The sequence below is a fragment of the Roseiflexus sp. RS-1 genome (genome assembly GCF_000016665.1).
Lineage (GTDB): Bacteria > Chloroflexota > Chloroflexia > Chloroflexales > Roseiflexaceae > Roseiflexus.
This window is the reverse complement of sequence record NC_009523.1, coordinates 1,152,529-1,210,199: the sequence shown is the minus strand read 5'-3', so window position 1 is coordinate 1,210,199 and position 57,671 is coordinate 1,152,529. Positions and strand designations below refer to the sequence as shown.

Genomic DNA, 57,671 nt, shown 5'->3' with positions numbered 1-57,671 from the left:
CCAGGAGATGAAGCGCGAAGGGTGCTCCAAAGGGGTGGTTATCACCTCGACCGAGTTTACACCCGGCGCGATCAAAGCGGCAAAGGATCGCCCTGTTGTGCTGATCGACGGCGCAACGTTGTATCAGATCGCCGAAAAGTGACCGACTGATTCGGAGCAGTTCGATGCAGATTTCTCTCAAAGACAGGATCGCGGTGGTCACCGGCGGATCGCGCGGGATCGGGCGAGCGATTGCGATGACCCTGGCCGCCGCCGGTGCAACGGTCGTCGTCAACTATCAGCGCAACGCCGCCGCAGCCGACGAAACCGTCGCTGCGATTACCGCCGCCGATGGCGCAGCGATCAGCATTCAGGCGGATGTGAGCGTATCCGCCGATGTCGAGCGATTGTTCAAGACGGTGCTCGATCAGTATGGCACGGTCGATATTCTGGTCAACAATGCTGGCATCACCCGTGACACACTGCTGCTGCGCATGAAAGAAGACGATTTCGACACCGTTATCGACACCAACCTGCGCGGCGTCTATCTCTGCACGAAGGCCGCGCTGCGACCAATGACCAGGGCGCGCAGCGGGCGCATCATCAACATCACGTCGGTAGTGGGACTGATCGGCAATGCGGGGCAGAGCAACTACGCCGCCGCAAAAGCCGGGATCATCGGCTTCACCCGCGCGGTTGCACGCGAAATGGCGTCGCGCGGCATTACGGTCAACGCAGTGGCGCCTGGCTATATCGAAACCGAGTTGACCGCCGGGCTCGGCGAACAGGTACGCGCCGCCATTCTCGAAGCCATTCCACTGGGGCGCCTCGGTACGCCGCAGGACGTAGCCAATCTGGTCTGCTTCCTGGCATCCGACGCGGCCGCATACATCACCGGTCAAACGCTGACCGTCGATGGCGGTATGGTCATGAACTAGCATTGTGCTTGACGGTGAACCTGAAAGACGGTAGAATACCGCGTCGAAGCGCATGCACGGGGAGGAAATACGCATCGTGTCGCAACCGTCGGGACAAGTGACGGTCGCTGCGCCCGTCCTGCTCGCGCTGGCGCGCGCCGCTCTCCGCGAAACGCCGGGCATCGTCCGACTGGCAGGTACGCCGACTGTCCGGGAAGGACCGACGATCACCGCCGGTCCAGGTGCGGCGATTGCTTTTGGCGCAGCAGGAGTGACGGTTGAGTGCACAGTGGTTGCCGCTGCGGGGAAGCGTCTGGCAGAGGTCGCGGCGACTGCGCAGGCTGCAGTTGCCGCTGCGCTGCGGGAACTGGCCGGTGTGGACGTTGCTGCGGTCAACATTTCGATTGTGGATGTTGCTGCGGTAGAAAAGACACGCGACCATGGCTAGTTTACGTCGCCGGGTGCGCGCAATCGCGCTACAGATTTTGTTTGAACTGGATGCGACCGATCATTCGCCGGATCAGGTCGTGGCGCGTCGCCTTGAAGAGGAGCGCCTTCCGCCGGAGGGGGAGCGTTTTTTGCGGCGCCTGGTCTTTGGCGCCTGGGAGCATGCGTCATATCTGGACCGTATTATCGAAGAAACTGCGCCGAACTGGCCCGTCAGTCAGATGCCCGGCGTCGATAAAGCTATTTTGCGAATTGCGCTCTTTGAGGCGCTGATCGATGAGGAGGAAAAAACGCCGCTGAAGGCGATCATTAACGAGGCGGTGGAGCTGGCCAAGCAGTACGGCAGCGATAATTCGAGCCGGTTTGTCAACGGCGTCCTCGGCACGGTCGTCAGTCGCTATCGCGAGCGGCGCAAAGGATAGGCTCGTATTCATCACATCATTCGCTCATCATGGCTGTTGAAAGGAGAACATGCATGCCCTCGCCCGAAATGGAGTCTCGGCTCAAAAAAATCGTCGCAGAACAACTCGGAGTCGATGAAAGCAAGATCGTGCCAGAGGCGCGATTTACCGAAGACCTCAACGCCGATTCGCTTGATCTGGTCGAGATGATCATGGAACTCGAAGAGGCGTTTGGCGTCGAAATCCCCGATGAGGATGCCGAGAAGATCATGACGGTGCAGGACGCGCTGAACTATATCGAGCAGAAGTTGCAGGCGGCCTGAGCGTGCTTATGTCGAATATCGCCACAGCGGGCCGCTCCATTCTCCAGTCCGATGATCCAGTCTGGCGTTGTGCGGTCTGCTGTGGCGTTGTTGTGCGTACCGGGCTGCGCGTGGCGCAGGGAAGCAGACGATGGAACTTTTAGGAGTTGGTCCTGGCGAAATCCTGCTGATCCTGGTGATCATGCTGCTGGTCTTTGGACCGGAGCGCCTGCCTGAGTTTGCACGTCAAGCCGGTCTATTCGTGGTACGGGTGCGCGACTGGATCCAGCGCTCGCCGGATGCGGCGCTTGTACTGCGCGCGCGGGCGGAACTCGAGAGTGAGTTGCAGGCGATCCGCGCTGAGTTGACCCGCGAAGTCGAAAGTGTGCGGCAGGATCTGCAAAGTGTACGCTCAGATCTGGCGGACGCTGGCAAGCTGGTCGAGCAATCGGCGCAGGATGCCGCCGCTGTGTCTAAAATCGAACTCCCTGATACTACCGCGCAATCCACCGACACGCCATCGATTGCGCCGCCTGCGCCCGAAGTGAACGCTCCTGTATCTGCACCGCCCGTTCAGGAACCGGCAAGCGCCGTCCTGCCGGAGTTCGATGTCGATCCGGGTCCCATCGGCGCGCGCCGCGCGCGTATTGCCGAAGTCGCGGAAGCGCGGCAGGCCGCAACGCCGCCGCCAGCGCCAACGATTGCCGGTGGTGAAACGGTCGCGCGCGGCGCGCGCATCGAACCGCCTGCGCAACCGGCGCGCGTCGTGACCGACGACTCGCCATTTGCCGCCGATATGGCGCGGATCGATGACCTGAGCCGCCAGGTGGCGTCCATCGCAGAAGAACTTGCCCGCCTGCGTGTGATCCTGCTGCAACGTATGGCGGAAGAGAAACGCCATCAGGCGCATATCGATTCTGTATCACCGGGCGAAACCGTCGCGCTCAACGGAGCGCGTGATGCTGAAACGTTGCACAACGGTGCAGTATCGTCGAACGATGAACAGGCGCTGCCTGATGATACCCCGGCGCCGCCGCGCGGCGTCGAGGCGTTGCCCTGAGCAAGCGAACCTATGGAGTTCACATCGACCCAACTGATCATTATCGTCACTGTCCTTACCGTCCTTATCCTCCTGCCGTTGCTGGTTATCCTGCTGGTGCGCATCTTCATTAAGGACGACGTTCCGGCGGACGGCGAGGAGGCAGTGTCGAGCCTGACCGAGTTCACCAGTATTGGCGATGTGTGGCGTGCGTTTGTGCCTCATCTGCTGGAACTGCGCGATCGGCTGGTCAAATCGCTGGTTGCGATCGCTATCGGAACGATGATCGGGTTCTGGATCGTGAACAGTCCGGTGCTACTGGGCGAAGCGCTGCCGGTTTTTCTGGTGCGCCACCTGGCGCCGCCTGGCACGCAGTTGCAGGGTATCGATACCGGCGAAGTCTTCTTTGCATATATGCGTATGGCGCTGGTGGTCGGCATCACGCTGGCCATGCCCTTCGTGCTCTATCAGATTGTGGCATTCTTTCTGCCCGGCCTGCTCCCGCACGAAAAGCGCGTGCTGTTCATCGCGCTCCCGTTTGTCACCGAACTGTTCATTGCAGGCGTTGCGTTTGGCTGGTTCTTCACCGTCCCGGCGGCGCTTGGCTTTCTCCTCGGTTTTGGCGTCGATGGAACGACGATTATCACTCAGCCGCGCGTCGATAGTTTCATCGGCACCGTTGCGACGCTTCTCCTCTGGAATGGGCTGATCTTTCAGTTGCCCGCAATCGTGTATGTGATGGCGCGTCTTGGCGTCGTCACTGCCGCACGCCTGGCATCGACACGACGGTACGCTATCGTCATTATCTTTATCATCGCCGCGTTCATCACCCCCACCGGCGATCCCTACAACCTGCTGCTGCTCGCCATTCCCATGTATCTGTTGTACGAATTGGGAATCATCCTGGCGCGTTTCGTTCCCAAACGCCGGACTGCCGACGAACAGGCGGCAGCGCCCTCAGCCGGGTAGCAATCCCTTACCCGCCTGAGAGTGGCTCCTCTTCCGTTTCAGGTTCGTGTGCTACAATGTGGCAGATGGTGTGGATTCAGGGTCGCAGAGCTTCCCTATGCGACCGGATGTGCGTCTATGACGGTTGATATTCTTCCTGTGGCAGGACCGGTTGCGCATCTACCGCCACCCCCCGGTGGACGGTGGACGGTGGCCGACTATGAGCGCCTGCCGGAGGACGGGCAGCGCTATGAACTGATCGAGGGAGAGTTGCGTATGGCGCCTGCCCCGAATCCGGAACATCAGACTGCGAGTGGGCTGATCTTCTATCACCTGATGCAATGTGTGCAATTAGCAGGGCATGGCCGGGTCTTCACAGCGCCGCTCGATGTCGAACTCAGTCCGGTGACCATCGTCCAGTCGGATATCGTGGTCATTCTGAACGGCGGCGCCGCGACGATCACGACGCAACGGATCGTGGGACCGCCAGACCTGGTGGTGGAAGTGGTATCCCCCGGCACCGCCAGTTACGACCGGCGCGAGAAGCGCGACCTGTACGCCGCCGCCGGAATCCGCGAATACTGGATCGCCGATCCGGGGCATCGCGCGGTTGAGTTGCTCACCCTGGTCGGCGGGGCGTACCGCGCCGAACACGTCTATCGCGGGCAGGCGGTCATTCCGAGCCAGGTCATCCCCGGCTGGAACGTGGCGACCGACCTGCTGTTCGGATAATCACGCACGTTGCAGATATTCGGCGAGCAACCCGTGGAAAGACCATATCCCTGTGACTGGATGGCGTCTATGACGGTTGACATTCTTCCTGTGGCAGGACCGGCTGCACATCTGCCGCCACCTCCCGGCGGACGGTGGACGGTGGCCGACTATGAGCGCCTGCCGGAGGACGGGCAGCGCTATGAACTGATCGAGGGAGACCTGCGTATGGCGCCTGCCCCGAACCCGGAACATCAGGCTGCAGCGTTGCGCATTGCCCACCACTTTTTCGTCTTCATCGAAGCCGCAGGGCATGGCCGGGTCTTCACAGCGCCGCTCGATGTCGAACTCAGTCCGGTGACCGTCGTCCAGCCAGATGTTGTGGTCATTCTGAACGGTGGCGCCGCGACGATCACGACGCAACGGATCGTGGGACCGCCAGACCTGGTGGTGGAGGTGGTTTCACCCGGCACCGCCAGTTACGACCGGCGCGAGAAGCGCGACCTGTACGCCGCCGCCGGAATCCGCGAATACTGGATCGCCGATCCAGGGCATCGCGCGGTTGAGTTGCTCACCCTGGTCGGCGGGGCGTACCGCGCCGAACACGTCTATCGCGGGCAGGCGGTCATTCCGAGCCAGGTCATCCCCGGCTGGAACGTGGCGACCGACCTGCTGTTCGGGTAATCAGGCGCGCTGCAGATATTCGGCGAGCAATCCGTGGAAGTGGTGCACGCCGTTCTCACGGAGCACCGAAAAGCGCCCAACGTTGTAGGAGCGTGATCGCAGCCGCTTCTGCACCGCCTCGCAGATCTCGATGTCTTCCTTCTGCACCACGTCGCTGAACTTGAACGAGCGGTGAAACTCTTCCGCCACTTCGGGGCGATCAACATCGAGAACATACCACTCGAAAATCGTCAGCGTTCGCTCGTGTCCCAGCGGCAGAATGATGTTGATCTGGAGATTGTCCGGATAGATATTGAGCATCAGGTTGGGAAAGATCCAGTAGTAGAGCGCCTGCGCGGGCGCGCCTTCTTCCAGGTGCCGCCGGTAGAGCGAATCGGGATTTTCGCGGATCGGTGCGTGCTGCTTCGAGTAGTAGCGGAACGTCTCGACACGGTACTGTTTGTAATCGATTTCCTTGAACAACCCCGGATGCGCAACCGGAATGTGATACCCTTCCAGATAGTTATCGACATACACTTTCCAGTTGCAGGCAATTTCGTAATCCACCCGCTTGTAGAACCCCATGCGCTCCAGTGGCATATTCGCCGTCTCTTCAGGAATAGCGCCAAGCACCTCGCGCAACGGCGGCGCCTGCATGTCAAGGTTCACAAAGACGAACGGACCCCACGTATCCACCTGCACGGGGCGCAAACCATAATCCGCCCGGTCAAAATCTTCCACCCCCTCGAATTCCGGCGTCGAGCGCAGCGTCCCATCAAGGTTGTATGTCCAGGCGTGGTAACTGCACTGGAGTGTCTTGCGATTGCCGCATCCCTCAGCGACCGAACCGGCGCGATGGCGGCAGACGTTGTAGAAGGCGTGCAATTTCCCGGCGGTGTCGCGGGTGACGACCAGCGGCTCGTTGATAACCGAACAGGTAAAGTAGTCGCCCGGATTACGAACGTGCTCCGTCCGCCCGACGAGTTGCCAGGTGCGCCCAAAAATACGCTCTTCCTCGATCGTCAGCATCTGCGGATCGATATACCAGCGCGCCGGAATCGTCGTGGCGCGCGCCAGGTCTGGCTGAAACGTGTAATCGCTCAGGTTCATCGGGTTGCTCCATTGCAGTATCGCGGAGAGTGCAGCAGGATGCTGTGAGTCTAATCCAGGAGCGGTGAGTTGTCAATTGAAGTTCTGTCGCACTGCAGGGGGTATTGCGGGTTCTCAAAGGTAGAGTTCTTGGGAGAGATGAGCGGTTTTCTGCATTCCCGTGCGCTTTTGCCCCTCATCCCCCCAACCCCCTTCTCCCCTTGTGGGTTGAAAGGGGGGGGATTCGCAGGCAGATTGTCAACCGTTTCCGTTCCACCGAACGCACGGGCCGATCCGTCGGTAGCATGATCATGGAAGGATCGCGAGACACGGAGGATGGAATGGCCCGCACGCCCACGGAACGGTTGCTGCAGCAGCAGATCCAGACCCTCTTCCCGCGCTTGTCGCGTCACCGGCGCCGCGCCCTGTCCCGCTGGGTCTTGGGCGCCCGCTTGGCGGGGAGCGCCAATCGTCCCGCGCTGGCGCCAGCGCTCGCCACTGCCGGGATCGCCCGTGCCGCCACCCTGGCGGACGCCTGGGACGCCTGGATCGCCGCCCCGGCCCATCTCATAAACACCGCCGACCCACCTGCGGCGGGTGCGCCACCGGTGGTCAGTCCGCTGGCGTGCGGCGCCGACCTGCTCCGCTGGATTCGCGCGCACTGGACCGGCGGACCGCTGGTGCTCGGGCTGGATGCCTCCCATCGGCGCGCTGACGTCGTTCTGCTGCGCATGAGCGTCCTCTATCGGGGCGCTGCCCTGCCGGTCGCCTGGGTGATCGTCCCGGCGAACCAACCGGGCGCGTGGGAACCGCACTGGGAGCGGATGCTGCGCTGGGCCCGCAGCGCGCTGCCGCTCGACCAGGAGGTCCTCACGCTGGCGGATCAGGGGTTGTGGAGCCCCCGGCGGTGGCACGCCATCCGGTCGCAGCAGGTCCATCCCATCATGCGGGTGCGTCCCACGTCGACCTTCGCGCCGACCGGTCAGGTGCGCCAGTCGGTGCTGCGCCTGGCGCCCGGACCGGGGCATGGATGGGTGGGCGCGGGGGTCGCCTTCACGCACGCACCCAAGCGGATTGCGGGCACGCTGGCGGTGGCGTGGGGCGCCGGCCATGCGGAACCGTGGGCGCCGCTCGTCGAGCGTTCAGCCGCGCGGGTGGATGCCGCGTGGTATGCCCTGCGCAGTTGGGACGAGGCGGGCTTCCGCCAAAGTACGTCGATGGGCTGGGACTGGCAACGCGGTCAGGTGACGGACCCGGATGCGGTGGCCTGGCAGTATCTGGTGGTGGCGACGGTCACGCGGTGGACGGTGGCCGTCGGCACGCGGATCGAAGATGCAGAACAGCAGGGGGTTCCGCCCGGTCGCTTGCGGCGGGCGCCGCCGACGACGGGCGCACCGCTGCGCCGTCGCTGGAGCGGCACGGCGCAGCGGGTGATCAGCCTGCTCCGGCGGGGGGCAGGTCGGCGCCTGCGCTGGTTGCTGGCGCAAGGGCGTTGTTGGGTCCGCTTGTGGTTGCGCCCGGAGCCCTTGCCCAAAATAGGTGACAGCGTAACCATGCATATCGATGACCCGTCCCAATGCCTGAAATCGCCCTAAATCCCCCCCCTTTCAACCCCGTGTGGGAGAAGGGGGAGTTTGGGCATCCTGATAGCTGAAACGGGAGATGGCACTCAGAGGCTTGCCAAAAAATCTACCGCTGTAAGGGTATTGCGGGGGAAGGCGGCAGATCGGGGAGAAGATAAAAGCACGAGCAGATCCAGGAAACCGGTTCCATCGGTCGAAGGCTCTCTTCTTATGAAACGAGGCATCAGTTTCTGTCACAAGAAAGTGCCGTGACGGTGTCGTGATATAATAGTCGCCTGCTGCGAACTTATCAATAGACAAACTATAAACCCTATGCGCGAATACGGCGACAGTCGGCAGATTGCTCATCTGCGAAGTTTCTTCGTTCCTCTCGTCCTTTACTTCGCGCTGGCGATTTTGATGACATTGCCGCTGGCGCTGTATCTGACCAGAGCCGTTCCTGGTAATGGAGTTGACTCGTGGGTAAATATGTGGAATTTGTGGTGGTTGCGCAGAGCGCTGATTCACGGCGACGATCCTTATTTTACGCCGATGCTCTATTACCCCCAGGGCGCCAGCCTGCTGCTGCACACACTCAACCCCATTAATTTTCTTATCACGCTACCTGTCATTGCCACCCAAATGCTTGGCGATCCCTTTTGCCGCCTTCTACCCATCAATTTCTCATTACCCTGCCTGTCATTGTTACCTAACCTGGCTGCTACGTACAATGCCGCTATTCTGGCGTCGCTTACGTTGTGCGGTCTATGCACGTATCTTCTGGCGCTCGACGTCACCGGCAGTCTTCCTGCGGCTCTGGTTGGAGGTGTGTGGTCTTTGCGTGCAGCGGTTATCTTCTCTCCCAGGTGGCGGGAGGACATGCTAATTTGGTTGCCGCGTGGCCTTTGCCTCTGGCAATGCTGGCGCTGCGCCGCACAGTGCACCGCCCGTCCCTGCGGAACACGCTCCTTGCCGGTCTGGCGCTGGGATTGAATCTGCTGGCAGACTGGCAGTATTTCCTCTTCATTCTCATCTGGACCGGATGGTACAGCTGCTGGATTATTGCGGCGCCCGAACACCTGGGGCATCTGTATGCGAGAGCGCAGTTTCCGGCGCGTTTGAAGGCAATCGCGCCTTTGCTCGGTGCGCTCGTCGTCGCACTCGCTCTGGCATCACCACTGATTATTGCAACGGCGCGTGCGTCGCTGGATGTGCCGACTGCCGCTACAGAGGGAGGACCGAACTTTCGGCTGGATCATTCGGTCGATCTGGCAGACCTCTTCATTCCCAGTCAGTTGCATCCGCTCTGGGGAACATTTGCAGAGCAGGCGCAATCGTACAAAGCTGAGTTATACATTCAGAACAAGACAGCTTATCTTGGCTTGGTCGCTCTGGCGCTGGCAGGTTTGGGGATCCGCGCCGGACGTGAGCGGGCGTTTTGGGCGGCGAGTGTTGTGATGTTTACTCTGCTGGCGATGGGACCACGTTTGCAGATTGCTGGCTGGAATAGCGGTGTTCCCCTGCCCGCCGCCATCCTTTTTGAACTTCCATTTATCGTCATCTTTCGCTTTCCGATAAGGTTCATAGCCGTTGCAATGGTGGCGCTTGCCATCCTATCCGCCCTGGGAATGCGTGCAATTCTGATGATACTCCAGACATCGTACAATGCACTGTCGCCTCCCAGACCCCGACAGTTTGCTGCTCTCAAGACACGTCTGATCGTCGCGGGTTTCATTGCGCTGCTGGCGCTGGATAATCTGACACTGCCGTTTCCGCTGGTTGGTATATATATCCCTCCATACTATTGGGAGATCGCCCGCGAACCGGGGACGTTCGCAGTGATGGAAGCGCCGCTCTACTCAGCAACCAGTCCGTTTTATATGCTCTATCAGACCATTCACGAAAAGCCCCTGGTGGGTGGACACACGGCACGACGATTGCCGTATGCCATATTGGACGAACTCCCTGTTTTGCGCGCACTGGCATATGCCAAACCGGCGCCAGACATCATTAAGCAGGAAATGGAGGTCGTTGCACCAAGCGTGTTCCATTATTTCAATATCCGCTATCTTATGCTCTACTCGGCTGGTGGCGCGTTGCGCTACGGCAGAATGATGCGGATAGCAGAGACGGTGGCCGGCTATCAACCTCCGCTTCGCGATGTTGCATTCGTGAAAGCTTCTGATAATTTCACGGCGTCAGGCTTGCGGCGCTCCTTCTGGCTTGGAAATCAGGAGTCGTATGGCAGCGTGCTCGTCTACCGCGCATCGACGCCGACCACCACCGTTCCGTTTATCGGCGTCGGTGCAGGATGGGATGAGCCGCGACTGGTTGACGGGCGTTCGGTCAGAGAAGTGCTGGATCAGGCAACCTGGGCTGACGAACTGGGATGGTTAGAAGGTGAGGCAGTCAGTCGGACATTTTCGCAGGCAGCGCACCTGCATGTCTACAGTTCCGAACCGTGTCGCATACGGCTGCACCTGCGCCTCGAGGCGGAAGGCGCAGGGCGCTTGCTGCTCCAGGATCTGGAAGGCGACCAGCGCACGGAATGGGCGCTTGAGGCAGGAATGCAGACGGTGAGCGTTGAACTGCACCTTCGTCCCGGCAAAACAACGCTCCAACTCGTCTCTCAGGAGAGCAAACCGCTGCGCGTCTGGGGCGTTAACCTCGACCTGCTCGAAGCGACGACACCCTGAGACGAAGGATCAGCAGATCCGCGGCAATTGTTCCCCCACCATCATATCGACAATCCGGGTTCCGCCGATACCGGTGCGTGCCGCCACAATACCCGGATGATCGGCAGTCACGTGCCCGATGATGGCTGCCTGTCGCCCCTGCGGATGCGCCCGCATCCGCGCCAGCAGCCGGTCGGCGTCGGCGGGGGGCGCGATGGCGATCAGTTTCCCCTCATTCGCCACGTAGATCGGATCCATGCCGAGCAATTCACATGCGGCGCGCACTGCATCCTGCACCGGCAGTTTGCGCTCATCGATCACGATGCCGACCTGTGAGGCGCGCGCGATTTCGTTGAGCGCCGACGCCACGCCGCCGCGGGTGGGATCGCGCAGCACGTGGATGGTGCGGGTTTCATCGAGCATATCGGCAACCAGTCCGTTGAGCGGCGCCGTGTCGGATTCGATCGGCGCGCCGAACTCCAGCCCCTCCCGCACACTGAGAATGGCGATACCGTGATCACCGATGGTTCCGCTGACGATAATCACGTCTCCCGGTTGCGCCCGCGTCGGACCGATATCGACCCCTTCCGGGATGATGCCGAAGCCGCTGGTGTTGATATAGACCCCGTCGCCGTGACCACGATCAACGACCTTGGTGTCGCCAGCGACCAGTTTCACCCCGGCGCGGCGCGCAGCCGCTCCCATGCTGCCCGCGATTGCCGCCAGGCGATCAAGCGACATCCCTTCTTCCAGGATGAACCCGGCGCTCAGGAAGAGCGGCTGCGCGCCGCGCATGGCAATGTCGTTGACGGTGCCGTTCACTGCCAGTTCACCGATGTTACCGCCGGGAAAGAAGAGCGGCCGCACCACGAACGAGTCGGTCGAATATGCCAGGCGCATCCCGCCGACCGTGATCAGCGCTGCGTCTCCCATATCGACTGCACCCGCCTCTGCAAACGCTGGCAGAAACAGGTGTTCGATCAGTTCCGCCGAGAGTTTGCCGCCGCCGCCATGCCCCATAATGATGTTCGGGTGATCGCGTAGCGGCAGCGGACAGACCCATCCCTCGAAGTTCAGCCCGTCGCTCATCGCGCTACTCCCACCTCTTCAGCTTTGATGAAGCGTCCGTACTGGTAGTAGGCTGCGCATGCGCCTTCGCTCGACACCATCGTCGCGCCGAGTGGTGTGCGTGGTGTGCATTCCTTGCCGAATGCAGCGCACTGGTTGGGCTTGAGCATGCCCTGGAGCACCTCACCGCTGCGACAGATCGGCGACTCGCGCGTCTGAATGTCGCTCACGGCGAAGCGCGTCTCAGCGTCGTAGGCGCGGTATGCGTCGCGCAAACGCCAGCCGCTCTGCGGGATGACCCCAATGCCGCGCCATGCCCGGTCGGTCACCTCGAACACCTCAGACAACACCTGCTGTGCCGCAACGTTTCCCTCGGATCGCACGGCGCGCTCGTAGGCGTTGTCGAGTTCGGCGCGCCCCGATTCGAGTTGCAGAATGACGCGGCGAATGCCTTCCAGCACATCGAGCGGTTCAAAACCGGTCACCACAATCGGCACACGGTAGCGCTCAACGAGCGGCTGGTACTGCCAGGTGCCCATGACGCTGCACACATGCCCGGCAGCCAGAAACCCCTGCACCCGGTTTGTCGGCGACTCCATGATGGCTGAAATCGCTGGCGGCACCAGAACGTGGGATACCAGCATCGAAAAGTTGCGCAGTCCCAGACGGTGCGCCTGCAACACCGCCATCGCATTGGCAGGCGCGGTCGTCTCGAACCCGATGCCGAAGAAGACAACCTCGCGGTCGGGGTGTTGCTGCGCCAGGCGCACAGCATCGAGCGGGGAGTAGACGATCCGCACATCGCCGCCTTCGCTCTTCACGCGAAACAGGTCTTTGGCGCTCCCCGGCACGCGCAGCATATCGCCGAATGAGCAGAAGATGACGTTGGGGCGGGAAGCGATTGCCAGCGCCTTGTCGATGATCTCCAGCGGCGTGACGCACACCGGGCAGCCAGGACCGTGGATCAACTCGATCTCTTCAGGCAGAAGCTGATCGATGCCATTGCGAATGATCGAATGCGTCTGCCCGCCGCACACTTCCATAATCGCCCACGGGCGCGTGGTGATACGACGAATTTCGGCGAACAGGCGCTGCGCCAGTTCCGGGTCACGATATTCGTCGAGATACTTCACGCCGCTTCCTCCTTCGCCGAATCGGTGCGCAACTCTTCGTCGAGCAAGCCGATGCTCTCGAACAACGCCAGGGTCTCCAGCGCCGACTGTTCATCGAGGCGCGTGATGGCAAATCCGACATGCACAATCGTATAGTCGCCAACGTTGATATCGGGCAGGTATGCCAGGCACACATCTTTGACAATGCCGTTGAAATCGACTTTGCCCATGCGGATGCCGTTCATCTCATAGATTTCTTTGACCTGTCCGGGGATGCCGAGACACATAGCGTTGTCCTTTCACGGGTGATCGATTCTGTCACACGGTCGCGTATTATGCAAGATTGACGGGTTGATAAACCCAACGGACGATGCAACTCAAAGGTTTGCCCACAAAACCTGCCCCTGTGCGTGTATCGCCCTCCGGTCCTCCCTCCTGCGCATCTGAGCAGGAGAAGGCGGCGTGTCAGACCGTCAAAGACACACCTCCAAAGAGGCGAAGGAGCGCGAACGATACTATGCCTTATCTACGGCTTTTCAAGCCCTCATACCTGAAAGATTCGAGTAACACGGTAACACGGTAACACGGTTGTTGCCCGAATCGGCGATTGCGAGCCAATACCAGTTTACGTCAGACCTTCACGTGAGCCAGGAGAAGGAGTTCCCACCGCCATCGTTTCATATCGCCGCGCATCAAGCCAGGCAATCCAGTCGTCCAGCCCCGCGCCGGTGCGCACCGAGGTGGAGATCACCGGAACACCGGGATGGACGGCGGCAATGTTCGCTTCGACAGCGCGCATATCGAACTCAACCGCCTCCGCCAGATCGATCTTGGTCACCACAATGCAATCGGCGGATATAAACGCGCCCGGATATTTCAACGGCTTGTCCTCACCTTCCGTCACCGAAAGGATCACCACGCGCGCCGCCTCTCCCAGGTCGTACCCTGTCGGGCAAACCAGGTTGCCGACATTCTCGATGAACAACACATCGAGTTCGTCGAGATTCCAGCCTTCCAGATGCTGCTCGATCAGGTGCGCTTCCAGGTGGCACATGTCGCCGGTCTGAATCTGCCGCACCGGGGCGCCGCTGCGCGCCAATCGCTGCGCGTCGTTGTCGGTCGCCAGATCGCCGACAATCGCCGCCACGCGCAGCCTGCCGTGCATTCGCCGCAATGTTTCTTCGAGCAGACGAGTCTTGCCGGCGCCGGGGCTGGAAAGCAGATTGACCACGAAGACGCCAGATTGGAGAAAGCGAGCGCGTAATCCAGCAGCCAGACGATCATTCTTGCTGAGCACACCCTTGCGGATTTCAAGGAGTCGTGGCGTTGCCATTGTTCTGCACCCTCCCATTGTTATTGTTGTTCAACGACTTGCCGAAGCGCCGGGCGAAATCGACCAGCAGCGCGGCAACCCGTTGCACATCCGGATCGTACAGCGCGCGCACGAGACCAACCGGTTCGAGTCGCCGTTGCGCCTGACGATCTTCATTATAGGTTGCAACAAACGCATCGCCAGCGCGCCCCACCAGGGTGACGGTATCAGGATCGAAGACGCCGGATGTCAGCAGGATGCGAAACTCTTCGGAGGCGACAAACAGACCGATCTGCTCCACCAGTTCGGTAAACTGCGGGACGACGGCGATCAACGGCAGGACATCATTATCGATGAGATCGTCGCGTGGCGCCGCACGGAAGAAGTGATGGTTAATTGTAGTGACAACTCGCACAAAATACAAGTTAATGGTTCTTCACCGTTTAGAAGAAATTTATAGCAGTTCCCACAAAGGTTGAACCTGATGGACAAGGTTGAACACTCCCAGACGCGCTCCCCACACGGCGACCGAAATGATGGAGATTGAGAATTAAATCCGCTATGCGCCTCTTGCCGTGGGGCTGAAGCCCTCGGCTATGCGAGGCGAAGCCCGCCTGCGCGGGCTGTGGCGGATTATTTCTTCAAAGACCATAATTTCGGTCTACGCTCTGCCGGAAACGCGCGCCTCGTGCGACACGGCAGAGCCAGACGACGGTCAGCGTATCCGAGAAATGCTGTAATCACGGTAATCACGGTTTTTCTCAAGGGTAGGATCTTTGGGACGCTGCGACCGGTCTGCCGCATCCTTTGGAACAACCTGATGCTGTAGGGTTCACCCCTCTCCCGTGCTTGCCAGCACCCGACGCAGGTTTGCCATCTCAAGCGCTGCCAGGGCTGCCTCTGCACCGCGGTTGCCCGCTTTCGTGCCGGCTCGCTCGAATGCCTGTTCGATATTCTCGGTGGTGAGTACGCCGAAGGCGATCGGTATGTCGGTCTCGAAGGCGGCTGAGGCGATCCCGCTGGCAGCCTGACCTGCCACATACTCGAAGTGCGGCGTCGCCCCTCGAATGACCACGCCCAGGCAGATGATCGCGTCGTAGTACGCGCGCTGAACCGCGCCCTCTGTGCGGCGAGCCATCCACCGCGCTGCCTGTGGCAACTCGAATGCGCCCGGCGTCCATGCCACATCAATGTCATTCCTGGCGACGCCGTGACGGATCAGCGTATCCTGCGCGCCGCGTAACAGTTCTTTGCCGATGGTGTCGTTGTAACGGGAAATGACAATGCCGAACTTCATTCCCGCACCAACCAAATGTCCTTCAAAGGTTCGTCCCATCGCATTCTCCTGTTGGGTGAATTGCACTCCATTCTGCTTTGCGGCTGCCATCACCGGTTCGCTCGCCGCTCCTGTCCACGTACCGGCATCCGGAAGCGCAGCCTGATCGACAGGCTGTTGATCTGGAGCGCAGACGTTTGCAGCGGTGTGCTCAACCATCTGCACTGCCTGATACCAGAAACGATTGGCGTTGCGCTCCTGGCGTCGCCGGTATGCGATCAGGTCAGCAATCGCAACAATCCTGATTCCATGCCGCGCAGCGAACCGCTCCAGGTCGGATCGCCGTGCCATTGCGCCGTCATCCCGCATGATTTCACAGATGACCGCCGCCGGATACAGACCCGCCATCCGCGCCAGATCAACGGATGCTTCTGTGTGACCGGCGCGGCTCAGAACTCCGCCATCGGTGGCCCGCAGGGGAAAGACATGTCCCGGTCGCACCAGATCTTCTGGACGGGTGTCTGGATCGATCAGGGTGCGAATCGTTGTTGCCCGGTCGAAGGCTGAAATGCCGGTGGTCACGCCGTGGCGCGCTTCGACCGGAACGGTAAAGGCGGTGCGAAATACGGCAGTGTTGGTCTCCGGCGACGTTATCAGCGGAATCTGTAACGCATCGAGCCGCTCACCGGTCATGGCGACGCAGATCAACCCACGTCCCTCGCGTGCCATGAAGTTGATCGCCTGCGGGGTCGCGTATTCGGCGGCAATCGCCAGGTCGCCTTCGTTCTCCCGATCTTCATCATCGACAATGATGACAAACCTGCCAGCCTGAAAGTCAGCCAGTGCAGTTTCAACGCTGGCGATTGCCATAGTTCCCCTCATGCATGAACTTCTCGACATATTTGCTGAGCATATCAACCTCCAGATTGACCCGGCTTCCGATCGACTTGCGCGGCAGCGTAATGTGCTGTTGGGTGTATGCCACCAGCATGAAGGTGAAGGCGTCATCGAGAACATCGACCACGGTCAGGCTCGTGCCATCGACGGCGATATACCCCTTGGGCACGATATAGCGCAACAACGCTGCTGGCGCAGCCACGGCGACCCACAGCGAATCACCCTCAGGGTGAAAGGCGCGCACCACGCCAGTGCCGTCGATGTGACCCTGCACGAAGTGCCCGCCGAGTCGCCCATTCAACGCAAGCGATCGTTCGAGGTTCACTCCATCGCCAGGTTTCAGATCGCCCAGATTGGTTCGCCGCAAGGTTTCCGGCGAAAGTCCGACTGTGAAGGAATGGTCGGTCAGGTTCGTCACCGTGAGACATGCGCCATTGATAGCCAGGCTGTCCCCAAGACGGGTATGTTCCAGCACAGTGGTTGCCTGCACGGTGAGCGACCAGCCACCGGCGACTTCTGCCAGTGTCTCAACAGTTCCGATCTCTTCGACAATGCCTGTGAACATGAGCCCTCCTTTGCAACACTATCCGGCGTCCTTATAGAACGTCAATTCCCGGCTATGACGCTGACAAACAAACATCCCGAAGGCAATACACACCTTCGGGATGCCACAATCGACGCGACTCGCCGACCACCTGCCAGTATGCCGGTCTATGGATCACAAAACCCCGAACAATCGCGTTGTTCGGGGCTTTACGATCACAAACCGACACGCTGACGCAGGTCGCCTGCGCGCGGATCGGTCAACCTTCTTCCATCCCGACTGTACGGTCGGCTCCGGAGTTTCACCGGATCGTGCACATTGCCGTGAGGCACGATGCTCGTGGGCTGTACCACCGATCGGGAATTGCCCGGCAGCCCTGCCGGACTCACCCTGCCCCGAAGGTTCTTATATTCTGTTGTGATGACCTGGCTATGGCTGGATGCTGCCTGCACTGCACCAGTAACGGGCAGGCGTGCTGCATCCCTTATAAGTAAAGCATATCATTTGCGTGGTTGTCAAGGATAATGCGCCGCTTTTATACCCATCTGCTGGAGAGACGGTTGATAGTGCACCAGCAGAACACGCTGCACTGCTTCGAAGGGCTTCGATGCAATAAGGCAGCGCTTCCGGTCTGCTGATGTGCCAGCGCGGGTAGATGCTGGCTGTGCAGGCGAGCACGTGGAAGGTTCGTGTTGCGCGCTGAAGGCAAAATGGCAGACCTGTCCGGAGCGCAGTGACGGGGGTGCAAGGACGGCGCAAGAACAAAGGGCAGACAAACCTATGGGTCTGCGGTCGCTGTCGTCTTTGGTTTATAGCAGTTCTCACAAAGATTGGTCTTGTTGGCAGGGTTGTCCCCGCCATCGAAAGCAGACGCCGTGTGCACCATCCCTCCGCGTGCTCCGCGTCTCTGTGTGCATCAGACCGGCTCACGCGGAGGCGCGGAGGCGCGGAGCAAGCGGAAACGGGCGCCTCGCACGACACGGCAGACCCGACCAGGGGTCAATGTATCTGAGAACTGCTATAGTTCCTGGTTCCTGGTTCCTGGTTCTTGGTTCTCAGTTCCTGGTTCCTGGTTCCTGGTTCTCGGTTCTCAGTTCCTGGTTCTCAGTTCTCGGTTCTCAGTTCTCAGTTCCTGGTTCTCAGTTCTCGACACACGGCAATCGATCTCGATCAGCGCCTCTTCGAGGAGCGCCGCTGCGCCATAGTCGCGGTGGGACAGGAAAATGCTGCGCGCGCGGATCAGGCGATCACGGGCGCAGTCGAAGCGTCCAAGGTAGAAGAGGGCAGTTCCCTGATTCGCCAGCACACGCCCATACCCGATCGGGTCGTGATCCTGATCGCGGTGTGCCAGCACCTCATCGTACAGTCGAACCGCCTCGATTAAGTGTTCGGTCGGCGACGCAGCCGAGGAAATCCGCAACGCATTGGCAAGGGTGACCTGTGCATTGAGCCATTGATCGTAGTGTGTTTCGCAGGTGTACACCCTGAGCGACTCACGCAACGACTGGATCGCCCGCTCACGGATTGCCTGGTCGCCGTTGCCGGATGGAGCGAGCGCAAGGAGTGTCAGCGCCAGCCGATAGTGCGCCAGCGCATAGAGATCGGGCGTGCGTTCGATTGAGCAGCAGCGTAGCGCCTCCTGAAACCACTCGTTCGCTTCAAGCAGCAACGCGCGCTGGCTATGAGCCTGATCCTGACATAACATTCCCAACCGCAGCGCGAGATACGCGCGCAGATCGAAGAGTTCGCTTCCAGCAGTCAATGTCGCCGCATCACGCAAGGCGCGGAGTGCAGCCAGCGACTGGTTGGCATTGAGATACACTGTTGCCAGATGATCGAGCAGTTGTGCCGCAAACAATGGCGACACCTGGCGCACCTCCTCGATTGCCCGTTGCAATGCGGCGATAGCGGCATCGTACTGCTGGCGCGCAAGCGCGCAGGCGGCGTGCGCCGGGAGAATGCACGCCGCTACTTCACCGCGCAGCGTCTCCACAGCTGGCGGCGAGTCGGTCAGCCCGCCCATATATGCGACGAGATCGAGCAATGCTGCCAGGTCGCCGTTCAACTGCCGACGCAGGTGCGGGTATGCCTCCGGGTCGCTGCGCAGCACAAATCGATTGTAGTGCGCTTCCGGCGTCGGATCGCTCGCCAGCGCGCGCCATGCCCCCTGTCGGTCGTTTGCCAGCGCCAGTGCGTAAAAGCGGAGCGACGCCGGCATCTGTTTGGGCAGGCGTCCCGCCAGCAACGAAGCGCACATCTCCTCCGCGCCGTCAACCGGTGGAAGCACAAGATACCCGGTCGGCGGAGGAAAGATGCCAAGCGGTTGTGGACGAAGCGATAGATGCGCCATAGCGCCTCCTTTGGGGGTTCTTAACCCGCACCGGTCGAGCAATCAGATCTATCGCTCCAGGCACCATTGTCTTTCGCGATCCGCGAGCGCCAGAAGAGTCACGACGCTGTGGCTTCCGGCGTGTCGTCCTCGTACTCCAGGGCTGCCAGTTCGATCTCCTGACCTGTCACGATCCGTCGGCACGCTGCACCGCACTGTGGGCAGCGGAAATATCGCACATCCGGGAGCGCTACAACCGTATCGCACGTTTCGCAGTACACCTGCAACGGAACCTCTTCGATCTCGAGTCGCGCACCTTCCAGTCGTGTGCCGGCGCTGGCGACATCGAAGCCGAAGAGAAGGGCATCCCGAACTACCCCCGAAAGAGTCCCCAGACGCAGGTGAACAACCGTCACCCGTGCGACGCCTGCCTTCGCAGCCGCCTCTTCCGCGATTTCTACCAGGCTGTGGGCGATTGACAGTTCGTGCATAGATCATAGCAGCCGATTGCAATGCACGCGCATCCTGGCGATTGCACGCCCGTCAACGCCGACGTCGGCAGCCTGTATGGGTCGGTACGAAAACACGCGCTGTACAAATAATACGGAGATGTGACTGAGACTTATTATAGTCAGCCACTCACGTTCAGGCAGGTTAACAAACCGCAACCAGGGAAGAGTAAATGACAACCAAATCGGGAGAGGTTCAGTCGAATAGCGCCAGTTGTTCGCCGTGCATATCGCTCGACCAGTGCATCGGGGTGCGGCGTGGCAGGGCAGTGACGCTCACGCACCGCACCCCGGCGAGCGCAAGAACGCCGCGCACCACCTGCTCGGCGATCTGCGGCGAATTGGCTTCCTGCGAGAGATGCGCCAGCCATGCGCTCCGACGTCGTCCATCCGTCCCCAGGCGGGCGAGCAACCTTCCAGCAGCGACGTTGTCCAGATGACCGGTAGGACTATAGATGCGTTGCTTGACCACCCCGGCGTAGGGTGCGCGCCACAGGCGCTCCTGATCGTGGTTCGCTTCAATCACCACCAGATCGGCAGGCGTCAACCCGTTCACAACCACGTCATCCCATCGCCCCAGGTCGGTTGCAATACCGACGCACCATCCGTCAACGCTCATCGTGTACCCCACCGGCTCGGCAGCATCGTGCGAGACAGGAAAGCTGCCCACGTGAATATCGGCGATCATGGTCGCGGTGCCGGTTGCCAGTTCCCGCACCGTGGCGCCCGTCAGATCATGCTCCATTGCCGCCAGCGTCGCCTGATTGGCGATCAGCGGAACGCCGTAGCGCCGCGCCAGCGGACCCGCCGACATCGTGTGATCGCCATGTTCATGCGTGATCAGGATGGCGCTCAACTGATCGGGGGAAAGACCGCTCCGCATCAGCGCCCGCTCGATGGTGCGCAACGGAACGCCGCAATCGACCAGGATCGCCGCATTGCGGGACCGCACCAGCAATGCATTGCCGCTGCTCCCGGAAGCCAGCGAGGTGACTGCGAGCGTTGCACGAGAAATGTCTTGAGTGCCGGGCATGGTCGATGATGACTATCGCGGAAACAGCACGCTGATACTTTCGCGGTAATGGATCCGGCGTATCGCTTCACCGAACAGCGGCGCTACCGACACCACTTCGATCTGCGGCGTCAGGGTGATCGGTTGCGTCTCGACCGTGTCGGTGATGAACAACCGCCGGATCGGGCTGTCAGCCAGTCGCTCCATTGATCCACGAGCAAAAACGCCATGCGTCACAGCGGCGTACACTTCTTTTGCCCCGCGTACCAGCAGTTGTTCGGCGACCTCGACCAGTGTGCCCGCCGAAATGGTGAAATCATCGACGATCAGCGCCGTTTTGCCCTGTACATCGCCGATAATTTCGACGATATGCGCGTGCTCATCGTGCGCAACGCGCTCTTTGTCGCCAACCGCCATCGAGACGCCGAGATAGCGTGCGTACTTGCGCGCTTTCTTGGCAAAGCCGCTATCCGGTGCGACAACGATCAGGTTCTCCAGATTCATCTGCCTGACGCGATCACAGAGCACCGGCAGGGCGTACAGATCGTCCACCGGTATTTTGAAAAAACCCTGAATCTGCGGCGCATGCAGGTCCATCACCACAATCCGGTCGGCGCCTGCGGCTTCGATGGCGTCGGCGCAGACCCGCGCGCGGATCGAAACGCGCGGTTCGTCTTTTTTGTCTCCTTTGGCATAACTGAAGAAGGGAACCACTGCCGTCACTGATGCAGCGCTGGCGCGTTTGAACGCATCGATCCAGAAGAGCAGTTCCATGAAATTGTCGTTGGCGGGGTACGCGGTCGATTGCACAATGTACACGTGCCGCCCACGTACATTTTCCAGAATACGCACGAACAGATTTCCCTCCGAAAATCGCAACACTTCACATTGCCCCGGCGTCACTCCCAGGTATGCGCAAATGTTTTTCGTCAACTTCGGACTCCCTGAGCCGGGGAAGATGAGCATATCATCGGCGCTCATAGGTTTTGCTCTCCACTAACTTCTGGTAGATGCGCCGGCAAATGCTGCGTGCATGCTGTCGGATCAACTACTCTGCGACGTTGACGGCAAACGCGCTGCATGCACTCCGCCAGTCATCCGCGTTCCATCACAGGTATGAGTATACCACGCGCTCTTTGACAATAGCGCGCCCGAAAGCGCCTTGACCATTTCGCTGTTCGGCAGCATCATGAACAGACATGCGATTGCCCATTGAATGGTGAATGTGCTGGAGGCGCTGTGAGCAGTTACGATGTCGTGATCTGTGGTGCGGGCATTGCTGGCGTTGCCGCTGCCGATGCGTTGACGGCACGCGGCGCGTCAGTGCTGCTCGTCGATGAGCGCCCGCCACTCTCGCTCACCAGCGACAAGTCGAGCGAGTGCTATCGCAACTGGTGGCCCGGTCCCGATAACGCGATGGTCGCGCTGATGAACCGTAGCATCGATCTGATCGACGCACTGGCGCACGAAACGCAGAATGCCATTGCGCTCAACCGGCGCGGCTATCTCTATGTCACGACCGATCCGGCGCAGACGGCGCAACTCCAACATGCGGGCGAGACGGCGGCGGCGCTGGGTGCAGGACCGCTGCGCACGCACGTTCGCCCTGACACATATACACCCTCCATTGCACATGGGTTTGATGGTCAGCCTGATGGCGCGGACCTGATCCTTGACCGGGCGACGCTCCGCCGGTTCTTTCCCTGCCTTGCAGATGCCGCCGTTGCTGCGCTGCACGTGCGACGCTGCGGATGGTTGAGCGCACAACAACTTGGCATGATCCTGTTGGAACGGGCATGCAGCCGCAGCGCCCGACTCCTGCGTGCGCGCGTCGAGGCGGTTGAGGTGACAGACGGGCGGGTCTCCGCTGTGTGGATCGACAATCAACGTATTGCCACCGGCGCGTTCGTCAACGCCGCAGGACCATTCCTGCGCCGGGTGGGACGCATGGTTGGCGTCGATCTGCCGGTCTTCTCGGAGCGTCATCTGAAGGTTGCGTTTGAAGATCATCTGGGCATCATTCCGCGCGACGCACCATTGCTCATTTGCGCCGATCCCCAGGCGATTGCCTGGACTGACGACGAACGCGCGATGCTTGCTGACGATCCAGAAGCGCAGTCGCTCCTGGACGTTCTTCCGGCTGGGGCGCACTGTCGTCCAGAAGGAGGGACCGGCAGCACGTGGGTTATTGCGCTGTGGGCATACGATGCCGCGCCGGTCGAAGAAACTTTTCCGTTGCCAGCCGCGCCCTATTTCTTCGATGTGACGCTGCGGGGTCTTACACGCATCATTCCGGCGCTCGAAGCCTACATCCACCGCCCCCCGCGTCCGACCATCGACGGCGGCTATTACACCAAAACGCGCGAAAACCGTCCGCTGATCGGTCCGGCAGGTCCACGCGGTTCATTTGTGATGGGCGCCTTTTCGGGGTATGGTATCATGGCTGCCTGTGGTGCAGCAGACGTACTGGCAGCGTATCTCAGCGGTGAAGCGCTGCCTGCCTGGGCAGCGGCGTTTCACCCCGCACGCTACGACGATCCTGCCTATCGTGCTCTGCTCGATACCTGGAATGATACGGGGCAATTGTAACTATCAGCAAACGAGGATTGACACCAGTTGCAGCATTGTTGATGCCAGGACAGTGCGACGATGAGTCTCTCCTCGATCTCACAGATGCAGGGCAAGCGTGCGCAGCAATGCCCAGGGTGGTGTACAATACAGATATATGGAAGAACAAAGGCGACAACCAGGGATCAATTGGGGATCGATCATCGGCTGGCTGATCTTCTTTGCGGTGATCGCTGGCGGCCCGCTGCTGAATACGCTGCAAAACGCGCTCGGCGGCACGGTCCGCATTCCGGCGGGGCTGTTGCCGTTCATCATTCTGGGGTTGGTCATTCTGGGGGCGCTGATATCGGTCATTCGCGGGATCACCCGCCGAAGCGAAAGCTTCCCTACCGCTGATCGCTCAACATCCCAACCTCAATCGGCGCGTTCACCATTCCCATCGTCCTACCAACCCTCGACCTACGACGATGATCGGAGTCTGCCGCAGTCGGTGCGCTCGCCATTCCCATCGTCCTATCAACCATCGACGTACCGCGACACTCCCTACCAGCCGCAGTCGGTACGCTCGCCATTCCCATCGTCAGCGCCCGATATGGAATGGATCCAGGCACAGGCGCGTCGTATGTCGCTGCCTGATCAATCCATGCTTCCGCCTGCGCCACGGTTCGACCCGGTCATCAGTCCGCTGGGGGTTGCTGTCGGTGTTATCGGGCTGGTTCTTCTGGTCGGGATGGCGCTCTACATCTTCGGCGTTACACCATAGCGTTATGAGCGACTACGACGCCATTGCCCGCTTTTACGACGCCGATCACAGCGGTTTTGCCGATGATCTCCCCTTCTACCGTGAACTGGCGCGCCGCACCGGTGGGCGCGTGATCGATGTGATGTGCGGCAGCGGGCGGTTAGTCGTCCCGCTGGCACAGAGCGGCATCCGTGTGACCGGCATCGACTCATCGGCGGCAATGATTGCGCGGGCGCGCGAGCGCGTTGCCGCTGCCGGCGTTGCTGCGCGGGTCACCCTCCATCACGGCGACGTGCGATCCGACCTTCCTCCCGATCATCACGACCTGGCAATTGTGGCGCTGAACAGTTTCATGCATCTGACCACGATTGACGATCAACTGGCTGCACTCGCCCGTATTCACAAAGCGCTCAATCCCGACGGGCTGCTGGCAATCGACGTGTTCAACCCGCATGCGCGCAATCTCGCCGGTTGCGACGGCGAACTGACGCTGGATCGCACGTTTCGCCTGGAAGATGGCGTCCGCGTCTGTAAATTCGTTGCGCAGCGGGCGGATATGGCACAGCAACTCAACCACGTCACCTTCGTGTACGACGAGATTGACGACGGGGGCGGCGTGCGACGCACCCTGCACACCATGACGCTCCGCTGGTTCTACCGCTACGAACTCGAACACCTGCTGGAACGCGCCGGTTTTACGGTTGAGATCGTGTACGGATCGTATGACCTTGACCCCTTTGTGACCAACAGCGAGGTCATGCTGACCATCGCCCGGCGGATGGGGTGATGGTGGAAAGCCCCCGCCGGAGTGCATGGGCGCAGCGCTGCTGCGTCCCTCTCAGTCTCCCCGGTCGTAGCCAAACATCTCCAGAAACGCCCGTACCACCTGCGGATCGAAGTGCGTTCCCGCCAGCGACCGGAGATAGGCAACGGTCTGCTCCTCTGTCCAGGCAGCACGGTATGGACGATCAGAGCGCAGGGCGTCCCACACATCGACAACGGTAAAGATCCGCGCTGCTATCGGAATCTGCTCACCCCGCAGACCACGCGGATACCCGCTTCCGTCCCAGCGTTCGTGATGGGCATACGGGATATCGAGCGCCGGTTGCAGAAAAGGAATAGCCGAAAGCCAGCGAAATGCATAGGCTGGATGCTGACGCATAATTGCCCACTCATCGACGCTCAACGGTCCTGGTTTCAGCAGTATCGCGTCGGGAACGCCCATCTTCCCGATATCGTGGAGCAAAGCGCCACGCCGGATGTGTTCCATCTGCTCATCGGGCAACCCCATCCAGCGCGCCAGCCGCAGCGTCAGTTCCGTTACACGCTCACTATGCCCTTCCGTTTCACGATCACGCAGATCGAGCGCGCGTGACCAACCCTCGATGGTTGCATCATAGGACTGCTTCAATTCTGCATGGGTGCGTCGTAACTGCTCAAAAAGCACGGATGTTTCGATAGCAATTGCCGCCTGCATCGCCAGCGCCTCGAGAAACGTCCACCAGTGAACGCCGCCAAGTTTACCCCGCCCGAAGGTCAGATCGGCATCGATCTCGAAGGCGACCCGGACAACGAGGTGGTGCGGATCAGCGTATGGGACACCGGCATTGGCATCGCGGCTGAGGATATGCCGCGCCTGTTTCAGCCATTTTCACAGATCGACAATGTGTATCAACGTGATCAGGCGGGGAGCGGCCTGGGGCTGGTCATCGTTGCGCGCCTGGCGGAACTTCATGGCGGCGGCGTCACTCTCGTCAGCGAACCGGGGAAAGGCAGCCGCTTTACTATCACGCTGCCGTGGACTCGTCACCATCAGATGTGGCGCCCGGAGTCGCTCGACGCTGGTGAAACCTCCCGTTCTGAGTTGGACGAAGAACCACTCCCACAGTCATACAGCAATGATCATATCCTGTTGATTGATGACGATGGAAAAGGGAGCGCGGTGATCGGTGATTATCTCCAGCGTTGCGGCTATTGCGTCACGCACGTCGTTTCGGGTGAAGAGGGATTGGCGCTGGCACATCACGAACCGCCGGACATTGTAATCGTCGATCTGCGATTGCGTGGTCTGGATGGATTGGATGTCATCCGGCGACTGCGCGCCGACGTCGCAGCCAGCACCCTGCCGATCATTGCGCTTACCGCGCTGGCGATGCCGGGCGACCGTGAACGCAGTCTGGAAGCGGGCGCCGATGTGTATCTGAGCAAACCGGTGCGTCTGCGACGCCTGGCTGAGGAGATCGCTGCGCTGCTGGGACAAAACCCGACACAGCGGCGGTAGGAGGCGATGCCATTTCGACCGAGGCAAACCGCACGGGTGGGCGCAGGCAGCGCCGCTGCCCACCCGTGCTGGAGGTCATCGCCTGCAGCAGCAGGAAGCGAAGCACGGTTTCAACCCGTTCGACCTCGTTCCACCCGTTACCCCTCACCCATACTTATACGCCACGCCATACCCGCCACGCGGCAGGCGCCAGTCCACATTGCGGAACGGGCAGGCGACCCGGCAACTGCCGCACTCGACACACGCCTGATAACTGACCATTACCCGCCCCTGGCGATCCGTCTCGAAGACATGCGCCGGACAGAACGCCAGGCATGGCTTCGGATCGCACGTGGCGCAGATCGCCTGATCCTTGACACGAATGTGGGCGACTTCTTCGTCCACATAGTATTTCAGGCAGACGATCAGATCGTCAAGATTGACGTGCGGCAGGCTGACTTCGGCGACCGGCGCCGTCTTGTGGTTATTGTTGTTCATCGCTAACCTCGCATTGCACGCATCAATTTCAGCATATCCCACGCGACGCCGGTGAACGAGCGGCGTTCACGAACCATCTTGAGAATGTCGTGTTCCATTTCCCGCTTGGGAATGCCATGAGCCGTAAAATAGCGCAGCGCCGCCTCATTGAGCAGATTGACGTAGGTGCCCATGAACTGCGGCGAACTCTCGAGAAAATCGGTCATGCGCCGGTACTGCTTCATGTCTTTCAACACGAAACTGTCTTCCAGCGTGCGCCGGTACCGGTTCAGGAAAGCCGCCGAGAAATCGCCCTGCTGATGCGCTGCCAGTGCGGTTTCCCCGGCTGCTTTGCCAGCCGTGATCGCCAGGTTCGTCCCTTCGCGGTGCAGCGCATCGACCATCCCGGCGGCGTCCCCTGCCACCATCACGCCGTCACCCGCCAGTTTTGGCATACGGTCGTACCCCATCTCCGGGATCAGGTGCGCTCCATATTCGCGCACCTCTCCCCCTTCCAGGTAGGGACGAACGACCGGGTGATTCTTGAAGCGCTCCAGAACCTGGTAGGGGCGCAAGCGGTGCGTGATGAATTCATCGAGCAGCATGCCAACCCCGATCGAAATGCCGGATTGATCGGTGTAGATAAAACCGGTTCCCGGCAGCCCCAGGGTGACATCGCCAAACACATCGATCGCCACCCCTTCGCGCGGACCGCTCAACCCGAAGCGCGCCTGAAGTTCTTTTGCCGGCAGGTTGACGTATTCCTTGACTGCCAGCGCAACATGCGTCGGCGGCAGATCCGACGCGATCAGTCCCGCCTGTCGGGTCAGCAGATTGTTGACCCCTTCGGCGATGATCACGACCGGTGCGTAGACGCTTCCTTCAGGGCGGTCGGTATCGACGCCGATAACCCGCCCCCGCTCGTCTTTCAACAACCGGGTGACGGTTGTGCGCGTGATGAGCAGCGCACCCGCCTGCACCGCCTGTTCGGCAAACCAGGGATCAAAACGCGCGCGCAGAACAGTATAGGCATCAGCCGGTTCCTTCCGGTAACGTTCGCTCTTGTGCATCACCCGGATCACACTATCTGGCGAGAGCATCCAGTATCCCTGCTCGGTGACCGGGCGCTCGAACGGCGGCTTGCGTTCCCAGTAATCCGGCAGAACATCCGCCAGCGCGTGGGTGTAGAAGACGCCGCCGAAAAGGTTCTTGGCGCCGGCAAATCGCCCGCGTTCGATGATGATCACCTTCAACCCGCCGCGCGCCATTGTCAGCGCCGCCGCAACACCTGCCGGTCCGGCGCCGACGACAATTGCATCAAAGGTGAGCCTGCCCATCTTGCGCCTGTCCTTTCACCTGACGTATCAACGCGGGGATCACCTCGTACAGATCACCGACGATCCCCAGGGTGGCGATCTGGAAGATTGGCGCGTTTGGATCGGTGTTGATCGCCAGAATGACATCGGCGCCGCTCATGCCGACTCGATGCTGGACGGCGCCGGAGATACCCGCCGCGATGTACAGTTTGGGTCGCACCGTCTTGCCCGTCTGCCCGACCTGCCGACCGGCATCCATCCATCCGGCATCGACCACCGGGCGACTGGCGGCAACCATACCGCCAAGCGCGTTCGCCAGTTCTTCCAGCAACGCGAATCCTTCCGGTCCGCCGACGCCGCGCCCGCCAGCGACGAGAACATCGGCATACTCGATGTTGGGTTGTTCTTCGGCGCGGATCAGGCGCAGCCGCTTGACCGGCACGTCCTCTTCGCGCATGTCGAAGGGAACGGTGATCACCTCACCGGTTGCATCCGGCATCGGGTCTGGCATCGGCAACACCCGCGGACGAACCGTTGCCATCTGCGGTCGGTGGCGGCGACAGAGGATTGTCGCCATCAGGTTGCCGCCGAATGTTGGACGGGTGGCCGCCAGAATGTGTTGAGCCGGATCAATCGCCAGTTCGGTGCAATCGGCGGTCAGACCGGTGCCGACACGTGTAGCGATCGAACCGGCAAGATCGCGTCCAAGCGTTGTCGCACCAATAAGGAAGATCTCCGGGCGATACTGCATTACCAGTTGACTCACCGCCACGGCATACGGCAGATTGCGGTAGATCTCCAGCACCGGACTGTCGATCACATAGACACGCGACGCGCCATAGTGAAACGCCTGCGGCGCCAGATCCGCGATCTGATGCCCCGGCAGCACTGCTTCGACCACGCTGCCCGGCAGATCCGCCGATAACCGCTTTGCAGCGCCGAGCAACTCCCACGAAACCGGATGCACCTGACGCTCTTGTTGCTCGACGAACACCCAGATGCGCGGAACGACTGGCTGTTCTGCATTCATGACACGACCCCCGTTTCAGGTTGCAGGTTCCGCACATGCGCCTGTTCAATCACCGCCAGTGCACGCGCCACCACTGCATTCAGACCAAGATCGGCGACTGAGATCACCTCACCGCCAGAGCGCTGCTCCGGGGTAAACGCCTTGCCGACCACCGTCGGTGAACCTTTCAAACCGATCTGCTGCGGATCGAAGACGACCGGCGCTGTCGCACTCCACACCTCGGGCTGATAGCGAGCGGCAGCGATCAGACGCGGGAGCGGCGCGTGTCGCACCGGCGCAATCTCTTTCTCGACGGTGAGCAGAACAGGGAGGCTGGTTTGCAACACTTCGACCCCCTGCTCGATCCGACGATGCACGATTGCGGTACGAGATTCCAGATCGAACTCCTCGATGGCAATCGCATAGGTGATCAACGGAATGTTCAACCGGGTTGCCACGCCAGGACCGACCTGCGCCGTATCGCCATCGATTGCCTGCTTGCCAAACAGGATGATGTCCACCGGCAGTTCAGCATTGATCGTTTCGATGGCGCGCGCCAGCACATACGACGTCGCCAGGGTATCGGCGCCGCCAAACTTCCGATCACTGATCAGGATCGCGCGATCCGCACCCTGCTCGATGCACTCGATCAGCGCCTCGGCAGCCTTCGGCGGACCCATCGTGATCACCGTCACCTGACCGCCGCCAACCCGCTCTTTGAGCTGCACCGCCGCCTCGACCGCGTGAAGATCGTAGGGATTGACAATCGCAGGGACACCCTCGCGGATCAGGGTGCCTGTTTCAGGATCGATCCGCACATTTGAGGTGTCGGGCACCTGTTTGATTGCAACGACTGCATGCATAGCACTGCCACACTCTTTCTCAACGACGCCTGCGCGCCTCACGCCAGAACCACAGGAAGGGCGGAGATGATCGATGTTTCGTACCCATATTAACAATGTTCCGCCGGAAAACAAAGGAGAATTGACAACTCTCCGTTTTAGGGTCACATCCATCTACCAGATTTGATCTCGCACGGCAAAGGGGAATGTCGTGGGTGCAGGTTTTACCGGAAAACACTCCAGGGGACATCCATAGGATGTCCCCTGGGTATAGATACTGCCGGGATACGCGCCCGTCGAACCATCGAAACGCACTACGGGTCTTGCAGCCCACAAGGGGTGCTTAGACGGACGCTCTACCCGACAGGGAGGACGTGCATCCGGCTCAGTGGACGCCTTCAGGAACCGGTGCAACGCCAATCCAGCGGATACCGGTCATATCGAGTTCGGAGTCGCGTGTGGTCTCTTCCGACGCCACCCGCTCGATCTCGATTGTGCAATCGGCAAGCGCAACCGCCAGCGCGCCGATGGCGGACTGGACCGCTGCCGAAAGCATGCCGCCAATCGCCGGAAAGGCTGCGACGGGCTGAAGCCCCTGCTTGACTACGACTCGTTGCACATTGCTCCCGGTGATGCGTCGTCGGAGTTGCTCGACCATAGCGCCTCCATCGACAGTGATGGTTTCGGTTGACGACTGCGCTGTCATGGAATTCCTCCTGCCTCTTGTTGTTGTCGGGTGTTGCCGCTCCACCGCACGTATGACGCGGTGTGACATGCAGTATACTATGGTCGGTTACGGCAGAGTTTGTGCATTCTATGTGCAGTCGCAGGTGACCGTATGCATGGCGGAGATCTGGTGGCTCAGGCGCTCCAGGCGCATGGCGTGCGCTTCGTCTTTACGTTGACCGGCGGGCATATCGCTCCTGTTCTGGTTGGCTGTCACCAACGCGGCATTCGGGTGATCGACACCCGCCACGAGGCGACCGCCGTCTTTGCTGCCGATGCTGTTGCGCGCCTGACCGGCATTCCCGGTGTCGCCGTGGTCACTGCCGGCCCAGGGGTGACGAATACCATCACCGCAATCAAAAATGCGCAGATGGCGCAATCGCCGCTGGTGCTGATCGGTGGCGCCACGGCAACAGCGCTGCGTGGGCGCGGCGCACTCCAGGATATCGACCAGATGACGCTGATGAAGTCGCTCACGAAATGGCGTCGGTCGGTGCGCCGTGTGCGTGATCTCATCCCGACGCTGGAAGAGGCGTTCTTCCGCGCTCGTGACGGCGTTCCCGGACCGGTGTTCGTCGAACTGCCCATCGATCTGCTGTACGATGAGCAGGTGGTGCGCCAGTGGTATGGTCTCAAGCGCATCGGTCGATCCCCGGCGCAATGGGCTACCTGGGTCTCCCGCAGCGTATGGGTTCACCACCTGTTCGCCGGCGCTCAGCAACAAGCGGTGGTAAAGCCGCGCCCTGTGCCACAACGCGAACCAGACCAGCGCGACATACACGCAGCCAGTCTCGCCCTGGCGACGGCAGAGCGTCCGTTGCTTCTGGCAGGAAGCCAGGCTGTCCTTGATCCCGCGTCTGTCGATGCACTGGCGCGCGCTATCACCGCAACCGGCATACCGGTCTATCTTTCAGGCATGGCGCGTGGGTTGCTGGGAGCAAACCATCCGTTGCAGATGCGTCATCGGCGGCGCGAAGCGCTCCGCGAGGCGGATCTGGTCATTCTCGCCGGCGTCCCATGCGACTTCCGCCTCGACTATGGCAATCATATTCCGCGCCACACCAGGATCATCGCCGCCAATCGGAGTCGCACCGATCTGACGCTGAACCGCCGTCCACAGATTGCCGTCCTGGGCGATCCGGCGCATTTCATCCACCGCCTGTCGAACGCGGCATCCAACCACAACCTGGAGAGATGGCAGGAAACATTGCGTCAGCGTGACGCCGGGCGCGAGGCAGAGATTATCCGCCTGTCCAATCAACAAACAGCGTATGTCAATCCGCTCTACCTCTGTCGAATGATCAACGACGCACTGAGCGACAACAGTGTCATTGTCGCCGATGGCGGCGATTTTGTGGCGACGGCGTCGTACATTGTTCGACCGCGCCGTCCGTTGAGCTGGCTCGATCCGGGACCATTCGGCACGCTGGGGGTCGGCGCAGGATTTGCGCTTGGCGCGAAACTCTGCCGCCCTGATGCGGATGTCTGGCTGCTCTACGGTGATGGCTCCGTTGGCTACAGTATCGCTGAGTTCGACACGTTTACCCGTCACAACATCCCGGTGATCGCTGTCGTTGGGAATGATGCCGGGTGGACGCAGATCGCCCGTGAGCAGGTGGAACTGTTGCACGATGATGTTGCAACCAGGCTGGCGCATAGCGACTATGATCAGGTGGCAGCCGGGTTTGGCGCTGTCGGGCGCCGCATCGACGATCCGGAACTGGTGGAGGAGACTCTGCAACAGGCACAGCAATCCGCCGCTCGCGGCAAACCGGTCCTCGTCAATGTATTGATCGGTACAACCGATTTTCGTAAGGGATCCTTGTCTATGTGAAGGTTGAAGGTTGAAGGTTGAAGGTTGAAGGTTGGGGGTTGAAGGTTGAAACGTTGAACGTTGCATGATTCTGGGGCAAGAATCATGCAACCCCTTGCATTTTACGCTGCCGACGTGCTATACTGCTTTTGAAACCGTTTTCTGTCTGGCGAGTGTCAATATTCATGGCGCGCCCGCTTCTTCCGACACGCCCACCCGCTGAGAGCGCCGATCCAGACGATCTGCTCCACCTGGCGCGCACGTCCTTCACCGATGCGCTGACGCGACTGCGCGAGTCCGAGTCGGTGGCGACATTGCGCGACGCGCTCCCCATGCTCTGGCAGCAGATCACCGATCCGTCGAGCAGCCTGCGCACACCGGTCGGCGAAGCGGATGTCACGACCTTCAGCAAACGACGATTGCGCGACGCTCTGGATCAGATCGGATCGGCATTCACCCTCGAACGCGCCCGTTACTATCTCGATCGATTGGCGCGCGCCGCCCAGGAGACGCGCACCGGGCGGATCAACGACATCGACCTCAACCGCTGGAAAGAGTACGACGATATTCTGACCGACAGTTTATGGCTGTTCGACCGACGCGACGCAAGCGGCGCGCACCACGCTGGCTTCTGGGGCAACTTTGTGCCGCAGATTCCCTATCAGTTGATGCGACGCTACACCCGTCGCGGTGACCTGGTGATCGACCCGTTTGCCGGTTCCGGCACCACGCTGATCGAAGGGCGTCGCCTTGGACGCCACACCATCGGCGTTGAACTCAACCCGGCAGTGGTTGAGCAGACGCGCGCCACGCTGATGCACGAACCCGACCGGCACGGCGTTGTGTGCGCCCTCGAAGTCGGCGACAGCACAACCCTCGACTGGACGGCGCTCCTGGAGCAGTACGGGCGTCGTTCTGCGCAACTTGTCATCCTGCATCCGCCCTACCACGATATTATCCGCTTCAGTGATGATCCGCGCGACCTGGCGAATGCGCCATCGGTCGAGACGTTTCTGGCGATGCTCGGCGACGTTGTTGCGCGGGTTGCGCCTGTTCTCGATAGGGGGCGCTATCTGGCGCTGGTGCTCGGCGACAAATACGCCGATGGCGAGTGGATCCCGCTCGGTTTCCTCGGAATGCAGGAAACGCTGCGCCATGGGTTCACCCTCAAAAGCATTGTCGTCAAAAACTTCGAGCAGACCGCTGGCAAGCGCAGTCAGAAAGAACTCTGGCGCTATCGCGCGCTGGTCGGAGGCTTCTATGTCTTCAAACATGAGTACATCTTCCTCTTCCGCAAAGCCTGATCGTATCATCAACGGGATTGCGCCCATCCGTATCTGCGACCTCGGTGGGTGGACCGACACCTGGTTTGCCGGGCATGGGACTATTTTCAACATTGGCGTCTATCCGTATGTCGAAGTACAGGTCGCAGTATTTCCACGCCACATGCGTGAGCATCAGATCACGCTGCATGCCGAGAATTACGGCGAGCGCTACGTTGTTCTGCCGGGCAGCGCCGAACACGTGCGTCACCCGCTGCTCGAAGCCGCAATCAACGAAGTTCCGTTACCCGACAATGTGGCGCTGGAGATCACGATCTTCTCTGATGTGCCTGCCGGCGCGTCGACCGGCACATCAGCCGCCGTCACGGTTGCGCTGGGTGCGCTCGATGCACTGACCCCCGGCAGGATGACCCCGCACGAAATCGCCTACGCCGCGCACCGGGTCGAGACGCAACGATTGGGATTGCAGAGCGGCATCCAGGATCAACTCTGCTCGGCATACGGCGGGATCAATTTCATCGAGATGTTTCACTATCCCTATGCGACTGTTTCGCAAATACGCATTCCTGATACTATCTGGTGGGAACTGGAACGCCGTCTGGCGCTGATCTTCCTCGGTCGCACCCATAGTTCGTCGGCGATGCATGAGCAGGTGATTGCAGCGCTGGAACGCGAGGGTGACGCTTCTCCCCGGCTCGAAGCGCTGCGCCGCCGCGCCATCTGCGCTCGCGATGCGCTCTACGCCGGCGACTTCGTTGCGCTTGGTCGGGCGATGATCGACAACACTGACGCCCAGCGCGCCCTCCATCCTGCGCTCGTCAATGCCGATGCCGATGCAGTGATCGCGCTTGCCCGCGAGCACGGCGTCCTGGGATGGAAAGTCAACGGCGCTGGCGGCGAAGGCGGCTCGCTGACCCTCCTCTGCGGACCTGACGCCAGCGCCAATCGCGCGCTGCTCCGCGACATTCGCCGCCTCAGTCCGCTCTTCCAGCCTATCCCGATCTACCTCAGCCGGATGGGTCTGCGGGTGTGGACGACGGATGGGGAGAGATGAGACTCATTGCACATTGCGCAGATCTGGTGAAACACAACGCTGGTGCGGTGTATAATAGCGGACGTTCCGACTGCCACATGCAAACCGAAAGGATGGCGTTATGGAACGGATGCTGAGCAGCAACGCATCCCTCGCGGCAGAACAGTCATCAGTGCGCATCCGCCTGATGGCGGGTCTCGCGCTGGCCGGATCGGTCTGGCTCGTCGGGCTTGTCGGGCACTTCACCCCGCTGGCAGAATGGCCTGCACTCTTTCTCTATGTGATCGGCTCACTCAGCGTTGCTCTGGCGCTGGGGATACGCGAGAGACTGTGGGATACCATGTGGATCACAAGGCGCGGGTTGAAGCGGGCGCTGGCGTGGGGCGGCGGCATCGGTCTGGCGCTGCTGGTGATCGATAATATCAATACGTACATGTACTACCGCTCAGGTGGTGCGCCGATGGCGCAGATGGAAGAGATCCTGATCGGTATGCGCCTGGTTTTTTTCTTTCCGCTGCTTGTGCTGGCGGAAGAGTTCCTGTGGCGGGGCGTACTCCTTTCGGGTTTGCACGATGCCGGGATCAATCGCCACCTGGCGGTGCTGCTCACCACCGCAGCCTACGCCCTGAACCACTTCGCTGTCGCCCCGGTGGATATGGTCGAGCGTGCGATGATGGCGGCTATGGGACTGCCAATCGGCATCGCTGGCGGTTACCTGGCGCTGAAAACCCGCAATGTGTGGGCTGCGGTCGCGCTCCACGGTTTGACCATGATCTCGATGATCGTCGATATTTTCGTGATACCGCGCCTCGTATAAATCCATAAACGCACCGGTGCAATTTGTTGTGGCAACCAGCCTTCCCCTCACGGGCATACAACTTACACCAGCACAAACGCGACCATCAGCGTCAGGATGGTGATCGGCACACCTGCGCGCAGATACGCTCCGAACGTCAACTGCACCCCCCAGCGCGCCGCGAGTTCGGCGACGATCAGATTGGCAACCGAACCGAGCAGCGTCAGGTTGCCTGCCAGTGTCGAAGCCGCCGCCAGCATCAACCACCCGCGTTCGGGTTGCGCCAGCGCCGGAATGAGACTCTGCAAAACCAGCACGGCTGGAACGTTGCTGATCAGGTTGGACAGCACCGCCGTAACAATGCCGAATACCACAAGCCTCTCACCGATGAGCGGCGCAGCTACCGCAAAGAGTTCACCAGTCACTCCCTGCACCTGAAGGCTGCCGGTCACCACAAAGAGACCCGCAAAAAACACCAGCAGGGGCCAGTCGATTGTTTTCCAGATCCGATCCGGGCGCAGGCGTCGTGTAGCGAGCAGTGCAGCCGCTGCCAGAAATGCAGCCAGCGCCACCGGCGCCCCCAGGATCATCAGCGCCAGCATGATCGGCACAACCACTGCAACCTTCCGCAACAACGGACGATAGACCCGCATACGTCCAACCTCTGGCGTTTCAAAGCGTCCGCGCCGGAACTCCTGCGGATACACAAGCACGATCACCAGCCAGCAGATCGCCAGCCCGATCAGGGCAGTTGGTGCGAGTGCAGCGACAAACGTCGTGTACGACAGACCTGATGCGCTGCCGATGATCATGTTCTGCGGGTTGCCGGTGATCGTCGCCGTCGAACCGACATTCGCGCCTGTCGCCAGACCGATCAGGTAGGGGATCGGGTTGCGTCGCAGAGCGCGGGTGGTATCGAGCACCAGTGGCGTGAGCATCAGCACGATGGTATCGTTCAGAAACAGCGCCGAAAGCGTTCCCGACGCTACAATAATGAGCGCGAGCAAACCGTGCGGCGAGTGCGCCACCCGCACAACCCGCTGTGCCACGATGCCAAAAAAGCCAGCAGTGTAGAGTTGCCCGTTCAGCGTCATCATGCTGAAGAGCAGCAGCAGCGTATCGAGGTCGAGCGCCTGATACGCCTGTTCCAGCGACAATGCCCCGCAGGCGAGCAACGCCGCCGCACCGACAACCGCAATCGTTGCGCGATCAGCGCGGAGCCAGGGCCAGCGCCCGATGGCGATACCAGCAATCGTGGCACTGACAATCGCCACCGTCAACCACGCCATCCAGGTCATTCAGAATCTCCTTCACTGCTACGCGGACCCGGAAATGCACAAAGAAAAGAGCGATGCCATAAGCATCACTCCTTCGACAAAATCAGGGTCAACCGGCGACTATCAGCATCAACCGCCTACCGTCGTCGCGGGCGCTGGCGGTCATCGCCGCGCGGACCCCGGTCGCCGCCCCGGTCGCTGCCGCCGCTCCGTCCGCCACCATCGCGCAGACCGCGCCCCGCGCCAGCCGCGCGCCGATCCTCCGCCGTTTCGCCGGTCAGCAGCGCCCGCCGTGAGAGACTGACCTTGCCGGTGCCGGGTTCGATGCCGATCACCATGACGTTGATCTCATCCCCCATCTTGATAACGTCCTCGACATTCTCAACCCGCCCGACATCGAGTTCGGAGACGTGCACCATGCCATCCTTCCCCGGCGCAAGGTTCACAAATGCACCAAACGGCATGATTCGCACCACTTTGCCAAGGAAAATATCACCGACCTTGATCTCGCGGGTCAGCGCCTCGACCATCGCAACCGCCTGCTGCGCGGCTGCGGCATCGGGCGTCGAAATATAGACCCGTCCATCCTCCTCGATATCGATCTGCGCGCCGGTTGCTTCGGTAATACCTCGAACCGTCTTTCCGCCTGGCCCGATGAGCGCACCGATCTTCTCCGGGTTGATCTGCAACGTAATGATACGTGGCGCGTATGGCGACAGTTCTTTGCGCGGCTCGCTGATCACCGCATTCATCTTGTCGAGGATGTACAGGCGACCCTCGCGCGCCTGAGCGAACGCCTCGCGCATAATCTCGTAGGTAATGCCGGTGGTTTTGATGTCCAGCTGCAAACCGGTGACACCCTTTGCCGTTCCGGCGACCTTGAAATCCATATCGCCCAGATGATCCTCGATCCCCTGAATATCGGTGAGCACGCGCCAGCGCCCATCCTTGCCGGTAATCAAACCCATCGCCACACCGGCCACCGGCGCCTTGATCGGCACGCCTGCATCCATCAGCGCCAGCGACGATCCGCAGACCGACGCCATCGACGAGGAGCCGTTCGACGAGAGAGTTTCCGAAACCAGACGCATCGTGTAGGGAAACTCCTCCTTCGACGGCAGCACCGCAAGCAACGAACGCTCCGCCAGTGCACCGTGACCAATATCGCGGCGGCGCGGCGACCCCAGGCGTCGCACCTCGCCGGTGCTGAACGGCGGGAAGTTGTAGTGATGGATGTAGCGTTTGGTCGTCTCGATCCCCAGATCATCGAGGCGCTGCTCCTCAGCTGGCGAACCGAGCGTCGCCAGCGTCAGCACCTGCGTCTGACCGCGGGTGAACAGCCCCGACCCGTGTACACGCGGGATCAGCCCGACCTCAATCGAAATCGGGCGGATGTCCTTTGGACCACGTCCATCGACGCGCTCGCCACGTTCGAGGATCATGCGCCGCACCTCTTCGTACAGCAGATTCTCGAACGCTGTCGAAACGGCAGCGATGCGCGCTTCGAGTTCCTCCTCCGGCTCATCGGCGGTGAAATGCGCGATCACCTCCTGCTTCAGCGCCTCAGTTTGCGCGTCGCGCACCATCTTGTTCGGGTCGGTGATCGCCTCGTACAGCCGGTTCCCCAACCACTGCTGGATCGCTTCTTCCAGTGACGTATCGACCGGCGGCGGAACGAACTCGCGCTTCGGGCGACCGGCCAGGCGCACCAGTTCATTCTGCAAATCGCAGATCTGCTTGCATACCTGATGCCCCTGAATGATCGCTTCGAGCATCAGGTCTTCCGGGAGTTCCTTCGCCCCCGCTTCGACCATCAGCACCGCATCCTTCGTCCCGGCAACCACCAGATCGAGATCGCTGTTCGGCATATCAGGCATCTCAGGGTTGATCTGCACCTTCCCATCGATGTACCCGACCTGCACCGCACCGACCGGTCCCAGGAACGGAATATCGGAGATTGCCAGCGCCGCCGAAGCGCCGATGATCGCCAGCGGCGCCGGATCGTTCACCATATCAATCGAAAAGGTCGTGACGATGATCTGCACCTCATTGCGGTAGCCTTCCGGGAAGAGCGGGCGCAGCGGACGATCGGTGAGCCGCGCGGTCAGGATCGCACTATCGGTCGGCTTCCCTTCGCGCTTGAAGAAACTGCCGGGAATTTTGCCGGCAGCATACATCTTCTCTTCGTAATCGACGGTCAACGGAAAGAAATCGGCGTCGGCGCGCGGCTCCTTCGAGGCGACCGCCGTCGCCAGCAACATCGTATCGCCATAGCGCACGACAACAGCGCCATTCGCCTGCTCAGCGAAGCGCCCCGCCTCCAGGGTGAGCGTGCGCCCTGCGAGTTCCATACTGACTGAATGAATCTGACGTTCTGACATAATTCTTCCTTGCCTACGGACTGTCCCCAGTCCAACGCGGGGCGTCAGGCACTGGAGTCTGCCCTCGAACGGGTTCGACCGCAGACTCCAATCCCCGACAGCCCCGCACCATACCTCCAACAAACACAAGCCTGGGGCACGCACCCCAGGCTCGCAGACTTCCCCTGTTCACCATTCCAACCAGGCGCGCAACAATGCCCATCGTGGTGAAGGTATCCGGCAAGGATACAATGCACCCCTGCCTTTCCCAATCCACACGCATCATGAACGAGCGGCGCCCGCACCATCAGCCCCATGCTAGCGACGCAATCCCAGAGTATCAATCAACTTGCGATATGCCTCTTTGTCCCGGCTTGCGAGATACGCCAGCAATCGGCGACGACGACCGACCAGTTTCAGCAATCCGCGCCGCGAATGATGGTCGTGCGGATGCACTTTCAGATGCTCGATCAGCCCGTTGATGCGTTCTGTCAGCAGCGCCACCTGCACCTGCGGCGAGCCGGTGTCGGTGCTGTGCATCTGATAGTCGGCGATGATCGCCGTCTTCTCGTCTTTTTCCAGCGCCACGAAGCAACTCCTTGCAGCATGAATCGCGAACAGGCCGGCGTAGCCTGTCGTTCCCAGGTTCCAGGTCGAACATAAGTATACCACAAGATACGCCATTGCGCATGCGCATCAGCGACCATGGTATACTTGGACATATAAACGCCCTGGTAGTTCGTTTCGCGAAACGTTGCCCTATGAAACAAAAACGCACTGCACCCCTCGAAGTCGAACTGAAGTTTCGTGTCGATGATCCCGCCATCTTCGCGGCGTTGTCGCGTCCGATGACGCTTGGCGATTTTCTGTTGAAGCCGGTGGGGGATGGCGAACATCAGCACAATGTCTACTACGACACCCCTGATTTTCGTCTGCGCGCTCAGCGGTACGGTCTGCGCGTGCGCACTGTCGGGCACAGCCTGATTGCAACCCTGAAAGGCGAAACGCTGACGGAAGACGGGCTTCATCAGCGTCCTGAATGGGAAATGCCGGTCGATAGCGATGATCCGCAGCGCTGGTCTCCCGGCGACGTGCGTGATCGGGCGTTTGCCCTGGCAGGCGGCGCTCCGCTGCAACCTGTGCTCACCATCGAAACCCTGCGTCGCACGGTGCGTGTCTGGCGCGGTTCGCGCTGCGTCGCCGATATGGCGCTCGATGAAGGGGTGATCTACGCTGGCGGGCGTGAACATCTCTTCCACGAACTGGAAATCGAACTGTTGCCCGAAGGCACACGTGACGACCTTGATGAACTTGGCGCACTCCTGCGCCAGCAATTCGCTCTGCATCCCGATAACCTCAGCAAACTGGCGCGTGGTCTGGCGTTGCTCGATGAGGCGACTCCAGATGTGGACGAAACAATACAGCAAGTGAAGGGGAGTGCTGCTATGACGGTAGCGACTGAACGGGCGCTTGTCCGTCCGCTGGCGCTGACGATCCTGGATCGCGCAGCGCCAGCGACCGAACCGGTGCATCGCCGGTTGCTCGGGTTAGCAGCAGCGTGCTATGACGCTGCATGGTCATCGGGCGTGGAAGGGCGCGAACGTGCTGCGCGCGATATGCTTCTCTCGGTGCGCATTGACGATCTGGATGCCGACCAGCAGGCGCTTGCCGCTGCACTGGCGGGTATGACGCGCCCCAGGGTGCGTCCGCAGCGCGATCCGGCGTTCATCCGTCTGAGCGTCGGTGATCAGAACGTGGCGCTGCGCCTGGGTGCGATCCTGCGCCTGGCAGTTGCGCTGGCAGAACACGGCGTTACCAACCTGACGGTCGCTCACGCCAATGGGTCGGTGGCGTTGACGCTTGCGACCGAAAACGACAATGTACTGGAAGAGGTTGCTGCCCGCGGCGATCTCTGGCGCGAACATATCGGACCCATCACCTTCGCCTGCCAGGAACATCACACGCTTCCCCCGTTGCCGATTGAGCCGCTTGATCCGGCATATGCCACGCTCATCCTGACCGATGGGTTGCAGGGAGGTGAACCGCTTGCGGAAGGGGCGCGCCGTATCCTGCGCCGCACCTTTGAGCGTTTACTCGCCCGGCTCGATGCCGTCGAAAAAGATGAAGACCCGGAAGATGTGCACGACGCGCGCGTGGCGACCCGCCGTTTGCGCGCATCGCTCCAGGTCGTTGAAGGCGTTTTCGACCCCGACCTGCTCCGCAAACTGCGGCGCGGGCTGCGCCAGATCGCGCGATCCCTTGGCGCTGTGCGCGACTACGATGTCTTCCTGGAGTCGGTGTGTGCGTTCCGCGATCGGTTGCCCGAAGAGCGTCGGACGATCATGACGCCGCTGATTGACGCCATCGGTGCAGCACGCGCGCCAGCGCGGGAACGCATGCTTGCCGATCTGACATCGAAACGGTTCGAGCGTTTTCTGTGCCAGTTTGCTGTCTTTCTGACCACTCCCGGCGCTGGCGTCGTCGATCAGAGTGAAACCGGCGCGCCGACACGGGTGCGCGACTTTGCCGGCAGCGCTATCTGGCGACGGTACGAACAGTGGCGCGCCTTCGATGCCGTGCTCGATGGTGCACCCGATGAGGTGCGTCACATGGCGCGCATCGCTGGCAAACGGTTGCGTTACACGCTCGAATTCTTCGCCGATGCGCTCGGTCCCAACGTCAACCAGGCGCTCGAACCGCTGATGGATCTGCAGGAAACGCTCGGCAGACTCCAGGATGCTGTGGTCGCTCGCGATCACATTCGCGCGCTTGGACTTACCGACGATGCCGGGGCGCAGGAATATCTGGCAGCGCTCGATGCAGAGCATGACCAGTTGCTTGCTGGCTTCCCGCGCCTGTGGTCCAAAGTCGATAGCGTCACCTATCGCAGGCGATTATTCGAGATGATCATTCGCCTGTAGGGGCACAGCGTGCTGTGCCCCACAGCGGCGCTGCGCCCCTGTGCCCCCTGTGCCCCACAGCGGCGCTGTGCCCCCACAGCGCTGCTGCGCCCTCTGTGCCCCTACCATGCTTCCGGGTTGACGATATGCGGCGGGCGTTCGCCGCGCAGCAGTTGAACAACCTGCTGCGCCACCCCAATATGCATGGCGCGCGCGCCATCAGCAGTGTACGAAGCGATATGCGGCGTCAGAATGACGTTCGGCAGTCGCAGCAGCGGATGATCGTCCGGTAGCGGCTCCGGGTCGAAGACATCGAGACCGGCGCCCGCCAGACGTCCATCGCTCAGCGCTGCGATCAGCGCCGCCTGATCGACGACCGCCCCACGGCTGACGTTGATCAGCAGCGCGCCCGGCGGCAGCAATCCAAGTTCACGTGCACCGATCAGGTGGCGGGTTTCCGGCGTCAGCGCGCAGTGAAGTGAGAGGAACTGCGCATGCGGCAGCAGGTCGTCGAGGGTTGCGGCGCGCGCCACATCCAGGGTAGCGAAGGTTTCGTCGGGAACAGGCGGGTCATACGCCACAACATGCATCCCCAGCCCCTGGCGACAGATCTGCGCCACGCGCCGCCCGATGCGCCCCAACCCGACAATGCCCAGCGTTTTACCGCGCACCTCGATGCCCCGTAACCGGGCGGCGCGCCACCCTTCAGTGCGCAGAACGCGGTCGGACGCAACGACCTGCTTCGCCAGCGCTAAGAGCAATGCGACGGCATGTTCAGCGGTGCTCTCGGTAGGACCATCGGGCGTGTTGATGACCAGAATGCCACGCTTTGTGGCGGCAGCGATATCGATGTTATCGACGCCAATGCCGGGACGACAGATTGCCCGCAGTGCGTCGCCAGCTGCGTCCATCCATGCGCCATTGGCGTCGATCAGCGCGGTGATAATGGCAACAGTGCAACCGGGCAACAGCGCAGCGTCACCGCCTGCGACCAGCGTGGCATGCGGTTCGAGCAACGCAACCGCCTCCGCTTCCAGGCGAACATCAGTCCAGATACGTGGACGATCAGGGGATGCAGGTGTCATCATGGGCATGATCCGTGGGCGCTCAGTTCAAACACACGGTGAGATTATACCAGCGCAGCATGGACGGCACGCGCTGTCGGCGCTGAATGTTCCCATTCTGATAGTGATCCAGGGCTTTTGCAATTCTTATCGTCCCTTCATATTCGTTGAAGACCATCCTGCTATGATGGTAGAAGAGCCTGTCCCCACCTGAGCATGGAAGGCTCAGAAAACCTGAAACACAACATCTGGAGCGAACGATGGACCATGATGATCGTCAGATAGGACGAATCCTCAGCCGGCGCGAAGTGCTGATGCTGATTGGTGCATCTGCTGCAACCCTGCTGATGGGCTGCGGTTCGATGGGTTCAGGCGCGACGCCGGAAACGTCTACGGGAAGTGTTCCGTCAGCAGCGCCGTCTCCGCCCGCCATGCCTCAACCCTCACCATCTCCTGCGGCGACCGCCACGCAGGGGGCATTAGCATTGCCTGCTACGTCAGCGCCGGTGACCACACCGGTACGCATCCCCGTTCCGGCATGCATTGTGCGCCCGGAGCAGACAGAAGGACCGTATTTTGTGGACACCCGACTGAACCGCACCGATATTCGCTCTGATCCCATCAGCGGCATCGTCAAAGAGGGGTTGCCATTAACCCTGACGTTCGTTGTCAGCCGGATTGGGAACGATGGATGCGCGCCGCTACGTGACGCGATGGTGGACATCTGGCACTGTGATGCGCAGGGCTTCTATTCCGACGTGCGCGACCCACGCCGTGATACAACCGGGGAGCAGTGGCTGCGCGGGTATCAGATGACCGATGCCAGCGGCATCGCCGCATTTACGACGATTTATCCCGGCTGGTATCCCGGACGCGCGGTGCATATCCATTTCAAGATTCGCACCGCCGCCGCCGGTCAGGTGTACGACTTCACCTCACAACTCTACTTCGATGATGCCGTGAGTGATGCCGTCTTCGCGCAGGCGCCCTATGCCGCTCGGGGAAATCGCACGACGCGCAACCAGAACGACGGCATTTTCCGCAGAAACGGCGAACAACTCGTCCTGGCGCTCACCCCGACTGACCAGGGGTATGCAGCGACGTTCGAGATCGGGTTGCAACTGTGATGTGGAGGTGACGACGCACAGATGAACGGCTGAAACAGGCGAAGGCGCTGCCTTCGCCCATGTGTGCTGCACCTGCTTCCAAACGCGCGTTACTGCCGTCCGCCGACCTGTCTTCAACCGGCATACAGGTACAATTCACCCGGTTGCAACAGATGACAGCGCATAAACGGAGCGCGCCGATCCAGTTCATCGAACAACATACCGGGCGAAACACGATTCCCGGCAAAAAGATCGTTGTGAATGCCGATCAGCACCCGTGCATCGATGGCTTTCGCCAGTTCGACCGCCTCTCCGGGCCACAGGTTGCCGATGATCCCCTCGTGCTCACGAAAGAAATCACGCCCATTGATCGGCAGGAGCGCAATGTCGATCACGCGCCCGACAAGCGCCGCCAGCAGTTCCGGGAAGATGATCGTATCACCACTGTGATAGACGGTCACACCGTTGCACTCGATGATGAACCCCATCCAGCGTGAGTGTCCATCGGCATCGACTTCATACGCATAATGGGCAGCCGGCATTGCGGTGAACGCAAGCCCGGCAAGTTCGACCCGTTCACCCAGACGCGGCGTGATGATCCGTTCGTCCGGGATGCCAGCATCGCGCGCGATCTGCCGTCCTTGAAGCGATGTCACCAGCGTAGCCTGGGGTGATGCCGACATAAGCGGCGCCAGGGTTGCAGCATCGGTATGATCGAGATGCTCGTGCGTCGTCAGCACCACCTGTGCGTGGGTGACCAGCGCCGGATCGAGCGGTATGGGAAACCGTCGCGGCGGACCGCCAAGCGCCTCGACCGAGTTGGACAGGTATGGATCGATGTAGGCGATTGTGTTGCCGCCCTTCACCACACATCCCGCCTGCCCCAGCGACCAGAGAGCCACCTGACCATGCGGCACGGTCAGTCTGTCGATCTGCGCGATCAACGCTGCATCACGCACAAGTGTCATGGGTTCCTCCAGCGAATACTTCAAAGGTTGCACGTTGAAGGTTGCACGTTGAAGGTTGAAGGTTGAACGTTCTAACCTTCACCTCCCGACACACTCTTGCTGCACCAGACGCTCGACGATCAGCGCCGATGATAACACGCCTGGCAATCCTGCGCCAGGGTGGGTTCCGGCGCCCACGAAGTACAGGTTGTCGAACTCTTCAGAGCGATTATGCGGGCGGAACCAGGCGGATTGCAGCAACGTCGGCTCGAACGCGAACGCCGCGCCAAAGTAGTTGTTCTGACGCCGCTGAAAGTAGCGCGGGTCGGCTATACGCTCCACGACGATGTTCTTGCTCAAATCGGGGAGAAAACGCTCCTCCAGGAATGCGATGATGGCATCACGATATGGACGCGCCAGCGACGCCCAATCCGCCTGCGACGCCAGGTTGGGCACCGGCGACAGGACGTAGAATGCATCACAACCGGGCGGCGCCACATCCGGCTCATCGCGCGACGGCATGTGCAGGTAAAGCGAGAAATCTTCTGCAACACGTTTGTGGATGAAAATATCATCAAGCAGTTCACGGTAACGTGGACCAAAGATGATATTGTGACGCACCAGTGGAGCATCGTGGTAGGTGCGCCGTGTTCCAAGATAGATCACAACCAGTGACATACTGTACTTCAACGAGCGCAGGCGACGGTCGGTATAGCGACGGCGGTAGCGTGGCGCGATCAGGTCGGCGTAGGTATGGGCGACATCGGCATTCGACACAACAATATCGGCGCGATACTCGCTGCCGTCGGCAAGCGCCACACTGCGGATGCGACGCCCTTCGACGATCAGCTCGCGCACCTCAGCGTTGAGATGGATGGCAACGCCGAGTTCACGCAGGAGGCGCACCAGAGCATCCACGATTGCGCCGGTGCCGCCGACGGCGTAGTACACCCCCCATTCACGCTCCAGGTAATGCACCATAGAGTAGATCGACGAAGCATAGAACGGGTTGCCGCCGATGAACAGCGGATGGAACGAAAAACAGCGCCGCAGAAAGTCGTCCTTGATATAGCGCGACACATAGCGGTAGACGCTCTCGAATGATCGCAGGCGGATGAGATCGGGCGTCACGCGCAGCATATCGCGGAAGTGCAGGAATGGCTTGTCCGCAAGTTCAACGAATCCTTTCTCGAAGATGGAGCGCGTGCTCGCCAGAAAACGCCGATACCCCTCGACATCGGCGGGGTTGATGCGTTCAATCTCGCGCAGTACTGCCGCTTCATCGGCGCTGTGATCGAACCGACGACCGGTATGGTCATAGATGCGGTAGAACGGGTGGCACGGGCGGAATTCGACATACTCCTCGCGCCGACGACCCGCCGCTCGCCACAGGTCATCAAACATGAACGGCGCCGTGATGACCGTCGGACCGGTATCGAAGCGGAAGCCGTCCACCTCCAGAACATACGCCTTACCGCCCGGCTTATCCTGCTTCTCGAAAATGTGCACGTCGTGGCCGCGCGCTGCCAGGCGCACGGCGGCTGCAAGGCCGCCAAAACCGGCCCCAATGACGATAACGGTGCTCACCTGTGACCTCCAACGCACAAGGGGCGCGGCATGCCGCGCCCTGACGAACCTGGTATGGTGGGAAAAGGATTTATCCCTCGTGTTCCACGTACTCCGGCACATCCTTCGGCGCGCCGCAGACCGTCATCGTACCACGAAAATCGACATCGGCGGACATTTCGGGGCGCTTCTGCTTCAACTCTGCGATCTGTTCGCGCGTCAGCACCTTCGTCTCGTCGAACCCCAGGTCAATCGAACCGTCGAGATGCACCCGCTCCAGATCGTAGAACCGCTTGGTGAAGGTTGTTTTGGCGAACGCCTTCAAACAGCCGAGCATATAGCGCCGCTTGAATGGGTCTTTGATCCAGGGATAACTCAGGAATGCCTTGCGCATGTAGAAACGTGCATAATTGCGCAGCACGCCCTTGAGCACCTGCTCGCGCGTCATTGCATCCGGCTGGATGATCGGCGTAACGAAGTTGTACTTCGAGAAGTCGCGCACTTCGACCCGATCGCCGAGTTCCTCGAACAACTCGGCAAACGGCCATGGCGTGTACATATTCCAGTTCGCCATGTCCGCATTCCAGTCGAGCGCAAATCGGTACGTCTCTTCGATGGTTTCAGGGGTCTCGTTCTCCAGACCCATGATGAACTGTGCTTCAGCAACGATCCCCTGATCCTGGAGCAGCCTGATGGCGCGCTTGTTCTGCTCGATGGTCGTCTCCTTGCGGAAACGGTCGAGGTTCATTTGCGCCGCGGCTTCGGTGCCCAGCGAGACGTGCACCAACCCGGCGCGACGGTAGAGCGGCAGGTACTTCTCATCGCGCAGAATGTCGGTGACGCGAGTGTTGATGCCCCAGTGAACGCCGAGTTTGCGCCGCTCCAACTCTTCGCACATCGCAATGAATTTCTTGCGGTAGATGGTCGGCTCCTCGTCTGCCAGAATAAAGAAGCCGATCTTATATTCGCGCACCAGCAGTTCGATTTCATCAACGAACGCAATCGGATCACGCACGCGATATTTGCGCCAGAATTTCCATTGTGAGCAGAAACGGCACGTGAACGGACATCCGCGCGCAAAGTTCGGCACTGCAACCCGCACATTCAGCGGAATGTAGATGTACTTCTCCCACTCCAGCAGACTCCAGTCGGGGGTCAGGGTCGAAAGGTCGGCAATCGGCGGATGCGCTGGCGTCGCCACAACCCGATCCTCATCCAGGAACGCAATTCCCTGAATCTGATGGCGATCACGTTCATCACTGCCATTCTCGATCGCGCGCATCAGGTTGACGATGATCTCTTCCCCTTCGCCGCGCACGATGTAGTCGATCCAGGGCGCTTCGGTCAATACCTGCGCATACATAAAAGTCGGGTGCACACCGCCCAGGATCGTCTTGCAGCCAGGGTTGGCTTCACGCGCCAGGCGCAACGTTTCCTGCGCCTTGTAGATCATCGGCGTGATCGCTGTCGCCATCACGACATCCGGACGATTGGCGCGGATGATCTGTGCGACGGTGCTGTCCGGCAGATTGTTGGTCATCGCATCGACAAAGCGCAGGTTGGAGTATCCCGCTTTCCGCAATGCGCCGCCGATGTATGCAACCCAACTCGGCGGCCAGTTGCCGGCAATTTCCGCTCCACCTGCGTGATAGTTCGGCTGGATCATCAGAATACGCATGATCGACTCCTTCACACACCTGCTCGTGATACGTGTGCTCACGACGACCCGGACAACGTTGCAACCTGCCTCACATGGTTTGCCCCGGTTGATACGTGCAGAGCGGGTCTTCCGCCAGCGGATCGCCAGTGGCGGCAAAGGCGCGCGCGCGTGATCCGCCGCAGATTGCGCGGTACTCGCACCGTCCGCAGCGCCCGCCGAACTGCGATGGATCGTGCAGTGCACTGAACAGCAGCGACTCGCGGTAGACCTGCACAATATGGTCGGTGCGCACATTGCCGGCAGCCAGCGGCAGGAAACCGGCTGGACAGATCTCGCCGGTATTCGAGACGAACACAATGCCGTTGCCGTCCCGAATGCCAAACCCTCGCCCGACAGGCGTCTGACGGATCTGTTCGCTGCTCATGCCGGCGGCGCGCATTTCACCAAGTGCAACCCGCCGGTACGATGGCGCCTCTGTTGTGGCGACGGCAAATGGCGCTTCCTGAGCGATGCGATAGATCCAGACCATCAACTGCTCGGCTTCGGCGGGTGTCAGCGACTGCAACACCCGCCCACGCCCGACGGAGATCAGAAAGAAGAGACTCCAGCGGGCAACCTGCTTTGTCTTCAGAAGGGCGTAGATCGACGGCAGATCATCGGCTGTCTCCGCTGCGACGAGCGTGTTGATCTGAAGCGGCATATCGAGTTCCGCTGCCCACTCCATCGCCTCAATGGTGCGATCAAATGTGCCTCCGACGCCGCGAATAGCATCGTGGCGGGCAGCATTCGAGCCATCGAGGCTCAATCCAAGCGCCTCGACACCGTGCGCCTTGAGCGCCGCGAGCATGGTGCGCGTCAGGTTGGGTGTGGCGCTCGGCGTGATCGAGACCGGCACGCCCAACGCACGCGCTGCATCGATCAGATCGAGCAAATCTGGTCGGGCGAGCGGATCACCGCCGGTCAGGATCAACTGCGGCATCGGATCGCCAAAATCGGGGATCTGCCGCAAAAAGCGAACGCTTTCCTCGAACGAGAGTTGCAGCGGATGCGGGTGCGGCATCGCTTCAGCGCGGCAGTGGCGACAGGCGAGCGCACACGCCTGCGTCATTTCCCAGTAGATATTGAGCGGCGTCAGCGCAAAATTGCGCGGCGCATGACGCATGGGGCGAACCGGTTGTGGTGGAGCCGTCACTCGTACACCTCCATGTAGTGAAAACTGAGAACTACCTCTGCCAGAAAACAGGCGCACGGAACGCGCCTTCACCCCAATCGATGGTCAACACTGGATGGCATACCGACAGCGGCGATCACCCCGCGCCTGACACTCAAGCTCGCGCAGCGTCGCATGTGGGCAGACCAGTTTCCGAAACATGTGCTCGAATGCGCCACGATAGTAGGCGCACATTGCCGCAGCCATCGCCGACGTATCGAACAGCGTCCCATTGGCAATCGACAGGGATGGCGTCGGTGTGAGATCGTAGGCAAACACACCGCTGCCGGCGAAGGTCCAGGTATGGCGTCGCATTGCCGGCAACAGCAGACGCAACCGCATCCGTGGCGGCAACAGGCGAAGCGCAATGCGCGCAACCGGCGGGATACGGTTGGCAAACACATACTCCGAGGTCAACTGCCCGGAGCGCTCCATGACCACATTTGTTCGTTCCTCGCCAATCTGTTCGATGAGCAGTTCGACCAGCGCATGAAACTCACGCTCGTCGATCAACTCGTGGGGCAGATGATCCGGAAGATCGCCCGCCCCGCCGCGCACCAGCACGGCACGCGCTCCTTCATCGCCGAACATTTCCCGCAGCGCTGCAACGGTCTGGATAATCGCATTGGGACCTATTTTGCCCGTGCCACGAGCTGCTGTCGTCATCCTGCCCTCGCCACAATCATTCATGGGAATTGACCGCACTATACTGCCAGCAGGCGGGGTGTACCGAAATGGTTCATCAATCGTTCGTTGCGCTTTCTTAACCAGGTTGCAACCGGGCAATTTTGTCGAGCAATTGTGCAGGGGATGTACGCGGGCATTCGATAGACAACCGGCTATTCCGGCGGCGGACCGATCGTCGTTCTTCGCCGGGATGCGCGTGAACCGTTGTCCGGCGTCGGGGTGACGACGGCGCTGGCAGATGAATTGCAACCAATTCGACTCTATTTTGAATAAGAATTTATGACGAACTGACTGGAATTGTTTCCCAATCTGATGTATATTTGTGCTACACGATTAATTCGTATGACCGGCGGGCACAGCGCTATGAGTTCGCAGGAAGAGCCAGCAATACCGGTCGCTCTCCGCGAAGCGCGTGACATTGTGGCGGAGCAACTGGAGCGGTTGCGCGCGCTGGCGGAACGCGAGCGCCAGGAGGCGCATGCGCTCAATGCCGCGCTCCGTCAGGCTGAACGCGAACTCGATGAGGTGACCCTTCAGTACCGCACGGCGCTTCAGCGGCGACGCTCAAGCGCCGAAGCGCTTGGCCAGCAGATGGCAAAACTGCGGGCGCGTTGCGACGAATTGACCCGCAACGTTGATATGCGGCGCAGCGGTTTAAGACAGATAGAACTGCTGATTCGTCAGATCGAGATGAGTAGTAGCGCATTGACAAATACCGGAACAAGTGCGACATCCGATCCATGGGCGCTGGCGCTGCGTTCGCAGGTCATTCATGGGCGCGAAGAGGAACGGGTGCGCCTGGCGCGCGAGGTTCACGACGGACCAGCGCAGGTGTTGGCGAATTCGCTGATGTTGCTCGAAACCTGTTACACGCTGGCGCAACAGCAAACCGGTGAACAGGCTGAAAAACTGGCGCAGATGCTTGATCGCCTGCGCAGTGCGACCCGCGACGGATTGAGCGAAGTTCGCCGCTTTATCGCCAACCTGCGACCGGGGCAGGTCGCCGAACGCGGTCTGGTTGAAGCATTGCGCGACTATTTGCGCACCTATGGCAATACCTACAATGTGCAGGTGACGTTCGAAGCCGATGCCGTGCCGCGACAGGCGGACGAAGTCGAGATCGTTCTCTATCGGATTGTCCAGGAGGCGCTTCAAAACGCACACAAATATGCACGTGGCGCGCCGATCACGGTGCGTCTTGTGCAGCAGGCAAACACGCTGATCCTGTCGGTACGCGATGAGGGACCAGGATTTGACCCCCGCGAAGTGGCCCGACGAACCGGCAAAAGCAACTGGGGGCTGACGAGTATGCGTGAGCGAGCGGAATTGATCGGTGCACGCCTGACAGTTGCGTCGCGTCCAGGGCATGGAACTGAAGTCACGGTTATACTCCCACTGGAATAGCCAGGGTGAAGATGATGGAACAACGTATTCGTGTACTGATTATCGATGATCACCCGCTTTTCCGCCAGGGTATTCGCTGGAGCCTGGAAGAAGCCGGCGATATGGAAGTGGTCGGTGAGGCGGAAAATGGGCAGGAAGCGATCAAACTGGCGGAACGTCTCGTCCCGGATGTCGTCCTGGTCGATATCAATCTGCCTGGACTGAACGGTCTGGAAGTTGCCCGCGTGATCAAGCGACGGGAACCTCGCATTGGTTTGATTGTCATCAGTGTCTACGAGGACGATGATCAACTCTTCCAGGCTATCAAAGTCGGCGCGGCGGCTTATTCATCGAAAGATGTGCATCCGCGCGACCTGGTGCGCATGATTCGCGAGGTCGCGCGTGGAAAGTACCTGATCAACGATAGTGTTATTGCCAAGCCGCACGTTGCCACCCGCGTGCTGCATCAGTTTCGCGAGCTTGCCGCCACCGAAGATGAGCGCACCAGCGCCTTGTTTGCGCCGCTGACGTCGCGCGAAATCGAGATACTCGACTGCATCGCTCGAGGGTTGTCGAACAAAGAGATCGCTTCTCAACTTTCGATCAGTGGGCAGACGGTCAAAAACCATATCACATCTATTCTGTCGAAACTGCAGGTCAATGATCGAACGATGGCGGTTATTTATGCGATCCAGCGGGGATGGATCCGCATGGGGTACGATGGACATCATAGCCACGCAGTGGGTGACAAGCGATCATCATGAGTTGAGTACGGAACGTTCCACGTCGAACGTTCACACCACCCCGTCTCCACGCATTCCGTTCAACCTTCCACCTCGACATACCAGCGCTCGATATTCCACATATAGTTGGGCGTCATCAGGGTGACCGGTCCGTCCGGCGTTTTTACCCGCGGATTGCACACTACCGCTATTCGATCCGCCCAGAGAAACAGATATGGGCGTAGAAGCGCCACCCGTTCCTGGGCACGCTGGATCGCCTGCGCCCGTTCGCTCAGATCGTATAACTGCCGTGCCGCACCCGCCTGATTATCGTAGATCGGATCGCTGAACCCGACAAAGTTGAGCGTCGGACGTGTATCCGCCAGCCCCTGGTTGATCTGACTCGAATGAAAGAGCGCAAAATCGTCCGGGTCGTAGAAAGCGTAGTCGGCGAAATCCGGATCGGCGACGCCATTGACCCAACTGCCGATCAGCAGATCGAAGTCGTAGGGCGGCGCATATTTCGAGCGAATGACGGTGGCAAAATCGGCAGGCTGCACCACAATATCCATCCCGATCTGTTCGGCAGCGCTGGCAATCAACTCGGCGGCGCGCACCCGACGCGGATCGTCGGCGCGCACGAAGAGTTGCACCGTCAGCGGCACGCCGTCGCGCTGGCGAATGGCGCCTTCCGGCGGCAGACGCCATCCGGCTTCGTCCAGCAGCGCCCGCGCGCGATCCAGATCGACCGTTCCGGCTGGCGGCGGCGTCAGATCTGCCCAGGAACCCGGCGCGGCGCTGCTGCCGATGAGCATCCCCTGCCCATCGGTCACCTCCTGCACAATGCGCGGCAGATCGATCGTCGCTGCCAGCGCCTCGCGCAGCCTCGGATCGCTGAAGATTCGGTCGGAACGCAGGTTGAAGGCGAGAAAATAATACCCGTTCTCAGCATATGCGCCCCATTGCAGCATCGGCGATGTTTCGGTTATGACGCTGCCGACGCTCCAGGGAAGTTCAGCCAGCAGCAAACGTTCATCCTGTAACGCCGACGCTGCCACCTGTGCATCGGGCGCAATGACGAACACCACCCGATCAAGGAGCGGCGCACCCCGGTAGAATGCCTGATTCGCCGCCAGTGTGATTGCCACGCCCGGCTCGCGCTGCTCAAAACGGAAGGGACCGCTGCCAAACGGCACATCCCAGGCGTTGAATTCTGCCAGGTTTCTGCCGATCAGCAGGTGACGCGGCAGCACCGGCGTTGTAAGCAGGCTGAAGATGGGTGCGTAGCGTTCATCGAGGCGGATGACAATCGTATCGCTCTCCGGCGCCGTCACTTCGACAATTCGCCGCAACCCGGCGAGCAACGCTGTAGACGGCGGCAGTGCGCGCAATGCATCGAGCGTAAAGACAACATCATCAACCGTGACCGGACGCCCATCGTGCCAGACGGCATCGCTGCGCAGGGTGAACGTGATGACCCGTCCATCGGCTGAGGCTACCCAACCCGTCGCCAGGTCCGGTTGCGGCGCCAGGGTTGCGTCCAGGCGCATCAGACCACTGTAGATCAACCCGATGATCTGCTCTTCGCCGCGTGTGCGCGGATGCCAGGGTTGCAATGTGCCACTATCGTCGGACAGACGGATGGTGAGATTTCCGCCACGCGGCAGCGCGGTAGGAGTCGGGGGCGCTGATGTGGGCGCAGAAGTAGGCGAGGCTTCACCGGTCGCAACCGGCTGGTCTGGCGCGCCGCAAGCTGCAAGCAGCACAAGTATCGTCGCAGCGACCCAGACGCTGGCGCTGAGCAACTGGAACAACTGTCTGAGAGAACGAGGGGTATGGATTGACGACGATGACTTATTCACGGGGAAGATTCTGCTGATCGCGCAGGAACAACAGGAACGTGCGCGCCATCTGTTGATGTTCAGGAGAAAGGGAATCGTACAGGTTCAGGAATGCCTCGCGGTCGCGGTGCGCTGCCGAAAACTTGTAGCCATCCGCCGCTGCTGCCTCGCTGAGCAGTTCGAAAGCAGTGGTGCGAAAAACCGTCGCCAGCGCTTCGATCTCAGCGATCCGCGCGCTACTCTGCCCGTTTTCGATGCTGCTGATATAACTGCCGCTCACGCCAATGCGACTCCCCAGTTCCGCCTGAGTCAACCGGTCGCGCTGGCGTTTGCGTTTGATCACTTCACCGACACGTTCGTTGAATGACGGCATAGGAGCGCCCGGAACATTGCGTGACAGAAGCAAACCAGAAACAGGGCACGATCACCAGCGTCTCAGCCCTCAACCCACGACGCCGCTCGTGGCAGGCGTGTTAGGGCAACGAACTGCCGTAGCGCCAGATATAGTAGTGCTGCCCGACATTCCCCATCTGCACCCGCCACATTGGTTGCTCATCGGGGGTATAGGTCAGCACGCGACGCTCGAACAACTGCACCAGAACATCACGTTCGACGCCGCCGACCCGCACACGCACCCAGTACGCTTCGCTGATCGGATACCCGACAACCATCACCCAATCCAGGACCCGACCGGCACGGTAGGTACCATTGTCGTACACAACACCTGATGCTGTCAAATACTCCCAGAAAATGCGCGGGATATTATGCCCCGTGGCTGCGACAAAATGGGCAATGCGCGTCTCTGGACGCGCCGGTCCAACCATGGGGCGCACACTTCCGTCCGACAGCAGCGCCTCGGACACCGGCAGACCCGTGCGATCGGCAACCGGTGACGCAAGAGCGGAAAACATTGCATAGGTGGGCGCATTCGCGCCATCAAGATCGCCGACGACCGGAAGCATTGCCGGTTGGTGCGCCATATACTCACCATCACCGATCTGCACCTGCCCCATAACCATCTCCGACACCAGCAAGCCAGCGGTGACGAACGAAGCAGCGCTGCGATCTCCCGCAGGGTTATTGATCTCGAGGCGTCCCTTGTCGAAATAGAGCACCTGCCGCAGTCCAGTACTTGATTGGATGTATGGCTCACTGCGCGCCAGGCGTGGCGCCGGACCCCACACCCACGCGCGTTTCGCGCGCCCGGTTGTCACCGGCAGATCGACCCGTTGCCAGATTCCGATGAACGACGGATCGATCTGGCGCGCAATTGGTTGAGCGCCAGCGAGCGCCACAATCATCTCGCCGCTGGCATCTCCGCCCAGGGCAGGAACCGCTTGTGGCGCTACGCTCGCCTCGATCAGCGGCTCGACCTCCTGCGCCAGAGGAACAACATTACCTGTCGCCTGCGGTGGCGGCGCCGGAAGAATATCCGGCGGGGGTCCGCATGCTGGCTGCTCGACTGGACATGCCTTCAGGGTCAGATCGTAGCGAATGAACATCCCGCCAATATCGCCAACATTCTTGACCTGCGCATAGTAAATGCCATCGGCTGAGGGAGTAAACCGCACCAGCGAGTCGAGGGTTGTACCGCCTTCGATATTATTGTTCGAATCGATCAGCGTGATCGCATCACGCCCAAACAGGAAGAGGAGCGTATCGGCGCCGGGCAGAACGCCATTCGCATCTGGCGGCGCGTATGGTCGCGTGTTGGTGTACAGATAGTACGTATACCCGGCAAGCGCAAAGAACTTCACCCAATCCGCGTCACCATTGGGGCAGAGCAGGCGCCCGCGCTGCGTCTCATTCTGATTGATCTGCCGCGCCAGTTCCGGCAACCCGTCCTGCTCGTAGATATCGTTACAGAGCGATGAAACGAAGGGTGGGAAAGGACCATAACTCTCGCCGCGCACGATGATCGTGTAACTGAGGTTACTGCCGCCGATCCCCAGGGTATCACGCACACGCACATAGAAGAACCCGTTGGTCGGCGCGCGGAACGACTGGATCAGCGGTCGCGTATCGGTGAGCGTTTGCGTGCCGCCGCGAAATGGAAAATCATCGTTCGAATCAACGAGACGCCGGTTCGAGTCGTAGAGTTCGAGCGAGAGATCGAGACCGGCATCCATGTCTGGAATATCGATCGAATAGTACTTGCCGGCGACGGCGCCAAACTTAAACCAGTCCTCATCGCCGATGGCGCAGATACCGTGGCGTTCAGCGCGATCCACCAGGATCAGCGCAGCGCTGTCGAAGTCGTTCCCCGGATCGGACAATTCGGGGCAGGCGGAAGGCGGCGGCGTCCCTGGCGCCGGGGCAACCAGCGTCACCTGAATCACCGCTTCCGCCGTCTGATTTGGCGTCACATCGGTGCGTGTTGCGCGGACGGTCACTGTACGCACGCCGTTGGGCGTATTCGGCGGAATGATGATACGAATAGGAATAACTGCCGACGTCGTCGCCTGGTTGACCGCAATCGGTTGCGCAATCGTCGTACTCGCCTGCCATCCGCCCGGAACCTCCGGGAAGGAAATAACGAACGTTGCTGCGGTCGTATCGTCGTTGCGCAGGCGAAAATCGCTCACGACCAGCACAGTATTGTTTGGCGTCTGATTGGTGACGGTGTACGCGCGCGAGGCGGGATCCCAGCGAAAATCTTGCGGTGCAGCGACAAGTGGCGCAGGGGCAACAATCGTCAACATCAGCAAAAGCGCCGCGAATGACAGTGACCGAAGGTGCAGGCGTGTCACAGCGTTTTCCTTGATACACGAGCGAAGACGCGGCATGGGGAACTACCGCGATTATAGCATACGGAAAACGTGTGTCAAGGAAAAACCTGGGGGACGAACGACGTCGTTCGTCCCCCGACCGCCGTGCGTACTCACCAGGAACGCATGCCCGGAATGAACTGCATCTCCGACACCAGCCTGATCAGGGTCGGCGTGTAGTTGATCACGATCAGTGCGAAGGCGATTGCCAGCCAGGGCTTGAAGTTATCCAGCACCCGCGGACCATCCTCCGGACCAGAAACTGCCCGCGCGAACGGAACCATAGGAACTGTATCTTTCTTCCCGGCGGTAATCGTCAGGATCATGTTGAGATAATACAGAAGGGCGCTGACGAACATGATGATCGCGCCAACTGCAATCACCGGCAAGAGCGGTTCCCATTCAGGCTGAATCTGCCGCATCGCGCCAATCGCCGTGCGTCGCGGCATGCTCAACAGCCCCAGCATATGCATCCAGTGCGAGAAGATCCCCATGCCGACAAACCACGTCCATGCCTGCACCA

The 57,671-nt window shown here is 60.5% G+C and carries 54 protein-coding genes, 1 pseudogene and 1 riboswitch (2 of these 56 only partly in view); of the genes and pseudogenes, 24 read left to right on the top strand and 31 right to left on the bottom strand.

Annotated features, from left to right (window positions below):
* The 9 genes from ROSERS_RS05100 to ROSERS_RS05060 form a co-directional block, all read left to right on the top strand.
* Positions 1-142, top strand: the 3' end of a protein-coding gene (locus tag ROSERS_RS05100; protein ID WP_011955750.1) for a restriction endonuclease. It extends 752 nt beyond the left edge of the window; the window shows 142 of its 894 coding nt (coding positions 753-894); its start codon lies beyond the left edge, outside the window; its stop codon occupies positions 140-142.
* A 28-nt stretch (positions 143-170) separates the two neighbouring features.
* On the top strand, positions 171-917 hold the full coding sequence (gene fabG / locus ROSERS_RS05095; RefSeq protein ID WP_041334817.1) for a 3-oxoacyl-[acyl-carrier-protein] reductase: 747 nt from the start codon (positions 171-173) through the stop codon (positions 915-917).
* Between the two features lie 76 nt (positions 918-993).
* Positions 994-1,344, top strand: a complete 351-nt coding sequence (locus ROSERS_RS05090; protein ID WP_011955748.1) for an Asp23/Gls24 family envelope stress response protein — start codon at positions 994-996, stop codon at positions 1,342-1,344.
* Positions 1,337-1,765, top strand: coding sequence for a transcription antitermination factor NusB (gene nusB, locus ROSERS_RS05085; protein WP_011955747.1), 429 nt, complete (start codon positions 1,337-1,339; stop codon positions 1,763-1,765). The genes ROSERS_RS05090 and nusB overlap by 8 nt, the downstream gene beginning before the upstream one ends.
* 53 nt (positions 1,766-1,818) lie before the next feature.
* Complete coding sequence (acpP, locus tag ROSERS_RS05080) at positions 1,819-2,067, top strand: acyl carrier protein (protein ID WP_011955746.1); 249 nt, start codon at positions 1,819-1,821, stop codon at positions 2,065-2,067.
* Positions 2,068-2,197: 130 nt separating this feature from the next.
* The gene (locus ROSERS_RS05075) at positions 2,198-3,106 is read left to right on the top strand and encodes a twin-arginine translocase TatA/TatE family subunit (RefSeq protein WP_011955745.1); all 909 of its coding nucleotides are present in this window, start codon (positions 2,198-2,200) and stop codon (positions 3,104-3,106) included.
* Between the two features lie 12 nt (positions 3,107-3,118).
* Positions 3,119-4,054, top strand: a complete 936-nt coding sequence (gene tatC / locus ROSERS_RS05070) for a twin-arginine translocase subunit TatC (RefSeq protein WP_011955744.1) — start codon at positions 3,119-3,121, stop codon at positions 4,052-4,054.
* 117 nt (positions 4,055-4,171) lie between these two features.
* The gene (locus ROSERS_RS05065; RefSeq protein WP_011955743.1) at positions 4,172-4,765 is read left to right on the top strand and encodes a Uma2 family endonuclease; all 594 of its coding nucleotides are present in this window, start codon (positions 4,172-4,174) and stop codon (positions 4,763-4,765) included.
* 69 nt (positions 4,766-4,834) lie between these two features.
* A complete protein-coding gene (locus tag ROSERS_RS05060) occupies positions 4,835-5,428 on the top strand; it encodes a Uma2 family endonuclease (RefSeq protein ID WP_041333060.1) in 594 nt (197 codons plus the stop codon).
* Here ROSERS_RS05060 and ROSERS_RS05055 read toward each other — a convergent pair whose 3' ends face one another.
* Positions 5,429-6,517, bottom strand: a complete 1,089-nt coding sequence (locus ROSERS_RS05055; RefSeq protein ID WP_011955741.1) for an aromatic ring-hydroxylating oxygenase subunit alpha — start codon at positions 6,515-6,517, stop codon at positions 5,429-5,431.
* Positions 6,518-6,837: 320 nt separating this feature from the next.
* On the opposite strand from ROSERS_RS05055, the gene ROSERS_RS05050 reads away from it, so the two are divergent.
* The 3 genes from ROSERS_RS05050 to ROSERS_RS05045 all read left to right on the top strand — a co-directional run bounded on the left by ROSERS_RS05050 (position 6,838) and on the right by ROSERS_RS05045 (position 10,754).
* Positions 6,838-8,091, top strand: coding sequence for a hypothetical protein (locus ROSERS_RS05050; protein ID WP_011955740.1), 1,254 nt, complete (start codon positions 6,838-6,840; stop codon positions 8,089-8,091).
* Positions 8,092-8,391: 300 nt separating this feature from the next.
* The gene (locus ROSERS_RS25835) at positions 8,392-9,051 is read left to right on the top strand and encodes a hypothetical protein (RefSeq protein ID WP_011955739.1); all 660 of its coding nucleotides are present in this window, start codon (positions 8,392-8,394) and stop codon (positions 9,049-9,051) included.
* Positions 8,946-10,754 (top strand): hypothetical protein, encoded by a 1,809-nt coding sequence (locus tag ROSERS_RS05045; RefSeq protein ID WP_198136359.1) that lies wholly within the window; start codon positions 8,946-8,948, stop codon positions 10,752-10,754. Before ROSERS_RS25835 ends, ROSERS_RS05045 begins: the two co-directional genes overlap by 106 nt.
* A gap of 9 nt (positions 10,755-10,763) precedes the next feature.
* On the opposite strand, the gene hypE is transcribed toward ROSERS_RS05045, so the two are convergent.
* From hypE to ROSERS_RS04990, 11 genes are all read right to left on the bottom strand, one after another.
* Positions 10,764-11,822, bottom strand: a complete 1,059-nt coding sequence (gene hypE / locus ROSERS_RS05040; RefSeq protein ID WP_011955737.1) for a hydrogenase expression/formation protein HypE — start codon at positions 11,820-11,822, stop codon at positions 10,764-10,766.
* Complete coding sequence (hypD, locus tag ROSERS_RS05035) at positions 11,819-12,934, bottom strand: hydrogenase formation protein HypD (RefSeq protein ID WP_011955736.1); 1,116 nt, start codon at positions 12,932-12,934, stop codon at positions 11,819-11,821. Before hypD ends, hypE begins: the two co-directional genes overlap by 4 nt.
* The gene (locus ROSERS_RS05030) at positions 12,931-13,200 is read right to left on the bottom strand and encodes a HypC/HybG/HupF family hydrogenase formation chaperone (protein WP_011955735.1); all 270 of its coding nucleotides are present in this window, start codon (positions 13,198-13,200) and stop codon (positions 12,931-12,933) included. The genes hypD and ROSERS_RS05030 overlap by 4 nt, the downstream gene beginning before the upstream one ends.
* A 338-nt stretch (positions 13,201-13,538) precedes the next feature.
* The gene (gene hypB, locus ROSERS_RS05025; protein ID WP_011955734.1) at positions 13,539-14,246 is read right to left on the bottom strand and encodes a hydrogenase nickel incorporation protein HypB; all 708 of its coding nucleotides are present in this window, start codon (positions 14,244-14,246) and stop codon (positions 13,539-13,541) included.
* Complete coding sequence (locus tag ROSERS_RS05020) at positions 14,224-14,640, bottom strand: DUF1641 domain-containing protein (protein WP_232282843.1); 417 nt, start codon at positions 14,638-14,640, stop codon at positions 14,224-14,226. Before ROSERS_RS05020 ends, hypB begins: the two co-directional genes overlap by 23 nt.
* A 417-nt stretch (positions 14,641-15,057) precedes the next feature.
* Positions 15,058-16,371, bottom strand: coding sequence for a 3,4-dihydroxy-2-butanone-4-phosphate synthase (gene ribB, locus ROSERS_RS27320; RefSeq protein WP_011955732.1), 1,314 nt, complete (start codon positions 16,369-16,371; stop codon positions 15,058-15,060).
* Complete coding sequence (locus tag ROSERS_RS05010; protein ID WP_011955731.1) at positions 16,352-16,963, bottom strand: riboflavin synthase; 612 nt, start codon at positions 16,961-16,963, stop codon at positions 16,352-16,354. The genes ribB and ROSERS_RS05010 overlap by 20 nt, the downstream gene beginning before the upstream one ends.
* A 237-nt stretch (positions 16,964-17,200) precedes the next feature.
* Positions 17,201-17,349: riboswitch (FMN riboswitch) on the bottom strand.
* A 683-nt stretch (positions 17,350-18,032) separates the two neighbouring features.
* Positions 18,033-19,292, bottom strand: coding sequence for a hypothetical protein (locus ROSERS_RS05005; RefSeq protein ID WP_011955730.1), 1,260 nt, complete (start codon positions 19,290-19,292; stop codon positions 18,033-18,035).
* Positions 19,293-19,390: 98 nt separating this feature from the next.
* Complete coding sequence (gene hypA / locus ROSERS_RS05000; protein WP_011955729.1) at positions 19,391-19,762, bottom strand: hydrogenase maturation nickel metallochaperone HypA; 372 nt, start codon at positions 19,760-19,762, stop codon at positions 19,391-19,393.
* Positions 19,763-19,976: 214 nt separating this feature from the next.
* Entirely contained in the window at positions 19,977-20,813 is an 837-nt protein-coding gene (locus ROSERS_RS04995) for an MBL fold metallo-hydrolase (RefSeq protein WP_011955728.1), read from the bottom strand.
* A 12-nt stretch (positions 20,814-20,825) separates the two neighbouring features.
* Complete coding sequence (locus ROSERS_RS04990; RefSeq protein WP_011955727.1) at positions 20,826-21,773, bottom strand: ribose-phosphate diphosphokinase; 948 nt, start codon at positions 21,771-21,773, stop codon at positions 20,826-20,828.
* A 258-nt stretch (positions 21,774-22,031) separates the two neighbouring features.
* Here ROSERS_RS04990 and ROSERS_RS04985 point away from each other — a divergent pair, with 258 nt between their 5' ends.
* The 3 genes from ROSERS_RS04985 to ROSERS_RS04975 all read left to right on the top strand — a co-directional run bounded on the left by ROSERS_RS04985 (position 22,032) and on the right by ROSERS_RS04975 (position 24,889).
* Positions 22,032-23,381, top strand: coding sequence for an NAD(P)/FAD-dependent oxidoreductase (locus tag ROSERS_RS04985; RefSeq protein ID WP_011955726.1), 1,350 nt, complete (start codon positions 22,032-22,034; stop codon positions 23,379-23,381).
* 136 nt (positions 23,382-23,517) lie between these two features.
* Positions 23,518-24,123 carry a hypothetical protein gene (locus ROSERS_RS04980; RefSeq protein ID WP_157040974.1) on the top strand — a complete coding sequence of 202 codons (606 nt, stop codon included), beginning with the start codon at positions 23,518-23,520 and terminating at the stop codon, positions 24,121-24,123.
* Between the two features lie 4 nt (positions 24,124-24,127).
* Positions 24,128-24,889, top strand: a complete 762-nt coding sequence (locus tag ROSERS_RS04975; RefSeq protein ID WP_011955724.1) for a class I SAM-dependent methyltransferase — start codon at positions 24,128-24,130, stop codon at positions 24,887-24,889.
* A gap of 51 nt (positions 24,890-24,940) precedes the next feature.
* Here the strand turns inward: ROSERS_RS04975 and ROSERS_RS04970 are convergent.
* Positions 24,941-25,597, bottom strand: a pseudogene (locus ROSERS_RS04970) (HD-GYP domain-containing protein); the annotation flags it as partial.
* Positions 25,598-25,606: 9 nt separating this feature from the next.
* Here ROSERS_RS04970 and ROSERS_RS04965 point away from each other — a divergent pair.
* Positions 25,607-26,383, top strand: a complete 777-nt coding sequence (locus ROSERS_RS04965) for an ATP-binding protein (protein ID WP_011955722.1) — start codon at positions 25,607-25,609, stop codon at positions 26,381-26,383.
* A 144-nt stretch (positions 26,384-26,527) separates the two neighbouring features.
* Here the strand turns inward: ROSERS_RS04965 and ROSERS_RS04960 are convergent, their stop codons facing one another.
* The 5 genes from ROSERS_RS04960 to ROSERS_RS04940 form a co-directional block, all read right to left on the bottom strand.
* Positions 26,528-26,860: a ferredoxin family protein gene (locus tag ROSERS_RS04960; RefSeq protein WP_011955721.1), complete on the bottom strand. Its 333-nt coding sequence runs from the start codon at positions 26,858-26,860 to the stop codon at positions 26,528-26,530.
* A 2-nt stretch (positions 26,861-26,862) separates the two neighbouring features.
* Positions 26,863-28,176: an FAD-dependent oxidoreductase gene (locus ROSERS_RS04955; RefSeq protein ID WP_011955720.1), complete on the bottom strand. Its 1,314-nt coding sequence runs from the start codon at positions 28,174-28,176 to the stop codon at positions 26,863-26,865.
* On the bottom strand, positions 28,157-29,185 hold the full coding sequence (locus ROSERS_RS04950; protein WP_011955719.1) for an electron transfer flavoprotein subunit alpha/FixB family protein: 1,029 nt from the start codon (positions 29,183-29,185) through the stop codon (positions 28,157-28,159). The genes ROSERS_RS04955 and ROSERS_RS04950 overlap by 20 nt, the downstream gene beginning before the upstream one ends.
* Positions 29,182-30,027 (bottom strand): electron transfer flavoprotein subunit beta/FixA family protein, encoded by an 846-nt coding sequence (locus ROSERS_RS04945; protein WP_011955718.1) that lies wholly within the window; start codon positions 30,025-30,027, stop codon positions 29,182-29,184. Before ROSERS_RS04945 ends, ROSERS_RS04950 begins: the two co-directional genes overlap by 4 nt.
* A 364-nt stretch (positions 30,028-30,391) precedes the next feature.
* Positions 30,392-30,712, bottom strand: a complete 321-nt coding sequence (locus tag ROSERS_RS04940; RefSeq protein ID WP_011955717.1) for a DUF4342 domain-containing protein — start codon at positions 30,710-30,712, stop codon at positions 30,392-30,394.
* Between the two features lie 132 nt (positions 30,713-30,844).
* Here ROSERS_RS04940 and ROSERS_RS04935 point away from each other — a divergent pair, with 132 nt between their 5' ends.
* From ROSERS_RS04935 to ROSERS_RS04920, 4 genes are all read left to right on the top strand, one after another.
* Positions 30,845-32,566: a thiamine pyrophosphate-binding protein gene (locus ROSERS_RS04935; protein WP_011955716.1), complete on the top strand. Its 1,722-nt coding sequence runs from the start codon at positions 30,845-30,847 to the stop codon at positions 32,564-32,566.
* A gap of 164 nt (positions 32,567-32,730) precedes the next feature.
* Positions 32,731-33,849, top strand: coding sequence for a class I SAM-dependent methyltransferase (locus tag ROSERS_RS04930; protein ID WP_011955715.1), 1,119 nt, complete (start codon positions 32,731-32,733; stop codon positions 33,847-33,849).
* Complete coding sequence (locus ROSERS_RS04925) at positions 33,806-34,882, top strand: GHMP family kinase ATP-binding protein (protein ID WP_232282768.1); 1,077 nt, start codon at positions 33,806-33,808, stop codon at positions 34,880-34,882. Before ROSERS_RS04930 ends, ROSERS_RS04925 begins: the two co-directional genes overlap by 44 nt.
* Positions 34,883-34,982: 100 nt before the next feature.
* The gene (locus ROSERS_RS04920) at positions 34,983-35,678 is read left to right on the top strand and encodes a CPBP family intramembrane glutamic endopeptidase (protein WP_011955713.1); all 696 of its coding nucleotides are present in this window, start codon (positions 34,983-34,985) and stop codon (positions 35,676-35,678) included.
* Between the two features lie 62 nt (positions 35,679-35,740).
* Here the strand turns inward: ROSERS_RS04920 and ROSERS_RS04915 are convergent, their stop codons facing one another.
* The 3 genes from ROSERS_RS04915 to rpsO all read right to left on the bottom strand — a co-directional run bounded on the left by ROSERS_RS04915 (position 35,741) and on the right by rpsO (position 39,882).
* Positions 35,741-36,955, bottom strand: a complete 1,215-nt coding sequence (locus ROSERS_RS04915) for an anion transporter (RefSeq protein WP_011955712.1) — start codon at positions 36,953-36,955, stop codon at positions 35,741-35,743.
* 116 nt (positions 36,956-37,071) lie between these two features.
* A complete protein-coding gene (gene pnp, locus ROSERS_RS04910) occupies positions 37,072-39,315 on the bottom strand; it encodes a polyribonucleotide nucleotidyltransferase (RefSeq protein WP_011955711.1) in 2,244 nt (747 codons plus the stop codon).
* A gap of 297 nt (positions 39,316-39,612) precedes the next feature.
* On the bottom strand, positions 39,613-39,882 hold the full coding sequence (gene rpsO / locus ROSERS_RS04905; RefSeq protein WP_011955710.1) for a 30S ribosomal protein S15: 270 nt from the start codon (positions 39,880-39,882) through the stop codon (positions 39,613-39,615).
* A gap of 173 nt (positions 39,883-40,055) precedes the next feature.
* Between rpsO and ROSERS_RS04900 the strand changes: the two genes are divergently transcribed.
* A complete protein-coding gene (locus tag ROSERS_RS04900; RefSeq protein WP_011955709.1) occupies positions 40,056-42,215 on the top strand; it encodes a CYTH and CHAD domain-containing protein in 2,160 nt (719 codons plus the stop codon).
* Between the two features lie 101 nt (positions 42,216-42,316).
* On the opposite strand, the gene ROSERS_RS04895 is transcribed toward ROSERS_RS04900, so the two are convergent.
* Positions 42,317-43,282 carry an NAD(P)-dependent oxidoreductase gene (locus ROSERS_RS04895; RefSeq protein WP_232282767.1) on the bottom strand — a complete coding sequence of 322 codons (966 nt, stop codon included), beginning with the start codon at positions 43,280-43,282 and terminating at the stop codon, positions 42,317-42,319.
* 236 nt (positions 43,283-43,518) lie between these two features.
* Here ROSERS_RS04895 and ROSERS_RS04890 point away from each other — a divergent pair, with 236 nt between their 5' ends.
* Complete coding sequence (locus ROSERS_RS04890) at positions 43,519-44,385, top strand: intradiol ring-cleavage dioxygenase (protein WP_011955707.1); 867 nt, start codon at positions 43,519-43,521, stop codon at positions 44,383-44,385.
* A 113-nt stretch (positions 44,386-44,498) separates the two neighbouring features.
* On the opposite strand, the gene ROSERS_RS04885 is transcribed toward ROSERS_RS04890, so the two are convergent.
* The 5 genes from ROSERS_RS04885 to bchJ form a co-directional block, all read right to left on the bottom strand.
* A complete protein-coding gene (locus ROSERS_RS04885; protein WP_011955706.1) occupies positions 44,499-45,332 on the bottom strand; it encodes an MBL fold metallo-hydrolase in 834 nt (277 codons plus the stop codon).
* A 78-nt stretch (positions 45,333-45,410) separates the two neighbouring features.
* The gene (gene crtI, locus ROSERS_RS04880; RefSeq protein WP_011955705.1) at positions 45,411-46,898 is read right to left on the bottom strand and encodes a phytoene desaturase family protein; all 1,488 of its coding nucleotides are present in this window, start codon (positions 46,896-46,898) and stop codon (positions 45,411-45,413) included.
* A 70-nt stretch (positions 46,899-46,968) separates the two neighbouring features.
* Positions 46,969-48,555, bottom strand: a complete 1,587-nt coding sequence (gene bchE, locus ROSERS_RS04875) for a magnesium-protoporphyrin IX monomethyl ester anaerobic oxidative cyclase (RefSeq protein ID WP_011955704.1) — start codon at positions 48,553-48,555, stop codon at positions 46,969-46,971.
* 70 nt (positions 48,556-48,625) lie between these two features.
* Entirely contained in the window at positions 48,626-49,729 is a 1,104-nt protein-coding gene (locus tag ROSERS_RS04870) for a TIGR04053 family radical SAM/SPASM domain-containing protein (RefSeq protein ID WP_011955703.1), read from the bottom strand.
* Between the two features lie 84 nt (positions 49,730-49,813).
* Positions 49,814-50,413: a bacteriochlorophyll 4-vinyl reductase gene (gene bchJ / locus ROSERS_RS04865; protein ID WP_011955702.1), complete on the bottom strand. Its 600-nt coding sequence runs from the start codon at positions 50,411-50,413 to the stop codon at positions 49,814-49,816.
* A gap of 384 nt (positions 50,414-50,797) precedes the next feature.
* Here bchJ and ROSERS_RS04860 point away from each other — a divergent pair, with 384 nt between their 5' ends.
* Positions 50,798-51,838 carry a sensor histidine kinase gene (locus ROSERS_RS04860; RefSeq protein ID WP_041334796.1) on the top strand — a complete coding sequence of 347 codons (1,041 nt, stop codon included), beginning with the start codon at positions 50,798-50,800 and terminating at the stop codon, positions 51,836-51,838.
* A 14-nt stretch (positions 51,839-51,852) separates the two neighbouring features.
* Positions 51,853-52,581 carry a response regulator gene (locus tag ROSERS_RS04855; RefSeq protein ID WP_011955700.1) on the top strand — a complete coding sequence of 243 codons (729 nt, stop codon included), beginning with the start codon at positions 51,853-51,855 and terminating at the stop codon, positions 52,579-52,581.
* Between the two features lie 59 nt (positions 52,582-52,640).
* On the opposite strand, the gene ROSERS_RS04850 is transcribed toward ROSERS_RS04855, so the two are convergent.
* The 4 genes from ROSERS_RS04850 to ROSERS_RS04835 all read right to left on the bottom strand — a co-directional run.
* On the bottom strand, positions 52,641-54,401 hold the full coding sequence (locus ROSERS_RS04850) for a peptide ABC transporter substrate-binding protein (protein WP_011955699.1): 1,761 nt from the start codon (positions 54,399-54,401) through the stop codon (positions 52,641-52,643).
* On the bottom strand, positions 54,394-54,753 hold the full coding sequence (locus tag ROSERS_RS04845; RefSeq protein ID WP_011955698.1) for a helix-turn-helix domain-containing protein: 360 nt from the start codon (positions 54,751-54,753) through the stop codon (positions 54,394-54,396). Before ROSERS_RS04845 ends, ROSERS_RS04850 begins: the two co-directional genes overlap by 8 nt.
* 100 nt (positions 54,754-54,853) lie before the next feature.
* Complete coding sequence (locus tag ROSERS_RS23955) at positions 54,854-57,130, bottom strand: PPC domain-containing protein (protein WP_011955697.1); 2,277 nt, start codon at positions 57,128-57,130, stop codon at positions 54,854-54,856.
* A 131-nt stretch (positions 57,131-57,261) separates the two neighbouring features.
* Positions 57,262-57,671: the final stretch of a cbb3-type cytochrome c oxidase subunit I gene (locus ROSERS_RS04835; RefSeq protein ID WP_011955696.1), read on the bottom strand. It continues 1,276 nt past the right edge of the window; 410 of the gene's 1,686 nt are visible here — the last part of the coding sequence; the start codon falls outside the window, past its right edge — the gene reads right to left on this strand; its stop codon occupies positions 57,262-57,264.

What these genes read in the sequence shown, in the direction of transcription:
- hypE (WP_011955737.1), bottom strand. Translation starts at nt 11,822, where the DNA reads ATGAGCGACGGGCTGAACTTCGAGGGATGGGTCTGTCCGCTGCCGCTA.
- ROSERS_RS04990 (WP_011955727.1), bottom strand. Translation starts at nt 21,773, where the DNA reads ATGAGCGCCGATGATATGCTCATCTTCCCCGGCTCAGGGAGTCCGAAG.
- ROSERS_RS05050 (WP_011955740.1), top strand. Translation starts at nt 6,838, where the DNA reads ATGGCCCGCACGCCCACGGAACGGTTGCTGCAGCAGCAGATCCAGACC.
- ROSERS_RS25835 (WP_011955739.1), top strand. Translation starts at nt 8,392, where the DNA reads ATGCGCGAATACGGCGACAGTCGGCAGATTGCTCATCTGCGAAGTTTC.
- ROSERS_RS04950 (WP_011955719.1), bottom strand. Translation starts at nt 29,185, where the DNA reads ATGAATGCAGAACAGCCAGTCGTTCCGCGCATCTGGGTGTTCGTCGAG.
- bchE (WP_011955704.1), bottom strand. Translation starts at nt 48,555, where the DNA reads ATGCGTATTCTGATGATCCAGCCGAACTATCACGCAGGTGGAGCGGAA.
- ROSERS_RS04925 (WP_232282768.1), top strand. Translation starts at nt 33,806, where the DNA reads ATGTCTTCAAACATGAGTACATCTTCCTCTTCCGCAAAGCCTGATCGT.
- pnp (WP_011955711.1), bottom strand. Translation starts at nt 39,315, where the DNA reads ATGTCAGAACGTCAGATTCATTCAGTCAGTATGGAACTCGCAGGGCGC.
- ROSERS_RS04995 (WP_011955728.1), bottom strand. Translation starts at nt 20,813, where the DNA reads ATGCCCGGCACTCAAGACATTTCTCGTGCAACGCTCGCAGTCACCTCG.
- ROSERS_RS04955 (WP_011955720.1), bottom strand. Translation starts at nt 28,176, where the DNA reads ATGGGCAGGCTCACCTTTGATGCAATTGTCGTCGGCGCCGGACCGGCA.
- tatC (WP_011955744.1), top strand. Translation starts at nt 3,119, where the DNA reads ATGGAGTTCACATCGACCCAACTGATCATTATCGTCACTGTCCTTACC.
- ribB (WP_011955732.1), bottom strand. Translation starts at nt 16,371, where the DNA reads ATGGCAATCGCCAGCGTTGAAACTGCACTGGCTGACTTTCAGGCTGGC.
- ROSERS_RS04980 (WP_157040974.1), top strand. Translation starts at nt 23,518, where the DNA reads ATGGAAGAACAAAGGCGACAACCAGGGATCAATTGGGGATCGATCATC.
- ROSERS_RS04900 (WP_011955709.1), top strand. Translation starts at nt 40,056, where the DNA reads ATGAAACAAAAACGCACTGCACCCCTCGAAGTCGAACTGAAGTTTCGT.
- ROSERS_RS05005 (WP_011955730.1), bottom strand. Translation starts at nt 19,292, where the DNA reads ATGGCGCATCTATCGCTTCGTCCACAACCGCTTGGCATCTTTCCTCCG.
- ROSERS_RS04960 (WP_011955721.1), bottom strand. Translation starts at nt 26,860, where the DNA reads ATGAACAACAATAACCACAAGACGGCGCCGGTCGCCGAAGTCAGCCTG.
- ROSERS_RS05055 (WP_011955741.1), bottom strand. Translation starts at nt 6,517, where the DNA reads ATGAACCTGAGCGATTACACGTTTCAGCCAGACCTGGCGCGCGCCACG.
- ROSERS_RS05060 (WP_041333060.1), top strand. Translation starts at nt 4,835, where the DNA reads ATGACGGTTGACATTCTTCCTGTGGCAGGACCGGCTGCACATCTGCCG.
- nusB (WP_011955747.1), top strand. Translation starts at nt 1,337, where the DNA reads ATGGCTAGTTTACGTCGCCGGGTGCGCGCAATCGCGCTACAGATTTTG.
- ROSERS_RS04945 (WP_011955718.1), bottom strand. Translation starts at nt 30,027, where the DNA reads ATGCATGCAGTCGTTGCAATCAAACAGGTGCCCGACACCTCAAATGTG.
- hypA (WP_011955729.1), bottom strand. Translation starts at nt 19,762, where the DNA reads ATGCACGAACTGTCAATCGCCCACAGCCTGGTAGAAATCGCGGAAGAG.
- ROSERS_RS04935 (WP_011955716.1), top strand. Translation starts at nt 30,845, where the DNA reads ATGCATGGCGGAGATCTGGTGGCTCAGGCGCTCCAGGCGCATGGCGTG.
- ROSERS_RS04940 (WP_011955717.1), bottom strand. Translation starts at nt 30,712, where the DNA reads ATGACAGCGCAGTCGTCAACCGAAACCATCACTGTCGATGGAGGCGCT.
- bchJ (WP_011955702.1), bottom strand. Translation starts at nt 50,413, where the DNA reads ATGACGACAGCAGCTCGTGGCACGGGCAAAATAGGTCCCAATGCGATT.
- ROSERS_RS04855 (WP_011955700.1), top strand. Translation starts at nt 51,853, where the DNA reads ATGGAACAACGTATTCGTGTACTGATTATCGATGATCACCCGCTTTTC.
- ROSERS_RS04860 (WP_041334796.1), top strand. Translation starts at nt 50,798, where the DNA reads ATGAGTTCGCAGGAAGAGCCAGCAATACCGGTCGCTCTCCGCGAAGCG.
- ROSERS_RS05075 (WP_011955745.1), top strand. Translation starts at nt 2,198, where the DNA reads ATGGAACTTTTAGGAGTTGGTCCTGGCGAAATCCTGCTGATCCTGGTG.
- ROSERS_RS04920 (WP_011955713.1), top strand. Translation starts at nt 34,983, where the DNA reads ATGGAACGGATGCTGAGCAGCAACGCATCCCTCGCGGCAGAACAGTCA.
- ROSERS_RS05030 (WP_011955735.1), bottom strand. Translation starts at nt 13,200, where the DNA reads ATGTGTCTCGGCATCCCCGGACAGGTCAAAGAAATCTATGAGATGAAC.
- ROSERS_RS05010 (WP_011955731.1), bottom strand. Translation starts at nt 16,963, where the DNA reads ATGTTCACAGGCATTGTCGAAGAGATCGGAACTGTTGAGACACTGGCA.
- ROSERS_RS04885 (WP_011955706.1), bottom strand. Translation starts at nt 45,332, where the DNA reads ATGACACTTGTGCGTGATGCAGCGTTGATCGCGCAGATCGACAGACTG.
- ROSERS_RS04890 (WP_011955707.1), top strand. Translation starts at nt 43,519, where the DNA reads ATGGACCATGATGATCGTCAGATAGGACGAATCCTCAGCCGGCGCGAA.
- ROSERS_RS04975 (WP_011955724.1), top strand. Translation starts at nt 24,128, where the DNA reads ATGAGCGACTACGACGCCATTGCCCGCTTTTACGACGCCGATCACAGC.
- ROSERS_RS04895 (WP_232282767.1), bottom strand. Translation starts at nt 43,282, where the DNA reads ATGATGACACCTGCATCCCCTGATCGTCCACGTATCTGGACTGATGTT.
- ROSERS_RS05065 (WP_011955743.1), top strand. Translation starts at nt 4,172, where the DNA reads ATGACGGTTGATATTCTTCCTGTGGCAGGACCGGTTGCGCATCTACCG.
- ROSERS_RS04845 (WP_011955698.1), bottom strand. Translation starts at nt 54,753, where the DNA reads ATGCCGTCATTCAACGAACGTGTCGGTGAAGTGATCAAACGCAAACGC.
- acpP (WP_011955746.1), top strand. Translation starts at nt 1,819, where the DNA reads ATGCCCTCGCCCGAAATGGAGTCTCGGCTCAAAAAAATCGTCGCAGAA.
- ROSERS_RS04915 (WP_011955712.1), bottom strand. Translation starts at nt 36,955, where the DNA reads ATGACCTGGATGGCGTGGTTGACGGTGGCGATTGTCAGTGCCACGATT.
- ROSERS_RS04930 (WP_011955715.1), top strand. Translation starts at nt 32,731, where the DNA reads ATGGCGCGCCCGCTTCTTCCGACACGCCCACCCGCTGAGAGCGCCGAT.
- hypB (WP_011955734.1), bottom strand. Translation starts at nt 14,246, where the DNA reads ATGGCAACGCCACGACTCCTTGAAATCCGCAAGGGTGTGCTCAGCAAG.